The following is a 57,671-nucleotide window of genomic DNA, read 5'->3' as shown; positions in this document are numbered from 1 at the left end:
TGTGTTACAATAATAAAAATAGAAGAGCAGAATATCAAATGATTACTGTATTTTCCGTAAAAATATATGAGCAAGGATAAACCAGTCGAAAATGAAACCGGAACCGCGGGTACCGACTTTATGCACGGACTGGCTATTGATGCTGTAATATTTGGTTTTCACGACCACCAATTAAAGGTTTTGCTGATGCGTTATAATAAAACTGGTGTGGTTGCCCTACCGGGCGGGTTCATCCACAAAAAAGAAAACCTGAATGATGCGGCCAACCGGATAGTGAGCGAACGAACCGGATTAAAAGATATTTACCTGGAACAATTCTATGTGTTCGGCGATCATGGACGATCAGACCCGCAGCCGATGAAAGATATCCTTACTGCTAACAACATCAAGCACGATGATAATCACTGGCTGCTGCAAAGATTTATATCGATAGGCTATTACGCTTTGGTTGATTTTACCAAAGTCGTACCCAAGCCGGATACTATATTTGATAGTTGTGATTGGTACGATCTGACTGCTATCCCCAAACTGATGCAGGACCATAATTCGATCATTCAAAAAGCATTGTGCTCACTCAGGTCTGATTTGGATAATAAACTTATCGCCTTTAACCTGATGCAGGAAGAATTTACCTTAGGGGATTTGCAAATCCTGTACGAAACCATTTTAGATAAAAAACTGCTCCGCCCCGCCTTCCAGCGCAAAATGCTTAGCCTCGGTATTTTAGAGCGGGTAGCCAAAAAATGGACCGGGGCTGCTCATAAAGCGCCTTATTTGTACCGTTTTTCTAAAAATATTTAATAGTTCAGGTTCCTTGTCTCCACAAGACGCGATGCATGGCGTCTCTACAATTATTTTTTATATTTATAGTACTATGTATTGGATAGTACTATAATATTTCTATATATTTGTTTATTCATCAATGACGATCAATAAAAAAGATATGGAAAAATCAGGAATAATTATGCTGGTAACCGGCATAGTCAGTTTGGCGGCATGCACGTTGGGGCATCACCATCACACCACAGTGGTTGAAAAGAGTAATAATCATTATCTGAAAATTGAATACTCCGGCGACATTAGTTTTAATAATGCAGGAACAGCAATCGCAAGCATTTCACGAAATGGCTATGTAGAATACCAGAACGATGACAAAAAACTGGAAGCAAAAAATGACGGCCATGGAGGTGTCAGCTACGAATTATATGAGGGATACGATAAGCTCCCGCTTGATAGTAAAGGCAAAGAGTTTATAGCTGATGCTGTTAGAATAATGATAGAAAAGACCCGGCATCGTTAATTTTCGGGTTATATAATCCCAAAATGTGGATAAATACATTGCCTTATAATTAATGGCAGTATAACCTTTTTGTTACAATTGCCGTTACAGGTGGGTATGAGGTCAGTATTGTATACTACTTTTGTCCTCCTTTTCCTGGTCTTTTCGGGCTGCAGCAAAAAAGAAGGAACTACCCCCGGCGATCAAAATGGTTCAAAAGGAACCAATGGCAATACCACAGGTACCAATAACAGTGGCAATACTGGTACCGGTAATACCTGTAACGTGCAATTAGCCGATGCGGAAAGCATAGAAATCTTTCCTGCTGATAACCCCTGGAACCAGGATATATCTTCGGCTGCTGTCGATCCAAACAGTTCACAGATCATTGCAAACTTTAGCAGTTCAAAACTGAAAGCCGATTTCAGCAGCGGGTTGTGGGATAATGCACCTATTGGTATTCCTTACACGGTAGTTTGCGGCAGCCAGCCTAAAGTGACTGTAACTTTCAGGGCCAATTCAAATGATGGCAATTACGGCAGTGAAAGTGACCCAGGACCATACCCTATACCGTCTAATGCTCCCATTGAAGGCAACGGTCAAGGCGATTCACATGTGCTCGTGGTAGATAAGGATAATGATATTTTGTATGAGCTCTACAACGCGAGCTATACCAACGGGCAATGGCAGGCATCAAGCGGTGCTATTTTTAATCTAAAATCTGATGCATTAAGACCTGATGGCTGGACCTCAGCTGATGCAGCTGGTTTACCTATTTTTCCGGGATTGGTTCGATATGAGGAAGTGTTAAAAGGCAAGATCGATCATGCTATACGTTTCACGCTTCAATCAGCTAATGTAAAACCAAACTCGTATATATCACCTGCACGTCATGGTGTTGGCAGCAGCGGCGGACAATATTCTTTACCTTTTGGTGCGAAACTGCGCCTGAAAGCTAACTTCAATATCACTGGTTATTCAGCTAACCTGCAAGTTATACTCACTGCTATGAAAAAATACGGTATTATCCTGGCTGATATCGGCAGCAACATGTATATCAGCGGCGCACCTGATGACCGTTGGGATAATGATGATCTTCAAAAGCTTGGACAGATTGCCGCTTCGAATTTTGAGGTGGTTAAGATGAATTGATTCTTCTGTTTGTTTGTGCGGTGATGTCATGCTGAGGTACTCGAAGCATGGTGAGCAATGACGTAGCCGGTTACATCTTATCTAATATTTTTAACTCTATAGCAAATTTTAAAACTCTATCAAAGTCAAACATTAGTGTATTTACATTTACGTATATAATAGATCCTTTTGTATCCTTGAACTTTACGATTAACCTATCAAAACAATACTGTGGCAGGAAGAGTGTTCCACCAATTGTTTTCCTCGAGAAAAAATCATAAAATCCCTTCTGGTAATCTATCGTTTTTATGTCTTTAATAGGAATAGTTTTGCTTTTTAGAAGCGGATTAAAATAACGCACTTTAATAAATTCTTGAGTCATTGTAATAACGCAACAAAAACGACAGAATTGGATATAGAAGATGAAGTTTAAAGGTAATAGATAAATAATCCAAACCCAATTTGTTATCGATTCAAATAAAAAGAGAATATTGATTGCCACCAATATAATTATACTGATTGGCGGCCTTGTCTTTAATAGAAGTTCATTACTTTTAAATCCCTCCATTATCAGACTGATTATTTTCATAGAGATTTAAAACGGAAGAATACATTTTAGGTTTTGCACCCTAAAAGTAGAAAATTTTAAATTATCGCAAAGGAATTGCCGCAATTTAACGTGTTAGCAAACCTTTTTTAATTGAATGGGCCTCCTTCAGGACAGCTACCAGTACCTCTAATTTGAGTGGTTTAGAGATGTAATTATCCATGCCTTTGCTCAGGCAGATTTCACGGTCTTCTGCCAATGCATTTGCGGTCATGGCTATGATATAAGGTTGCGTCACATCCAGTTTGCGGATATGCCCGGTTGATGCAAAGCCATCCATTTCAGGCATTTGCACGTCCATCAATACCACATCATAATTGTGTTCTGATACTTTATGTAAAGCTTCAAGGCCGTTTTGCGCCATGGTGGTTTTATAGCCCAGTTTAACCAAAATACGCTGTATCAGCATCTGGTTTACGGGGTTGTCTTCGGCTATCAGGATATCTAATGGATATTGATTGCCAAATTCAGGATCAAGAACGCTTTCGGTCTTTTCTTCAACCGGCTTTACAACTTCCTTGCGTTCGCCCAGTTCAGCATAAATACTCTTTAGCAATTGATTTTGTTTCACTGGTTTTACCAGCACCGACGCAAAAAGTCCCGGATATTTTTTACGGTTCGTGTCACCAATCGAGCTCAGCATGATCACCGGTATCGGGTGCTCAGATGCTTTAATTGCACGTGCCAGTTCGGCGCCATCCATATCAGGCATAGCCATATCCGAAATAACCAGGTTAAAACCACGGTCTTCAGCCAGGATATCCAAAGCTGCTTGTGCTGATTTGCAGGTAACTGTTTGCAGTTTCCAGTGCTCCAGCTGAGTTTTTAAAATGACAAGGTTGGTGTCGTTGTCGTCAACAACCAAAATACGCTTGCCTTCAATATTGGCTATACCCGGCATCAATTGCAGTTCGGTATTCGGTTTATCGCCAGCTTTGGTGCGGATCGTGAAGTTAAAGGTAGAGCCCTCGCCCAGTTTGCTTTCAACCCATACATTACCGCCCATCAGTTTTACCAGGCGTTCGCTGATGATCAACCCAAGGCCTGAGCCACCGTATTTGCGTGTGGTAGACGAGTCGACCTGAGAAAATGCCTGGAATAGGGTTGGTAATTTTTCTTCCGGTATGCCTATGCCGGTATCTTTCACACTAAAACCTATTTCGATCTGATCATCAGCAATAGCCTGAGACAGAAATACTTTGATAAATACCTCACCCTGGGATGTGAATTTAATCGCGTTATTGATTAGGTTGATGATCACCTGTTTTAAGCGCAAACTATCGCCTATTACGAAATGCGGCAAGTTAAAATCGATCTGGTAGATCAGGTCGAGGCGTTGCTCAGCAGCTTTTTGCGAGAACATATCCATAATCTCTTCGATGCTTTGACGCAGGTCGAATTCTTCTTCCTCTATGTCCATCTTACCCGATTCGATCTTGGAGAAGTCAAGGATGTCATTGATCACATTCAGCAAGCTATCACCGCAATTGATGATGGTTTCAGCATATTCACGTTGCTCGTTATTCAACTGAGTTTCGGCCAATAAAGAAGCCATACCGATCACACCGTTCATCGGCGTCCTGATCTCGTGGCTCATCGTAGCCAGGAAGATGCTCTTGGCCTGATTGGCCTTATCTGCTTCCTGGCGTGCATTATATTCCTGGTTTTTCTGATCTTCCAGTTCTTCGGATTGTGTCTGCAATTCTTCGTTCAGCGATTGCAGCTCTTCAGACTGTGCCTGCAGTTCCTCATTCAACGCCTGCAAATCTTCGGACTGTGCTTGCAGCTCTTCAGTTTGATGCTGAATTACGGCGGTACGATGTTTTACTTCAGCCTCAAGCTTAGCTTTTTGTTTGATGATGCTGCGAACACGGTAACGATAAAAACCGTAGATCGATGCTATTACAAATACGCCCGCCAGAGTCTCAAACCACCATGTTAACCAGAATGGCGGCACAACAGTAACTTTCAGGCTTAAAGCTTTCGACCATTCGCCCGAAGTGTTCTGACTCTTTACTTTAAAGGTGTAATTGCCCGGAGGCAGGTTGGTATAAACTGCGGTATTCTTATTGCCTACATAATTCCATCCTTTATCAAACCCCTCGAGGACGTAGGCGTAGTTCTTTTTCTTGGGCGACAGATAATCCAGCGAAGCATACTCAATTGAAATAACAGACTGGTCATGTGATAATGTGACCGACCTGGTTTCGGAAATATCTTTTTTAAGCGGGGATGGGTCATTCTTGTCCTTTGCGACATCAACTGATTTATTGAACACTTCAAAATCAGTCAGCACAAGCGGCGGATTATATGGCGTATGAACAATATGATCAGGGAAGAAGGAATTAAAGCCGTTTACCCCGCCAAAATAGAATGCGCCAGTGCTGCTTTTCAGTGCGGCATGCTGTTTAAACTCATCGCCCTGCAAACCATCTTCGGTTGTATAATTTTGGAATTTGCTGGTTTTCGGGTCATACATGGCAATACCATTGTTGGTACTTACCCATAAATGCCCTTTGTCATCTTCAAGCACGGCCTGTGCATAGTCGTTCGGCAAGCCATCTTTTGTTTTGAACACCGTGAAATGATGGGTTACGGGATCAAATTTGTCCAGTCCGCTTAAGGTACATATCCAGATACTCCCTAAATGATCCTCGTAAAGATCAAGAACTGTATTGCTGCTAATGCTATTAGTATGATCGTTATGCGGGAAACGTTTGAATGAGTTTGTCTGAGGATCAAAAAGATTTAGTCCGGCATCATCGGTACCGATCCACAAATTGCCTTTGCTATCACTTAAAAGCGAGTTGATCCGGTCGCTTCCCAAACTGGTCGGATCTTTTTCAATGTTCTTAAAATGCGCAAAAGTGTTGCTTTCAGGCTGATACAGGTTTAACCCGTCGCCAAACGAGCCCAGCCATATTTTTTTATCAGGAGTTTGCGCTATAGCATAAATATTATCGCCGCTTATGCTATTCGGGTTGGTCGGATCATGTTTAAATACCTTAAATTTCCTGGTTGCCGGGTTCATTACATTCACCCCATTACCCCAGGTACCTATCCAGATATTACCCTGATCATCAGGTTTAATATCTAATATATTATTACCGGATATACTATTTTTATCAGCAGGATTATTTTTGTAGACGGTAAAGTTGTTCGATTTCAGGTTAAACATATTCAAACCGCCACCGTCGGTACCTATCCAGATATTATAGTCCTTATCCTCATATAAACTCAGCACAAAATCATTGGAAAGCGAATTTGGCTGCGCGTTATGCTTGTAGTGTTCAAAATTGCTTGTGTTCTTCTTGTACAGGTCTATGCCTCCGGCAAAAACGCTTAACCACATATTGCCTGCTCTGTCTTTCAGAATAATATCTACCGAGTTGTTGGCAAGGGTAGTATTATCTACATCATCGTGATAATAGCTTAAAAACTGATCCCACTCGGGCGTATAAATGCTTAATCCGCCATTTTCCGTTCCTATCCACAGGTTATGGCTGTCATCCTCTGCAATACTCTGGATACTATTGTGTACCAGGGAATTTTTGTTGTGCGGATCATGCACAAAATGTTTAAACGTATGAGTAGTTGAATTATAAAGATTTAATCCTGCACCCTGTGTTCCTACCCATAAATTATGCCGGCTGCCTTCAAAAAGGGTAGTTACTTTGTTTCCTGAAATTGATTCAGGGTTTGACGGCTCGTTTTTAAACCTGGTAAAATTATTAGTGCCGGGGTTAAATAAGCATAGTCCCTCGTTATCAGTACCTACCCAAACATTATTTTCATGATCTACATAAACTGTCATGATTGCATTGTCAGACAAACTGGTAGAATCGTTTGAATTGAAATAGTGTGTGCTTTTGCCCGTTTTAGGGTCGAATAAGTTCAGGCCATCCTTTTGGGTAGCCACCCATATTTTACCTGATTTATCAAGGGCCACTTTACTTACAAAGTTGCTGGAGATAGAGCTTTTGTCTTTTTCGTTATGCAGGTAACGATGAAAACGGTTGGTATTCCTGTCAAATTTATTCAGCCCTCCGCCAACAGTTGCAACCCAGATATTACCTTGCTTATCCTCGATTATATCCTGAACATAGTTATTGCCAATGCTGGTATTATCCTTAGCGTCGTATCGGAATATTTTAAATTTGTATCCGTCATACCTGTTTAAGCCATCCGCGGTACCGATCCAGATAAAACCACGGCTATCCTGCAACAAGCAGTTTGGGTTAAGCTCCGAAAGACCTTCGGCAGTACCAAAATGAGTAAAATGTAATTGCTGATTTTGCGCAAATGCAAATGTTGATACCACCAGTAAAATAGCAGTAAAATAATATCTGATCTTCACACCCCCTATGTTTCCAATCAAATTACCCGGTCTGGCCATTAATTTTTATTAATCAGGTTTTAGACAGCGTTGCTGGTTTGCTGTATTTACACTTATACGCAAACAACAATAGATTGGTTATGGAGTAATTCGCTGGTTTTTAATCCGATACTTACCGTATTAAAACCTAAACCGTCATACTTATTTACAGCAAAAACATACTGAGGTAAGCCAGGATTTAGATGATTTACACTGCAACTGCAGCATCCTTATTATACTTATTCCGGTAGTCGACAGGCGGCATGCCTGTGATACGTTTAAACACATCGCGGAATGCTTTGATGTCGGTGTAGCCTACATCATACATCACTTCGTAAATGGTCTTCCTGCTGCTCTCGAAACTTTTCTTAGCTGCTTCTATTTTCACGCGTTGGATGTATTCGACTACCGTGTTATGGGTCGATTTTTTAAACCGGCGCTCAAAGGTACGGCGCACAATGCTGAACTTATCTGATAATTCGTCTACAGATATTTTGTTGTGGAAATTATTTTCGATGTATTCCTGGGCATTTTTAACCACCTCATCTTCATGATCTTTTTGTCCCTGGAAAATAATAAACGGCGACTGATCATTCCGTCCCATATCGATCACAAAAAATTTGGAAGCCAGGATAGCCATTTCTCGGGTGGTGTATTTTTCAACCAGGTACAAAAGCAGGTTCCAGTAAGAATTTGCGCCACCGCTTGAGTAAACGTGATTTTCTTCGGTGATAACCTTCTCGTCAACTAAATCGACTTCAGGAAACATATTCCTGAACTCATTTGCGAACAGCCAATGGGTTGAACATTTTTTACCATTTAATAAACCTGTCGAAGCCAGTAAAAATGCACCAAGGCATAAACTGGCTACTTCAGCACCGCGGCGGTATTGTTCCTGTATCCATGGAATAAACTCTTCGTTTACTTTTATCGCTGCATTCAAATCGCCGCTTAATGGGGGAACGATGACCAGGTCAGATTTTTTTACTTCATCCAGCAATAAATCAGGGCGGATAGTAAAAGCACCATCGTTCAGCCTTACTTCCTTGCTCAACCCTACCAATTGAACATTGAACAACGGCGGTTTACCCGCATTTTTTAGAAAATTATTTATTGCGGTAAACATATAGCGCGGATCGGCTATACCTTGTAATACAGCACTTTCGAGCACCAGGATGGAAACTGTTTTCATGTGATATTCAGCTAAAGTAGTTTGTCGTAAATAGCCCTTCAGATTGTCGTATTTACGCGTTTTACAACCGGTTTATTGACACTAATTTGCATCATTCAATCAGTGAAAACAAAAAATTATGAAAAACAATTTGCAAAACACAATCGCCGCGGCAAAAGATGAGTTTCTGAAAGCTCTTGATCTGTTTGACCAGGACAATATCAACACTGTTCCTTTTGAAGGCAGCTGGACCGGCGGCCAGGTTGCCGAACATATATTAAAATCAGTATCGGGTATATTGGAAACATTGAATAGTCCATCAAAACCAACCGAAAGAAATCCGGAAGAGTTTGTAAAACCATTAGGTGATGCTTTCCTGAATATGGATATCAAATTTCAATCACCTGATTTTATTATCCCTTCAGATTCTCCGAAAGATAAATCCTTCCTGCATTTATCACTGGCAAAAACTTTTGATGGCATTGAATATGCCGCAGGAAAAAATGATCTTACCGAAACATGCACAACATTTGAAATGCCGACAATAGGCTTGCTTACTAAAACAGAGTGGATACAGTTTGCGGGCTTTCATACAAGAAGGCACGCTCACCAGTTAAGGAATATAGCAGATCATTTAAAAAAAGCAGAAATCGAACTATAAATCTCTGAAACGACAGATATTTTATAATTTAACAAGAACCAATTAAAACGCAAAACAATGGCAGCAGTAAATCCTTATTTAAACTTTGCCGGTAATACCGAAGAAGCTTTCAATTTTTACAAATCAGTTTTTGGCACCGAGTTTTACCGGGTAGTACGTTTTAAAGACGCACCAAACGGCGACCAAATACCCGCTGAAGTGCAGGACAAGATCATGCACATCTCCTTACCTGTCGGCAACGGCGTTATCCTGATGGCGACTGATATGATCGAGTCAATGGGCCAGGTATTACAACCGGGGGATAATTTCAGCTTATCTCTCAGTCCGACCAGCGAAGAAGAAGCCCTCCATTTCTATAACGGTCTTTCTGCAGGCGGAAATATCGAGGCGCCGTTTAAGAAAGAATTCTGGGGCGGTTACTTCGGTATGTTTACCGATAAGTTCGGCCTTCGCTGGATGATCAATTATGAACCAAATCAAGGTTAATAACCATTAAAATCAAACGCAATGAATCCGAAAAGTATAAAAATCACCTACTGGGTGCTTAATATCCTGTTCTGCCTGTTTCATGTGATGGATGCAGGCGGTGGCCTGGCAAAAGCGCAGGCTGGTGTAGATGCAATGAATGCAATGGGCTATCCCATATACCTGATGGGCTTTTTAGCCGTACTTAAATTGCTGGGTGTAGTGGCCCTGCTGCAAAACAAATACAAAACCATTAAGGAATGGGCATTTGCAGGATTTTCATTTACACTGATCGGTGCGGCAGTTTCGCATATCTGCGTGCATGATACGCCACTATTTATTGTCATGCCTATTATATTCCTGGTGCTGCTTTTTGCGCTGTACTATTTCTGGCGGAAGATGGAACAAACAACACTTCAAACTGCATAACACATTATAACGATGGTTCAATATAATTGAACCATCGTTTTCATTTAACAACTATATTTATCAGGCGCTGATATCCAATCATGTTTTATATTGGTCATAAGCAAGGCATTATCAAACTGCACGGAACCCTTCGGAAATACCGCTTCGTCCTCAAAAAAACTTGACTTTACATTTTTAACCTCAAGCGGCTTTACCTTCCATTCATAGGTATTAAGGAGCAAGCCTTCATATTTATTTCCATGGGGTGAATACCCAAGCGATCCAGCTTTAAAAAATTCTGAGGCGGTGTCCAGATCTTTAAATATTGAATGATCGCTAAGATGATCTGTGAGTTTCGCATCAACGCTGATCGTTGTTCCATCGGAGCTTTCAAAAGCGATATGATAGTTGGTACCATCTTCCCTCACATCAAATTTTGCCTTGTAATGCCTGCCCGGAAATATCCGCCCTCCCGTTAAAGAATTAAATGCTGATGAGGTATCCCTTCGGGGTATATACACACCTTCTTTTAATGTTCCATTCTCCTCCCATTCTACTGCGATACGATGAGCTCCATTTTCTGAGTAGATCCCAACAAAAGCGGGTAACCCTTTCGGTCTTACTTCCTTTAGCCTGATAAGACAAATACCGGCTATGCCTTTGCCTCTGAACAATTTTGGTCTGAAGGGCTGTGGTAAAATTTGTTGTAAAACATCAGGCTGTACTGTAAAATTCACCAGCATCCGCCTGTCAATTACTCCTGTTATGGTGGGTATTCTCATTGCGTTACTAATGTAGCTGATAAGAATGATATTTTTAGTTCAGCAATATTATAACCACTTATCTTTGATAAAGAATTAAAATCTATGCAATGGAAAACGATTACCTGGAAAGCTCGATCAAGCAGTTTGAATATTACAGATTATTGGGTGAAAAATCTATAGCCCAATTGCCTGATGATAAACTGTTTTGGCAATATAACGAAGCTAGCAACAGCATAGCCATTATTGTACAGCACTTATGGGGTAATATGCTATCGCGATGGACGGATTTTTTAACGACTGACGGCGAAAAGGAATGGCGTAACCGCGATGCTGAATTTGAAGGCATCATAAACACTAAAGAAGAATTATTGAGCAAATGGAATGAGGGCTGGGATTGTCTTCTGAACGCACTAAAACCATTAACTGGCGAAGACCTCCAAAAGATTATCTATATCCGCAACCAGGGGCATACCGTGATGGAGGCAATTAACCGGCAATTGGCGCATTACCCTTATCATGTGGGACAAATAGTCTATATCTCCAAAATGGCGGCTGATGAGGATTGGAAAAGTTTGACTATCCCGAAAGGAGCCTCGCAATCATTCAACGCTGATAAGTTTTCAAAACCGAAATCAAAGCAGCACTTTACAGATGAGTTTTTGAAAGAAGGTAAAAAGTAAGGCTTATTTAGCCGGTATCATATTATCATAAACCTCGTCAAAAGGTTTATCCTTGTGCTGCTGCCAGAGTGTCGAGTATTTTACTTCGATGTTTTTCAAAAGCTGGATGCATAATTGTTTGTCATCTTCGCTAAGTTCTATGGTCATCATGCTGGCCACTTTTCTCATGCGTGCAGTACAAAGCTCTATTGCCTTCGCACCAGCTGCTGTTAATTCAATGCGTTTTGAGCGCTTATCGTCCTTGTCATCGTATTCCTTTATCAGCCCCCGTTTTATCAAACGGTTCAGCATATCTGTTCCGCTGGATAGCTCGAATAAGTTCGCATAGATTACTTCTGATTTTTTTGGGTTCCGTTCCTGTTGTATGGTGAGCAGTATGCCAAATTCTTCGACCTGTTTTATGCCTGTATTTGCAATCGCATTATTAGCATAGCTCATATTCAGCTTATGAATGCGGCCGATCATCTTTAATAGCAATCCTTCACTGGTTGGTGGTATAACGCCGCCTGTTAATGGTCCTGCATTTTTCTGCTGCTGATGTGTTGCCAGGTAATGCCTGCAAAAGTCATCAATATTGGCATCCGGATACGCCATCTCAAAATTTCCCCACTCGTTTACCAACTGAATTGTCTTGTTCATGTCAATTTTATTACGATTCCGCAGTAAATATAAATAAAACTACTCCGGGATTTGATTATTTATACGAAAACGTATTAAATTTGATTAAATAACAATGAAAACGAATTAAAGCCAATAATTATGACAACCGAAACTATTTACCATGCTGCCCTGGCAACACATATTACAGGGATAACCATGATGGCAGGAACGACCTTAATGGATTACGTGATCTTTAAACAAATATGGAAGCAATATTGGGCGGATAAAACCAAGGCCCTGGCAATCAGTGAAGCTTTAGTAAAACTTCAAATCATCTTTGGGACTGGATTTCTCCTGCTACTTATTTCGGGGATTACCATGATGTACCTCACTCATGGCGTTTTTGGCGAGCAGACCTGGTTCAGGATAAAATTTGTTTTGATCCTGCTGATCATGATCAACGGACTAGGTTTCGGACGAAGGCTGGGTGTACAATTGAGAAGACTATTGCCCGAAGAAATATCCGGTATAAACATGAATGATCGGATACTAAAGATCAGGGATAAACTCAATCTCTTTCATATCACGCAATTGGCAATATTCTTGACAATTTTTATACTGAGTGTTTTCAAATTCAATTAACAAACGAAAATATCTATCAAAATGGAAATAGAGCATTCAAAACCGGCATTAAATATAGTGGTCATAGGAGCAAATGGAGGCATTGGCAAACAGGTGGTAGAACTGGCCCTCGAGGCCGGGCATAACGTTACAGCTATATTGCGTAATCCGGCTAAACTGGCTATGACGCATACCAATCTTCAAATTGTAAAAGGAGATGTCATGTCGCCCGAAACTTTTGAAGATTATCTTGAAGGCAAAGACGCTATTATTTCAGCATTGGGAACTAATGCTGTCACAAAGACAACCATATTGTACTCCGAAGGGAATAAAAACTTATTGAAAGCAATGAAAAAGAAAGGTGTGCGGCGAGCCTTTTTTATCTCGGCTTCGGCATTAGAAATAAGTCCGGTGCTGCCTTTATTTGTCAGGCTGGTTGAAAAATACATTGTTCAAAAGATATTAAAGCACATGTATGCCGACCTGCGCATAATGGAAAAGCTTATTAAAGAAACAGATACAGACTGGACCATCATGCGCCCGCCACGACTAACCAATGGACCGGCTACCGGCAAGTATCGTTTTGCAATCAACAGTTTCTTAAAAAATTGCCTCAGTATTTCGCGGGCTGATCTTGCACATTTTATGCTTAATAATATAAGCAATGAAGCAACTTATAAAGCTACAATTGAGATTGCTTATTAAAGTCAGATAAGTTTCAGACCGTTTTATTTCCCGGTTTTTTCTTTTTATTTCCGAATTTCCTGCGGTTGTTGTTTCTCTTGCTGGATGTTTTGTGTTCCTTGAATATAGGTGCATCGCCCAACTCAGATGGCAATATATTCTCATCGATGCTTCGTCCGATAAGCCCTTCAATGGTCTTTAGCTTGCGATTGTCGCGCTCATTTACCAGGGTGATCGCAGTACCGGTAGTTTCTGCACGGGCCGTACGGCCTATGCGGTGAATGTAATCTTCAGGATCAGAAGGCACATCGTAATTGATCACCAGGTCGATTCCCTCTACGTCAATTCCCCGTGAAAGTGCGTCGGTGCCGATGATAACAGGCAGTTCACGGTTCTTGAAATCCAAAAGTATTTGCTCACGTTCGGCCTGCTCAAAATCGGAATGAAAAGCGCTTGATTTGACATGCGCTGCTTTTAATTCGCGGCTTAGTTTTTTAACCTCGTCTTTAGTATTTGCAAAAATAATGGTGCTGGTGTAGTTACCCTCTTTAAGTAATTTGACAACCAGTTTCGATTTCTGTTCATTAAACACTTTATATATCTGCTGACTAATCCCTTCAGCAGGTTGCGAGGTTGCCAGGTTGATCTGTTCAGGATGTTTTAATATCGAATTGGCCAGTTTGCGTATCGGTCCGGGCATAGTCGCCGAAAACAACAGGGTTTGTCGATGTGTAGGCAGATCGCGGATGATACGCATAATATCGCCCATAAAGCCCATATCCAGCATACGGTCGGCCTCATCCAGGATGAGGTATTTGATCTGATCTAGCTTTAATATGCCCGAAGTAAGATGCGCGATCAATCGACCCGGGGTAGCGATCAGGATATCTACTTTATTTTGTATCCCGCGGCGTTGCTGTTCATAAACTATACCGTCTCCCCCGCCATACACGGCAATAGAACTTAAGCCTGTAAAATAGGCCAGTCCCTCTACCTGCTGATCGATCTGCTGGGCCAGCTCACGGGTGGGCGCTAATATCAATGTGGTGGTTTTATGTCCTTCATCCGCCTCGGCAATTTTATGCAGAACGGGCAATAGGTAAGATGCTGTTTTACCGGTACCTGTTTGCGCGCAGGCAATCAGGTCTTTGCCTTCCAATATCACCGGGATAGCCATTTGCTGTATCGGTGTGGGCGTGGTGTATCCCATGCTCAGGATACCTTCGGTCAGGTGTTCGTTAAAATTAAAATCCTGGAAATTCAAATAATTAAAAATATCGCCAAAGATACAAAACCTGTTAAAAATCCGGTAGTTATTGCTTTAGCCGGCAATATATTTACCTATAACAGGTATTTTGCTGATAATAAATATCAGAAATGATGATAATATGAAGCAGCCCAGGGCAGTCAATGGTATGCTAAGAATAGGATTGAACAACTTATAATTAACCCCCTGCCCGTCTAATAGCGTGAGGAATAGGGCATGACATAGATAAATTCCCAGGCTTAATCCACCAACTATTGCCCGCAATTTAACCATCACTTCAGACAATTTAAATGTGCATACCCTTGCCAGTAAAAATACGCCAGATGAATACAATACAATAAAAGGGCCAAGCGGCTCGTACATTACCGTACTCAATCCTTTGGTATTTACAGAGAGAAAATAAGTTCCGATGGTAATACTTGCTATACAGAGCAAAACGTAGATAATCAAAGGTATTTTTATTCCTATTTCAGGCAGTTCTTTAAAAGCCAGGTAATGCCCAAGCACCAGGTAGCCAACATAACCGATAAAATAATGAACATCGATCAAGGGCACAAAGCGTGATAAATAAGGCTGACTAAATATCATCGCCACAAACCATACTATCAAAAAGTAACGGATCTCCTTTTCCGGGGCATTACGCACAAATTTGCTGATTATCGGGATAAGCAGGTATAAGCCCAGCAACATATATACATACCACAGATGATAGTAAGCGCCGTATTTAAGCTGGTGAAGCACGGTATGAAGATTAACCCAAATGCTATCTGAGTATTCTATTTCCTCATCGTACCAGGCATAAGCAATATAGATGAGGCTCCAGAGCAGGAAGGGCCATATGATGCGTGATAAGCGGCGTTTAAGGAAATCAGTTACCTCATATTCCCTGTGCAGCAATAGGGCCCCGGTGATCATCACAAAAACGGGCACACCAAAGCGGACCAATGCGTTGTAAAAGTCGCCGATCAGCCAATAGCTTGTACTTGCATGTTTGAAATCCATCAGCAAAGGCGAAGCAGTGTGCAATATCACCACTGCAAATAACGAGACAACTTTAAGGTTATCGATCCACTCAAAAGTTTGATGTCGGGCTGTGAGGTTTTCTGGCAAGGCTTATCCGGATATTTCGGCTAAAGTACTGATTTAAAATAAAAACCCGATTGCATTCTACTGCAACCGGGAAATATAATGATTAATGTGGGGACAAATTATTTTAGCCAAGTGGCACATAGTGTCACAACGACACAATGATAGGCATAATTTTTATTTCTCCAAATAATTTATCAGTTATAATTTGCCATATTTAATGCACAAAAACCATTACCATGAAAAAGCATTTATTAACCCTCGCCTTTATAAGCCTTTGCTTCATCGCCGGTTACACGGCCAAAGCGCAAACCGCATCTGTCAAAATTAGTGGCGAAGTGGCAACCCCGTTAACGATAAATGATGATGATCTGCATAAATACACTCAAACGACTGTCTCCCGGAAAGATCATGACGGAAAAGACCATACTTACACAGGCGTTATCCTGGCTGAAATCCTGAAAAAAGCGGGCGCTACTTTAGGGCCTGATCTGAAGGGCAAAAACCTGGCTAAATATATTTTGGTCACCGCAAGCGACAACTACCAGGTAGTATTTGCATTGGCAGAATTGGATAAAGCATTTACTGACCGCACCATCATCCTTGCTGACCAGGTAGATGATAAACCGCTACCTTCCGGGGAAGGACCGTTTCGTATTATTGTTCAGGATGAGAAAAAACCGGCGAGATGTATTCGTGAAGTAACAGAAATTAAAGTAGTTGCTGCTAAATAACCAATTGTGTAAAGATTTGACAACTTTTAAAAGTTGTCAAATCTTTATAGAGCAATAATTATAACGGTTTTACCGGGCTTCCGGTCCAGTCGGTAGCCGGGGCAAGGCGTTCACCTTTCATTACCAGGGATAGCGCTTCGATCTTGGTATCATCCCCTACTTCGCTGTCATATAGAATAATCGTTCCGGCGCCTATGCTGCTTCGTGCACCTATCTTCACTGGGCCAATTTTCATTACCCTGTCCTCAAACAGGTGCGTTTGCGGACCGCAGTCAGCATTCAGGGCAGCATCGTTGCAGATGGTCACCATATCAAACTCGGTAATATCGGTTGTGTTCATCCATACCCGTCTGCCAGTTTTTACACCCAGTAATCGCATCAGCAATGGCAGCCATGGAGTGCCTTGCATATATTCCAACAGGAAGGGAATTGATAATGCCTCATAGGTTGAAGTAATGGCTTCGCTTCGCCATACTTTCCACGTCCACATCGGTTTTTGCTGAGATTTGTATTTACCGATGAACAGCCATTTCAATATAACTGTCAGCAAAAAGGCAGGAATCCCCATAAAGAACAGGTAATAAAACGGGAAATAAAGAATGATCTTCCATAAGGGCTCATCTACCAATAGATCATGTCCGTAGGCAATAAACAGAATGGAAAAACAAATAATGGCACTTTCGGGAAGTATGATGCGGATAAACTCCACCAATCCACGTGTCAGCTTACGACGACGCTTAGGTCTGATGGTCAATTCTGGTGGAAATGGATTACTTTCCTGCCGGCGTGGTAAAGGTATAGCCGGAGAGCCAAACCAGTCGCGTGCTTTATTGTCCTCCATTTGCTGCTTATCCGGCGGGGTTGATAGTACACCGATCAGCATATTACCTTCCAAATGATAGCCTTGCGGGATCAATGCACTGTTGCCTACAAAGCTGAAGCTATCAATCGTCGTTTTGTCAAGGATCAATTGCTGGCCACGAACGTCTGCTTCACCTAATGTAACCGCGTCGGCCACAAAAGCGCCATCACCTATGTCCAGCAATGGATGCGTAACACTGCTTGCCGTGGATATTTCGGTATCCTTACCAACCTTTGCCCCCAATGCGCGGAAGAACCTCGAAACAAATACTGTTGCATAAATAGGGTGCAAAACAATCAGGCTTAATGACATCATCTGATCCGAAAACCACTTCTTCACATAAAACATGCTGTAAATCGGGTAATTTCCCGCTTTTACTTTGCGCTGTAATAGCCTGGTGATTAAAATGGTTTCAGCAGTGAATAGTATGATATATACTAAAGCCAGCCCCGGCGCACCGATCAGATAGGTAAAGTCATAGTCATCGGCGGCATTATCCAGTTTATTAATGGAGATGATCGTTGGCAATAAGGGCAACAGAATAATAAAAGGAAATATCAGTATAAATAAGCTGAAAATTATCTTGTACTTCCGGCGGGTAGCTTTTGAAACCAGCAATGGCTGCGGTAAATCGGCAATGCTTTTCTTATCTACCAACTGCGCCGGGCTTCCTTTCCAAACCTCTCCCGATACAATGGTTTTGCCGGCCTGCAAATGGCTCAGGTCCTGCAGCTCGCCCCAATCCTCAACTATGCTATCACCGTCGATCATTGCGCTGCTGCCGATATAGGCGTGGTCTCCAATCGTGATCCTGCGTAATTTCAGCAAACCATCTTCTACAAAGGCATTATTTAAACTAGTTTGGGAACTGAGACTGGCATCACTTCCGATAGTGATTAAATCCTCAGCGCCAAAGCTAAAATCACTGATCTGTGCATCGGCAGCTATCTTCATCCCGAGCATACGCAGGTATGAGGGATATAATGGCGTGCCATTAAGGAACTGTGCCGGCAATAACCGCTGCATAGTTTTCACAAACCACCAACGGAAATAGTATGTCCCCCAAAGCGGGTAGTCGCCCTCTTTCATTTTGCCGATCACCAGCCATTTGGTTGCCAAACAGATGATGGTAAAAATGGGTGGCATCAGCGAGAACAGTACCAACGAAGTAATGATAGAGTAAATGATCGTCCCCGTTTCCTGGTCGACATAATAATAGCCGAGGTATGGAATAAATATCTGGAACGCAAACAAGCCATAGATGACAAGCAATGAGATAGTTTGTGCAATCCAACAGGCAAGATGCCGCAGGAATGGCACTTTTTTGTATTCACGTGCTTTCGTTTGTTGTTCCTGGGGCTGCTGATCCCATACGGTGATTAATGTGCTAAGTGGACGATGAATGTATACATCCTTTAGCGAAGCATGCGGCAAACCTGCATCACGGCGTAACTGCGATACAAAGCCCGCTGCCAATAATGAATGCCCGCCCAAATCATCAAAAAAATCCATTGATGGCTCAATGGTCTTATTCGGGAACACCCTGCGCAGGATTGCCATTACTCTCTCGTGTGCAGGGGCGTTCAGGTCGAGGGTTTCCTGAGCAGGACTGTTCTGATCAATAGTAAATGACCCTGGCGTAGGTAATGCCTTCCTGTTGATCTTCCCGCTTGGCATGCGTGGCATTTCGGGCAGGGTAACTATTGTCCCCGGCACCATGTACGATGGCAGGGTTTTAGCCAGTTCCAGCCTGAAAAGATTTTCTTCGATACAAACATGGTCTTCCATCACCACATAACCGACAAGTTGATCCTGCCCTGTGCCATCTTTTCTTACCGCTACTGCAGCTGATAAAACACCGGTTATGCCATTCAATCTATTTTCTATCTCACCTAATTCAATCCGGTAACCTCGCAGTTTTATCTGGTCATCAAAACGCCCTTGCAGATCGACGCTGCCATCTTTATTAATTATCGCTGCGTCGCCGGTTCGGTATACCCTGTCTCCTGGTAGTATCGACAATGACGCGGGTTTCTGGACAAATTTCTCCTGTGTCAGTTGTGGCAGTTTCACATAACCCGATGATACCCCCGGACCAGTGATAACCAACTCCCCTGCTTCGCCATACGGCACCAGGTTCATTTTTTCATCCACTACAGCAAGGTTGTAATTTGGCAGCGGCTGACCGATCACGATCTGATCCCCCTGATTCAATTGGCCAATAGTTGCTGTTACCGTAGTTTCTGTAGGACCATAGCTATTATAAAATTTAATGCCATCACGCGCCCATTTGGCAAGGACTTGGGGTGTACAGGCTTCGCCGCCTGCGTTTACTAGTCTAAGTGATGGTATCGTGTCTTCCATTACTGCGAGCAGACTTGGAACCGCATGCAGGATAGTTATATTTTCTCTTTTTAAGGTGTCGCCTAATTCATCAATGGCTTTCGAGGTGGTATTATCAGCTACCCAAAGCGTAGCGCCGACAAAGTAGCTTATCCAGGTTTCTTCGCACCACATATCAAATGATACGGAGAATCCCTGGTACACTTTGTCATCAGCATTGATGTTGAATATGGATTGCTCGGCGCGCACCAAATGGCAGATCTGTTTGTGACTTATCGGGATACCTTTTGGCTTACCCGTACTGCCTGATGTATAAAGCACATAGGCACAATCGCCTGGCTGAGCCCCCTCTAAATCTCCCCCAGTAGGGGAGACTTTTAATAGAGCCCTCCCTTCCGGGGAGGGTTTGGGTGGGGCTGGCACCTGCAGCATCTTGCATTCAACATTAAGCTGCTGCATACTGAAGCAGGCTGAAGCGCCCACTTCTTCCATTATCACCTCTACCCTTTCGGCAGGTATCTCCCGGTCGACAGGCACATAAGTTGCTCCGGCTTTTACAATGCCTAAAATAGCTGCATGCAATTCAAAACCACGCTGCCACCATACACCTACATAATGCCCGCGGCCAATATTGTTTTTTTTCAGGTAAGCCGCTACTTCATCGCTCCAGCGGTCAAGTTCGGAGTAGGTTAATTTTTCATCGTGGAATATAAGGGCTGTTTTATCCGCATACCGCTGTGCCGACTCAGAAAACAAGGTCACAAGTGTTTCCTCCCTGATCAGATCCGGGCGATCAGCGCCAATTATTATACTTAAATTATTCATAAAACAAGCCTTCTTATTCGCTTTCAGGTGTATAAGACGGAAAGAACATCAGAAGGTTTATACAAGTCAATAATAGTTATAGTTTGGTCATTCAATCAAGCAATGTGTAAATCTTTTAGTACTTTTCAATCTGAATATTCTGCACCTTAGCGTCTGTGATGATAACTTGCTGTTACACTGAAATTAAGCACAAATGGAGCGACCAGGAGCTTGCCGGTAAACTGGCATTACTGCCCGAAAACCTGCGCCAGGAAGCCTTGCGAAAAAGGCAATGGATAGATAAGCAATTATCAATATGCGGCAAGCTGCTGCTCCTGGAGTTACTAACGGAATATAACAGCAAATCTTCCCTGGCCGACCTAAAATACAATGAATACCGTCGGCCATGTTTTGATTGCAGGCCTGATTTTAACATTGCTCATTCAGGCCATATTGTTATTTGTGCCATGACTGATGAGGGACAGATCGGTGTCGATATTGAACAAATAAAACAGCTTGATTTTGCTGATTTTACCGACTTCTTTACTGGAAACGAATGGCATTATATTAACGATCATGCTAATAAATTCGATGGTTTTTACAATTTCTGGACACGGAAGGAGGCTGTGTTAAAAGCCATTGGTTCGGGCTTTCACACGCCTCTGAATTCTGTTGATGTATCTGACGAAGAACTCGTTTATGATGATGTGACCTATCAAATTTCGCCATTGAATATCCATCCGGATTATAAGTGCCATATCGCTACTACCGTCTTCCCTCAAAATATCGAGCTCAGGGAAATGAACTTTTAACTATTTTAGTTGACAGAATCTCCATATGAAAAAACTTTTATTAGTTGCTTGTCTTATCATTTTATCGGCCGGTTTTGCATTTGCGGATACCATTGCCATAAAACACTTTGAAGTAAAGGAAAATCCTTTTGCAAAGGGTGAGATTGCAATCGTAGCAACAGATACAGCCCATAATGTTCTTGAAAATATTAATGGATGGTTCACTTTTTCAGTCAACGGATTTAGTGAACCGCTAAGGTTTGAAAAAGGGACTGCTTTTTACAGGCATAAGCTAGACAAATCAGCTTTTTTATATGTAAAGCATGTAAATGTTTCCGGCACGCATTCATTGTTGTACTACGTTTATAAAACTGATGATAAACTGATCCCCATTCATATCAGTTGGATAGTGTTGCTGATCATTCCGGTAATACTCGTCGTACTGAGCTACATGTTCAAGCGGTTCATCATCTTTGCCATCATTATCTTCTGCATATTCCTCTACTTTAACCATCATGCAGGGCTGGGAGTCCCGACATTCTTTGAAAGCATTTTTGATGGGTTGAAGGGGATGTTTAGGTAGTTGAGGTTGGAGTAGTTGTAATGGTTGTAGAAGTTGTATTGGTTGTAAATAGTTTTATTAACTAGGAATAATCAACAACAATTTAACCATTTAACAATTCAACAATTTAACCATTCACTAATTCACTAACTCACTCATTCACTAATTGAATTAAAAAGGCAGTCCTATACCGAAGTTGAGCTGCATGAAGTTGAAGCTATCGTAGTTGGATGCTTTATAAGCGGCCTTAAATGGACCGGTATGAAATAGTTCGTTGAAGTGATTGATGAGTACCCACTGATCAGCACCGGTAAATTCCGGGTCTTTGAATTTTAATGCGGCATCAAAACGGAAGATGAAAAAACCCAGGTCAAAACGCAAACCTGTGCCAATACCTATTGCTGTAGACTGCCACAGGTCGTCCAATCTGAATTCGCCATTAGGGTTTTCAATTTGTTTGTGCAGACGCCATACGTTACCCGCATCAACAAATACAGCACCTTTTAATTTCGAGCCGAAAAAATCATCGGCAAGCTTATACCGGTACTCCAGGTTAGTTACAAATTTTATTTCCCCAAATTGATCCAGGTATTTTAAACGCTTTAAAGTGGTTGTATCTCCGGCATACGCCAAGCCCCTATTAAACTGACCAGGACCTAACGTACGTGGTAACCAGGCACGGATATCGTTGGCTCCTCCAGTATAAAAGTTTTTTTCAAACACCAGTTGCGAGCTGTTGCCATAAGGTATACCAATACCAGGGTTAATACGCCAAACTAATTGCTTTTCGCCCCCAAAACTTTTGTAAAACCGCAAGTCGATCTCACCCTTTGCATACTGGGCAAAAGTGTAACCAAAAAAGGTACGCTGCCCGGCTGTATCCTTTGGCGTATTAAATAATTTGCTTAATGCCCATAACGAGTTTCCGCCCACATCAAGCGTTCCCCTGAAATAAAGGAAATCCTTATAAGTATTCAGCTTATTGGCATTCAATTGATAAGTATACTGGCTGCCCGATGAAAAAATGGTACGCCCGATCAGGTAAACGTAAGAGTAATAGTCTCTATCTAATAATTGTCGTTTAGCTGCGGTGTCAATCTTTCCTTTTGAAAACTCAATGTCTATCGGTGTAAGGGTGTGAACTTTATCGGGAGTCTCTGTAAAATCATAAGTAATTGAGTTTGCAAAGCTTGTCCGCTCAACCAATCCTTTTTGGAAGAACAAAGAATAGTTACTTGAGAATGAAGTATGAGGAACACCATATTTACCTAAAATGGGCAAATTAAACGGGGTCAGAAGTTGCGGATAGGTGACTGTTCCACCTAATTTAAATTCCTGGTTTTCAACGCTCCCGCCTGTGGTTGAACCATTATCAAACAAAACACTATAGTTAAATTTGATCTGAAGAATGGCTGCTGTTTTAAATATATTCCGGTCGGTAAAAGTATTGCCCGCACTAAATCCATAGCGCCCGGAATTAAAAAGGAACTCACCCTCTACGCGGTTCGACATTTGCTTTAAAGGCACCAGATCGATCTTGGTATTCAGGCGGTTAGTGCTATCCGGCAGCTTCTCATAAGTAGGGTTAGGCACATTGCGGAATAAATTCAGCTCAGAAAGCCTGGAAGTGGTTAACGATTGTTTATCGATATTATATAGGTCCCCTTTTTTCTGAAAGCTGTATATCTCGATGATATGCGGCCTGAATTTTTTTGAGAAATCAACAAACCTGAATTGAGAATCAACCCGCATGGTATCCACCTTCCCCGGTGTGCGCCCAGTGCTGGTTGAGACGGTGATCAGGGTGTTGTTGATCCTATAAATCGGATGCGCTGATTTTCCCGGCGGATTATCGATGATCATCTGCACATCGGCGATGCTTTTATTAAACGTAGTGTCGGAGTTGAAGCTGATGTATTGCCTGAAAAAATCAAAATAACCATTCCGTTTCATCAACAGGTACATCTCATCGCGTTCAGCGGCCAAACTGTCCGTATCGAACCTGTCGCCCGGATGGATATGAGTTAACCTGAAAGCATTGGCTCCATATAATGCCTTCATTTTTTTGTCGGCAATACTGTCTGAGACTTTTCGTATTTTGAACAAGGGGCCTTCAGTGGCTGTAAATATCAGCTCTGCTTTCTTCTTTTTTATGACGATACTATCGGCAACTTTAGCTTTGAGATAGCCTTTGTTTTGCAGAAACTTTTGTATCTGCGTTCTTGAAAATTCTACCAACCCGCTATCAACCAGGTTAGGAGCTTCACCAATATCCCGCTTACCGTTTTTGCTGAACCAGTAGTATAATTTAAGATTAAGCGCATTATTGGGCTGCTGCTCTTTATCCACATAATTTACTGCAGCTTCTGAGAATTGTTTGTCGACGCCTTTTATAGTGATCTTCCTGATGAGGGCCTCATTATCCTTTAGCCGGTGTGTCAAACCACAGGACGACACGATAAAGAGGAACAAAATACTTAATATTGTAAGGCGATACCCTTCAGGTTTATAATATGCTTTCAAAATCTCAGATCAATTTATTAAAGTCATTACAACAAAAAAAGTTTCGCCGCGAACATGGTTTATTTATTGTAGAAGGCCATAAATCTATCATCGAATTCATCAATTCAGCATACCCGGTAGAGGCCGTTTACTATACGCCTTCGTTCGATTCAAAAGTGCTGAAATTATCCCAAAAAATAAACTTCTGTGAAATTTCTGTTACAGAGCTGGAGAAGGTAAGCAGTTTAAAAACACCACAGGATGCATTGGCATTAATAAAGATTCCACAATGGCCCATTTTGCAGCATGAACAGCTAAAAGGAAAGTTTTCATTGGTGCTGGACGGCGTACAAGATCCTGGGAATATGGGCACTATTGTCCGCATTGCAGACTGGTTTGGTATCGACAATATTATTTGTTCGGAAGATACGGTTGACGCTTATAATCCAAAGGTTGTGCAGGCTTGCATGGGTTCGTTAGCAAGAGTAAAAGTTCATTACATCTCGTTAACTGACTTTCTGCCTAAAATAAAGCTGCCAGTATTTGGAGCTTTACTTGATGGAGTAAATATTTATCAAACTGATTTTGGCAAAGAAGGACTGATTGTAATGGGGAATGAGGGTAATGGTTTACGACCAGAGGTGCAAAAAATGGTAAATGAAGCCATTACTATTCCGCGCATTGGCAAAGCTGAATCATTAAATGTTGCTATCGCGACCGCGTTGTTTTGTTCGGAGATAACAAGAAAATCATGTTGATTTATTAAAAAAACTTGAAAAAGAATATCTTTGTAAAAAGGTCAGTATATGGCGAAAGCATTGGAACGAGAGTTACTGCAATATATTCTCCAGCTTGACGAAGCTGAGAAGAAATCCGTATTGCAAATGCTGAAGACCTTTCTTAAGGGCCGCGAAAAGAATATCCCCCGAATCAGCATTGAGCAATATAATAAAGAAATCGACGAAGCGATAGCCAGAGTCGAAGCTGGCGAGTACTATACCCATGAGGACGTGGAGCGGATGGCAAAAGATTGGTAATGATCAAAAGAAAGATTACCTGGGATAAGCAAGCCCTAAACTATTTCCGTGAATCGATCCGTTATATCCGCCAGGATTCTCCCCAAAACGCAGACAAAGTAAAAAAGGAAGTTCTTGAAAAGATCGCTGAACTTTCAATGCGTCCTGAAATTCATAACCCTGACAAATACAAGATCAACAATAAAGGCAATTACAGGGCCTTTGAATTGCACCGTTTCAGGATTGGGTATCTGGTAAAAGAGGATGAGATTATAATTGCCCGGATAAGAAATACCAACCAGGAGCCTTTTGATTACTGACTAGGCTGCTTGCCAAGTCGCAGATTAACATTTTGCCCCTACAGGGCAAAAAACCTTTTATATTTTTTTTCTACCAACATTGGGCTCCGATGGAGCCACTAATTAAATATATCCCCTCCTTTCAAAACATAAAATGCCTTTATCCGTAATAAATTCTGACAAATAAACTTGGCGGGCAACAAATAATTACTATTTTTGCACTCCTTAAAAAATGGTCGGATGGCCGAGTGGCTAGGCAGAGGTCTGCAAAACCTTTTACAGCGGTTCGAATCCGCTTCCGACCTCGAGGTTTAAAAAATTAAAAATAGAACACCATGGGCGTTACTCGTTTAAAAAGAAAAGACAGAAGAAATAAAACTTTTTCTCGCTTAGAAGTACAAGGTTTGAAACTGGCTACCAACATTGAATTAGGCAGCCGTTCTGCTGAGCCAAAAAACAGCCAGCTTGACAAAAACAACGCTGCTTTAGCTAAAGCAGCTGGAAAATAGGCCCCCTCTAAATCTCCCCCAGCAGGGAGACTTAATATAGGAAAAATACAAATCCTGTTAGTTTTTGGCTGACAGGATTTTTTTATTGATCCGCTTGATCAATCCGGGGCCTTCATAAATAAAGCCAGTATACAACTGGATCAGCGATGCACCTGCCTTTAGTTTTTCCATCGCATCTTCGGGTGAATGAATTCCCCCTACACCTATTATCGGGAAAGCGCCATTTGATTTTTTATAAAGATAGCGTATCACTTCAGTTGATCGCTCAGTCAAAGGCTTTCCGCTTAATCCACCTGTTTCTCCGCTCAGTTTCTCTGATTTTAATCCTTCGCGTACGATAGTAGTGTTTGTGGCAATGATGCCTGCTATTTTAGTCTCTTTTACGATCTCGACGATATCATCCAGTTGTTCATTGCTCAAATCCGGGGCAATTTTTAATAATATTGGTCTGTTGATGCCATTTTTTGAGTTTCGTTGCTGCAGTGTATTTAAAATATGCATCAAAGGTTCTTTCTCCTGCAAAGCTCGTAAGCCAGGCGTATTAGGTGAGCTTACATTCACTACAAAATAATCCACCACATCAAACAGACGGTCAAAGCATTTGATATAATCGTTTACTGCCTCTTCATTCGGCGTTACTTTATTCTTGCCAATATTACCACCAATGATCAATCCTTTTTGCGATTTCTTTGCATCGCGGCGATATGCCGCAATCCTTTCAGCAGCTACGTCAACACCCTGGTTATTAAAACCCATGCGGTTGATTAGCGCTTTATCAAGCGTCAGTCGGAACATCCTTGGTTTTAAATTGCCCGGCTGTGGTAACGGCGTAACTGTTCCAACTTCAACAAATCCGAAGCCCAGGTTACCCATTTCGTAGATCATCTCTGCGTTCTTATCAAAACCGGCCGCTAATCCAATAGGATTATTAAACTTTAAACCAAAAACTTCTTTCTCCAGCCGTTTATCTTCCAGATCCCAAAGCATCCTGCTGAAAGCAGTGCCGCCCGGGAAACGATTAAAACGTTTCAGGTTGCGGGTAACGAAGTAGTGTACTTTTTCAGGATCGAACTGGAATAGTAGAGGCTTAATCAACTGATACATGCCGCGAAGTTAGGTTTTTTGGTTGAATTGGTTGTAGATGTTGTATTGGTTGAAGTAGTTGTGGTGGTTGCAAACGTCGTTATTCAATGTTACATACCATTTACCTTTCTACCCTTCGCCTTTCACCTCAAAAACGGTATCTTTGCGCGCAAATGATTGCTATTAATAACCTTACGTTCGAGATTGGTGCGCGGGCCCTGTATGATGAAGCCAACTGGCACATAAAACCTGGTGAAAAAATTGGTCTTATCGGCGCCAACGGTACCGGTAAAACTACTCTTCTTAAGCTGATCGTCGGTGATTATACCCCTACTTCGGGTACTATTTCCATGGCGAAAGATTTGACTATGGGTTACCTGAACCAGGACCTGCTCAGCTATTCGTCCGACAAAAATATATTGCATGTGGCTATGGAAGCTTTTGAGCGCCAGAACCAATTGCATGACGAGATAGAAGTGCTGCTTAAAAAACTGGAAACAGATTACAGCGAGGACCTGCTGCACAAACTGAGCGACAAACAGCATGAGTTTGAACTGCTCGACGGTTACAATATTGAATATAAAGCGCATGAAATTTTAGCCGGTTTGGGTTTTAGCGAACCGGATACGCACCGTAAACTAAGTGAATTTTCTGGTGGATGGCGTATGCGTGTAATGCTGGCCAAGATCCTATTGCAGGCACCTGATATACTTTTACTTGACGAGCCTACCAACCACTTAGACTTACCTTCTATCCAATGGCTGGAAGAATACCTGAAAGCTTTTGAGGGTGCAATCATTATCGTTTCGCACGATAGATGGTTCCTCGATCGTGTGATCAACCGTACCGTTGAATCGCGCAAAGGCAAGCTGACCGTTTATGCAGGGAATTATACTTTCTATTTAGAAGAGAAATCCCAGCGCGAAGAAATTCAGCGTGGTGAGTTTAAGAACCAGCAGGCAAAAATCAGGCAGGAAGAACGCCTGATCGAGCGCTTCAGGGCTAAGGCATCAAAAGCCAAGATGGCTCAGTCGCGCATAAAGGCATTGGATAGATTGGAACGCGTTGATGACGTAGATGATGATAACCCGGAGGTAAGCTTCTCCTTCCGTTTCTCGAGACAGTCAGGCAGGCACGTAGTAACTTTGGAACATGTTGCCAAGAGCTTCCCAACTATTGAGATATTGGATGATGCCGAGGCACTGATCGAAAAAGGTGATAAAATCGCCCTCATCGGTGCCAACGGTAAAGGTAAATCCACCTTGTTGCGCATTATTGCAGGGGCTGATAAAGATTTTACCGGCTCGGTACAACAAGGGCACAACGTAACACAAACCTTCTTTGCACAGCACCAGTTAGAGGCTTTGCATTTGGAGAATACGATTTTAGGTGAGTTGCAATCATTCGCGCCAAAGCATAATGAAACAGAACTGCGCACTATTTTAGGTTCGTTCCTGTTTACTGGTGACGATGTATTTAAGAAGATCAAGGTATTATCTGGTGGTGAGAAATCGCGTGTGGCACTGGCTAAAGCGTTAACTGCAGATGCCAACTTCCTTATCCTCGATGAGCCTACGAACCACCTGGATATGCAGTCGGTAAACATCCTGATACAAGCCTTGCAGCAGTATGAGGGAACCATCATCGTTGTATCGCACGACCGTTATTTCCTCGACAATGTAGCCAATAAGATATGGTTTATAGAAGATCATAAAATTGTTACCTATCCGGGCACTTACCAGGAGTACGATCATTGGTATGCTAAACGTAAATTGCAGCCAAAAGCCGAGCAAGCTCCAAAGCCTGAGAAAAAGGAAGAGAAGAAAGAGCCTGTTGCTACCAAAAAGCCAGATGACGAAAAAGCCAAACAGTTAAAGAAACTGAACCAGGAATTGGCGACGATGGAGCAGCAGATAGAAGGCCTGGAAAAAGAAGTTAAAGGATTAGAAGATCAACTGGCTGACGATAAACTGTATACTGATGCAGCAAAAGCGCAGGAAGTAACTGACACTTATCAGCTTAAAAAACTGGAACTGAAAGAAATTCAGGCGAAGTGGGAGAATTTGGCAGAGCATATTCTGGAGATCAGTTAACCAGTGACCGGTTAATCGGTGATTAGTGATTAGATTTAAATTCGTAATATATGTGTCACACTGAGGCACTCGAAATGTGAGCGTAAAGGCCTTTGCCCACCATGCTTCGAGTGCCTCAGCATGACACCTATACACAGTAATAATCCGTATCACATCATGAAATGGCTAATCATTTTTGGGGTTGTTTTTTCTTTTGCACTCCGCGCTTTCGCTCAGTCCCCTTATACTAACCAGGTCTTAAGGCCAGAGATTAAAACTGTTGAGTTTTTTAATACCAAGAAGAATCCATCATTCCCCATTATCAAGTTTAATTCGGAAGAACAGCTACAATTAGATTTCGACGATCTGCACGGGGGTACACGGGATTTGTATTACACCATTGAGCATTGTGATGAGAACTGGAACCCTTCCATTCTTTCTCCGATGGAGTACTTGCAAAATTTCACCGAAGATAAAATCCTCAATTACAGCTATTCCACTGCTACACTTCAGAAATTCACGCATTATGAAATAAAGTTGCCTAACGAAAACATCAAACCAAAAATATCCGGCAATTACGTCCTGAAGGTTTACGAAAATGGTGATAAGTCAAAACTGCTGATCATCCAGCGCTTTTATGTGGTTGATGCTAAGGTATCTACCCTGGCCGAGATGGTTCCGTCCACAGATAATAATTTGCGGCAAACTAACCAGAAGATCAACCTGCAGATCAATTACGGGGCATTGCGGGTACAGAATCCTAATTATGATATCAAGGCTTTCATCATGCAAAATGCTCGTCCTGAGACAATGCAGATGACCACGCAACCTGCTAACATAAGAGGGAATACATTAATCTATAACGATGTAAGCACTTTTGATTTCCCGGGATTAAACGAATTCAGGCATTTTGATACGCGTAGTCTGAAGCTGAATTCTGACCGCGTACAGCATATCTATCGTGATACTGCCAATACCGTTATTCTACTGACTGATCCGACGTTAGATCAACCCAATTACACCTTGTTTTATGATAATGACGGCAACTTCTATATTCTCAACCAGGATGGAAGTGACCCGCGTGTTGATGCGGATTATGCGCATATGTATTTCACTCTCGCAAGCACTAAGTCGGCCGGTGATGGCTCTGCTTATATTGTTGGCCAGTTTAATAATTACCGGATGGATGAAAGCAGCAAGCTGGACTTTGATGCTGCCAAGAGCCGCTATTACATTCAGCTATTATTAAAACAGGGCGTATACGATTATGAATATGTGTGGGTGCCTAAAAATACTCAAAAGCCCGATGATGCATTCTTTGAAGGTTCTCATTATGAAACTGAGAACGAATATCAAATTCTGGTTTATTATCATCCTGCTGGTGCACGGTGGACAGAATTGGTGGGGTATCGTCCTGTGAAGGCGGCGAAGAATTAAGGTTGATTTCTTAAATTACGTTATGAAAATAGTTCGTAATGTACAAGATCTTGAGGCGAGGTTTCGAGACCAAGTTGCACTTTTACAGTTAGCTTGTGAAAATTTTGACGAAGGAAAGGAAATCGCAGCACTTAACATTGCAACTAGTATTCGGGTATTGGTACATGACACTCCATCATCAACATCTGCCCTAACCCATAAGAAAAGCAAGCATATAGATTTTCTGGATAGCAGCTTACCGAAAACCAACCCAAATATCACCTTTACAGGACTCACCTATTACTATATGAGCAATGTACATGATGGCATTGGCGGAATAGCTATTTATAGACCAGAATTTACATCCTCGCGTCCTAATATTGAGCGATGGATTAATTTTGATCAATGGTGGTCACAGATAGTATTTCAAAATAAAGATGGATCATCGCTTTCCAGATCAACACTCGTCTTGAAAGCGGCTAATCAAGAAGGTGGTGCACACATAGACAACAGTATCGATAGCCAATATGATCAATTTAGACATCATTATTCGGGTGGAGTTATTATAAAAGGCACTAAAAGTGGTGTAACAAGAACATTTGATAATATTCCTGTACTTCCTGCCTTACGGCAAATTGGCTTCGAGATACTTGAATCTTTAAAAAAAGCTAAATTATAAAAGCTCCTAAGGAGTCGCTTGTAAAAGGAGGCACCTACGGAGCCATAAAAACATTAAATTTTTTCTATAAACAGGAAGCTCCTATGGAGCTATTAGTAGCAAAACCGGCCGACTCCATAGGAGTCACCTGTTTATAGTATATGTCAATAATTGTATGCTGGCTCCAGCGGAGCCTCCTTCTGCCGTTATAAGTTTAAAAACAATTCCGTGAAGTCATGTTGACCATTCAACCACCATACTTCACAAAACACTATCTTTGCAAAAATTTCGACTATGGACGCAAAGACCCCTAAGGACTCGCACACGATAATGAATGAACTGGTATTGCCCAACGATACCAATACTTTGAATAACCTGATGGGGGGACGCCTGCTACACTGGATGGATATTGCTGCAGCTATTTCGGCACAAAAGCATTGCAATCGTATTGTAGTAACTGCGTCAGTTGATAATGTTTCCTTTAAGCATTCTATCAAATTAGGGGATGTAGTAACGCTGGAAGCAAAGGTTACCCGAGCATTTAATACTTCTGTAGAAGTTCGGCTGGATGTATGGGCGCAAAATATACCTTCGGGAACTAAGGTAAAAAGTAACGAGGCTTATTATACTTTCGTGGCTGTCGACCAAAGCGGACGAACCATCCCTGTTCCTGCGCTTGAACCACAAACTGAGGAAGATAAAATATTATTTGATGGGGCATTGCGTCGTCGCCAGTTAAGGTTGATCCTTGGAGGAAAGATGAAACCGGATGATGCTACTGAGTTGAAGGCTCTATTTTTTGCCGAGCAAAAGGATTAATCAACTAAAAGCCATAGATTTAGAAACTAGAAACCACATATCACAATTTCTTTAGTATGGCTTCCAAAAGCAAAATTCCTACGCCTATAACGGTCATTGTTATTGTAATTATTGTTGCGGCTATTGCTACCTGGCTATTGCCTGCCGGAGAATATTATAAGCTAAGTTATAACGACAATACCTTTACTATCTCAAACGGTAAGACTGTCCCCTGCACACAACATACGCTGGATAGCCTGCATATCCGCATCAAACTCGAGAAATTCAAAAACGGCGACATCCGCAAACCGGTGGCTATTCCCGGCACCTATCATCAACTTAAAAAGAACAGGCAAGGACCATTAAATGTATCACAAGCGCCTATAAAGGGCATTTATGATACAGTCGATATTATCTTTTTCATCCTGATCATCGGCGGTTTTATTACAATCTTTAACCAGACGGGCGCCATGGAAAAAGGCATGGCTTATCTCTCACACCTGATGAAAGGCAAGGAAGCCTGGCTGATTGTCATTGTTACGTTCTTCTTCACCTTTTGCGGTTCGACCGAGGGCATGGCCGAAGAAGGGTTGGTTTTCTATCCTATCCTTGTTCCTTTATTTCTTGCTGCGGGCTACGATCTGCTGGTACCTGTGGCTGTAATTTTCGCAGGCTGTAACATTGGCAACCTCACCTCGTTCAGCAACCCTTTTTCGACTATTATTGCATCCAATGCTGCCGGCATCAATTGGGCCGATGGCTTCTATGAAAGAATACTGGCCTTCCTGGTAACATCTGGCCTTTTGATCTGGTACATCGTCCGCTATGCACAAAAAGTAAAAAAAGATCCTACCAAATCGCTGGTATACCGGATTGACGGCAATGTTCAATCACCTTTCCCGGTCATCAGTAAAACCGATGAAGAAAAGCCAAAATTAGGCCGGAAGAATGCCTTTTTGCTGATCCTGTTCTTTGCGACGATCTTTACTATGATCGGTGGCGTATTGTTCGACGATTGGTGGCTGCTAGAAATGACTACGGTTTTCCTGGTCTCATCCGTATTGATAGCATTTATAATCCGTATGCCGGAGAAGGTTTTTATTGAAAGTTTTGTTAAAGGAGTACAATCGCTGATATCGGTAGCGCTGCTCGTGGGCGTGGCACGCGGGGTAACTATTATATTAAATGATGGGCATATCACGGATACCATCCTGTTTTATGCGGCCAATACAATTGGCACATTACCGTCGGTAATATTTATTATTGCACTACTTGCTCTATACATTTTCCTGACATTATTTATCTCTTCCTCGTCAGGCATGGCTGTATTGACAATGCCGGTTTTTGGTGCACTCTCAGTAATTGTTGGAGTGCCGGGAAAAGAGATCGTTAATGCCTACAACTTTGGCATGGGAATTATGTATTTCTTAGCGCCTACGGGTTTGATCCTGCCCTCGCTGATGATGGTTAACGTAAGTATCAAAGCATGGCTTCGGTTTGTTTATCCGCTGATGGTTATGCTTACGATAGTTTGTTTGGCTTTTCTGATTATTGGTGTATTATAACGTTTATTCGCGATGTTGATCCGGATTCTTTCGCACCCATCCGGACTGATCTATAGCCCACACTTCCTTTTCGTCACCGTCCTTTATAAATGCCATAAACTGATGATTGGTGGCTTCCAGTTGTAGTGCATTCTCTTTACCGTTTATGTTGGCATGGTCATCAATACCTAAATCGTGCAACGAGGTGGCATAAGATTTATGCTCACTAAGCCATTGCTTTTGCTTATAGTAAATCAACCATAAATACTTCTTCTGCTCCTCGGAATATGGCATATTGAATGTTACAGCATTAACAGGCTGTTTGCTGAACTGCATATATCCCCATCTTTCGGGATAATGCATGGCGATTAATCCCTGTGGTGACCATGACCAGTTATGCTCAGGCAGCGTTTTTCCTTTATCATCCTTTAGCTTAACATATTTACCATCCACTACCTTAGTATCCCATTCTACGCGCGAGAAGTTGATTCGCCAGATGGTACCATCCTGCAATCGTTGTGAACGGGAATTGACAATTAATGCTTTAAGTGGTATAGCCATTTCAACTGTCCAGCCTTCGTCTTTATCGGATGGGTCGTTCAGCGTACCCTGTATTTTTACTGCCGATTTTAAATTCGGTACATCCCAGCTTGAGACTGAAGTTCCGCCATCGCGATAGGCCCTGGTTAGCAGCAAATCCCAAATCGTATTCAATGGGTTTACTTCTACTTCGTAATAAGGTTGGGTTGAGCCGCTTGGATCTATAAAAAACTCGAAATCGTTATCCTGAAAAACAACCGCGTCATGCTTTTTTATATAGGCCCAAATTTGTGGCTCAGTTAATTGCGCTGCTATATAAAGGCAGCTATCATCCCAAAGCATTTTTACTTTAGTGGCTAAAGGCGGCTTGGGTTTATCGCGGCCTTCAATATCAACAAACTCTTTTGTCCAGTTCACCTGCTGCCAAACCAACTCATTGATGTTACCATCAATTACAGGCGGATGATCGACATGATAAACTATATAATTTTCAGGTGTATCGAACAGATTTTCCAATCCTTTAAATGCAGATTGGGCATTAACAGTAATTGAACAGCATGCAACTATAGCTAGTGCCGCTAGTTTTCTAAAGTCAGGCATAAGGTTGATGTGAGTAATGATTCAAATTATTAGCTATTGGCCATTTCTAATACCTTATCAAATTCCTCTTTCTTTACAGCGCTAACTGACAAGCGGCCAAGGCGAACTAACTCCATGTTTTTTAATGAAGGTTCAGCTTTGACCTGTTCAAGCGTTACTGATTTTTTCAAGGGTTCAAAAGGAGCAAATTCAACTACCAGCCAGTTTGGATCGGTTGTGGTTGGGTCCTGGTACGATTCTTTAACAACTTTGGCTATGCCTACAATATCCTTACCCTCATTACTGTGATAGAAAAATGCCAGGTCGCCTTCTTTCATGGAACGCAGATTATTACGGGCGGCAAAATTGCGCACGCCGTCCCACATGGTGCGGCCATCTTTATTAAATTGTTCCCAACTGTATTTATGCGGTTCAGATTTGATCAGCCAATAGTTCATTTTATTTTCATTTATTAGTCGTAAAATTGTGAAAAAGGCATCATAAACAAAAATGAGAATAAAGTTAAATGCCTTAATTCGATTAAAAACAGCCAACTATTTTCTGTTCAAACACGTAAATATTGAAATGGCATAATAAATGCTGTATAAATTGAGTTAATATCGGACGTATTAACCCCCTTGCAATATGATGAAAGTATATTCTTTAAGATTATTTCTTGCCGTTTCGGGCATATTTCTTTTGTTCTTTATAGCATCTTGTTCAAAGGATAAGAAAAACCCGCAAACTACACCTACTCAGGCAACTCCAACCAAATTTGGATTGTATGAGGCCGACTCATCCATATATAAAATACTCTACACTTTTGTGTCAAAAATCGGCACACAGGATGTAAGCAGCTCCGATTATGATTTATTGTTCGACACCGGCTCGGGCGGTTTGGTGATTGATGCTCACGGAATTATCCCTGCAAGCATGATCACCAGCAATGGAATTACTTTTTCAGGGGATTCTACGGTAGTAAACGGCATTACCATTTATAATCAAAAATCAACCATTTCCTATGGTGACGATGTAAATACCACAGACAATGTATACGGTTATCTTGCCTATGCATCAGTGACTTTGGGTGATGCCAGCGACGGCGGCATTACCATTAAGCGCCTGCCTTTCTTTCTATATTATAAAGCCTCTGATACCAAGGGCAATGTATTTGCCGACCATGAATTTGACGTTCTGGGTGTATCCTCTGAATATGACGTCACTTTTCCAAACAATGCCTATATCTCCAGTCCGTTTCAATATTTTGATCCGGGTGAAGGGCTTATAAAAGGATTTAAAATGGCCGCGTTAGGCACCAATAATTTTTCACTGGATGGTACTCTTGTACCTGATGCTGTAACGTTAGGTTTAACTTCATCAGATTTATCTTCCTTTACCATGCACCAGCTTACCTATTATCCTGGCGATGGTTATGCTCCGGTTATCCCGGTATCGCTAACCTATAATGGCAAGACTTTCACTACCAATACAATATTCGATACAGGAACGGAACCATACAGCTATATCCAGGATCCAACAGCAGGTAAAACCGCCACATTATTACCTGTTAATACCCCGGTATCGCTTACTACTACCCCGGGTGGGTTTACTTATTCTTTTGCAACGTCGGCCAATGATAACATTACTTATGTGGAGAACCCGTCTCAATCTGGAAGTAATGTGACTGTTATGAGCCTTGAGTTCTTCCTGAACAATGATTTTATACTCGACTATTACGATCATAAACTTGGATTGAAGAATAATTAAAAGCCGGGACTTTAATAAAAATATTTTACTGGAAATAGCCTGTTAAAAACTCAGGCAAATAGGCCTCTATGTGGAAAAACCAGCGATTGTATAAAACTAAATTTACTTATCAACAAAATATCAAGCATTGTTGATATTTTCTTACTAGTTGAATATTTAAGCTATTAATAACTTAGATTATCTTTACGTAAGAAGATTCGCGTGTTATGGGATTACAATTACGAATGACATTCAACGATACGGATTATGCGTATCAGATCATTAACAGCAGGCTTACTGATCAGCACACTGAACTTGAATTAGTGCTTGAAGGTGAGAAAGTAGAGTTGTTGAGAGATAAAAATATGGTTTGGATTCAAAAGGATGGGGACAGTTCTTTTGATCCGGGACTTATTGAGGCTTTGGGCCGCTCAGCATCGCTGCGTTTAAGGGTGTAATTATTCACCTTTAAAGTTCACTAATACTACTAATAGTATACAGCGCCATACCTAAGGGTATGACGCTTTTTTATGCTATAAACTTCTGGAAATTATCTGCTTCTGCGGTTATCTCTTGAGTAACCACCACCGCCGCCACCTGAGTAGCCGCCACGACTACCGCCGCCGCCAAAGCTTCTGTTTTCTCTTGGCTTTTTGTCTTCGGCCTGGTTTACCACAATGTTTCTGCCTGCTACCTCACTCCCATTCAAATCGGCAATTGCTTTTTTACCAGCTTCTGCATCGGCCATCTCAACAAAACCAAAGCCTTTGCTTCTGCCTGTTTCACGGTCATTAATAATTTTCACTGAGTTCACGTCTCCGTATGCTTCGAAGAGTTCTCTTAAATCTGCTTCCTGTATCTTGAACGGAAGGCTTCCTACAAAAATGTTCATTAACTAACTTTTAAAATTGTTAAGATGCAGTGCTTAACATCACTTTGCAACGCCAAAATGGGAGTCAAGAGTAAAGGTGCACATTATTTATTTAATACATGTGAATTATAAATTAAATTATGAAAAAACCTTAATAATTTAATTACAAGCACATTACTTCTGGGCGAACAAATAATATTGTCGTTTGTTTTAAAAACTAATGTAATATTTTAAACATTAATTCTTTCATCAATTCCCCGGGTCCGGCATTGGAATCAACACCCTTACTTTTTAGGTCATATTCTCTCAACAAGCTTATAATTTGCATGGATTTACCATAATTGTAACTGCGTGCAGCCAATTCGTAATCCTTTATAAAATAAGGGTTTACCCCCAGTTCGCGGGCAAGGCTTTGGGGTGACTTATCTTTTGCATAATGATAAAGCAGCACCTTGCTGAAAAAATTATTCAGATTACCTAATACCAGTACAATAGGGTTCGCCTTAGGATTAGCCTCAAAATAATTAATGATCTGATTTACCTTAAACGGGTCTTTTCTGCTTAAAGCCGATTGTAATTCAAAAACATTATACTCCTTGCTGATGCCTATATTATCCTGCACATGCTGCATGGTGATGGTTTGTCCGGCAGATACGTTCAGCATCAGTTTCTCTAACTCATTGGCGATTTTAGAAAGATCGTTACCCAAATATTCAGCCATCATAGCCGAGGCCTGCTGATCGATCTTATAATTTTTCCCGGTAACAAAGCTTTCTATCCACGATGGTATTTTGTTATCATACAAAGTTGTCGATTCAAAAACGACACCGTTCTTCTCTATCGCCTTGTAAGTCTTCTTGCGTTTATCAAACTTGCCGTATTTGTAACAAAAAACAAGGATGGTACTTGGCAAGGGATTTTCGAGATAGCTCAGTACAGGGTTGATCGACTTTTTATCATCATCATCGCGTCCCCATTTCATATCCTGGGCCTCTTTTACCAACACCACCTGGTATTCGGCCATCATGGGGTAACGTTTGGCAGCGTTGAGCACCGTCATTACGTCGGTATCCTTACCGTACAACACCGTCTGATTAAAACCACGTTCGGCCTCAGATAGCAGCTCATCCTCCACATAATTACTTACCTGGTCAATAAAATATGGCTCATCGCCATGCAGCAAATAGAGTGGTTTATACTTACGGTTCTTGAGGTCTTTTAGAATATCGTCGGCAGTCATAGCGTGATTCAAAAGTAGTTATTTTCGGGGAAGTTGAAGTAGTTGTAGATGTTGTAATGGTTGGAGACGTTGTCAACAATCTCTTAAACTTTTAAAACCTTTATAACCACTACAACTTTTACAACCTTTCCAACTATTACAACCATTCAACCAAATCAACTACCTTTACCCCATGCTACAGCCGCTGCAATTACCGCCCTATCCTTTCCGAATCATTGATGATAATGGCCGGCTGACGCTGTTTGATGAGATCAGGAAAAAGCACATTATTATTACGCCTGAAGAATGGGTTAGGCAGCATTTTGTGCAATATCTTATTAATAATAAGGGATATCCGAAAACGCTGATCAAGCTTGAAGGTGGCCTAAAGCTACACGGGAACCAAAAACGGAGTGATATCGTTGTTTTTAATTCGTCAGGAGAAAAAATCTTGCTGATAGAATGCAAAGCGCCATCAGTAAATATCGATCAGAAGGTTTTCGACCAGGTGGCGCGATATAACATGGTGCACAAAGTAGCCTTGCTGGCAGTAAGCAATGGTTTAAAACATTATTATTGCCGTATCGACTTTCTGAATAACAACTACCAGTTTATTGAAGAATTGCCTGATTATAACCAGATTCAGCTCTGAATGGCCGTAGTGTTTAAAAGGCTCTGCATTTTTTCACGCAACTCATCAGGTTTAAATGGTTTAGATACGTAATCATTCATGCCTGAACCAAATACACGTTCACGAATATCAAACAGAGCCGAAGCGGTTAACGCGATAATCGGGATATTGGCCTTTTTAGGATCCGGCAGTTTCCTGATCTCGACAGCAGCATCAAAGCCGTTCAATACCGGCATCTGCAAATCCATCAGGATAATATCAAAGTTGCCGTATTGAACCATTTCGATTGCCCGTTCACCGTTCTCGGCAATGGTTGGAACGATGTTCCATTTGGAGAACAGCTTTTTCATCAGCATCACGTTCACCATATTATCTTCGGCAATCAAAACGCGCGGTGTGCCAATGCTTTCAACTGCAGCAACAGCTATCACAGGTTGTTTTTCTGGCTCTACAGCATTTTCGGTTGTTACCGGGAATTCCATATTGAATGAGAACTCCGAACCTTTTCCAGGCTGACTTTGCACACTCATTCGCAAATTTTGTAACTCCAACAGACGTTTTACAATGGCCAGGCCTAAACCGGTGCCACCATACTGACGGGTAGTAGTGATCGACTCCTGGGTGAATGGCTCAAAGATCATGTCCAGGTTTTCTTTGTCGATACCGATACCGGTATCTTTTACCGAAAAGTCGACAGTGATCATATTGTGCCGGTCTTCCAGTTGGGTTACATTTACCCAAACGGTGCCATTATGCGTAAACTTGATAGCATTACTTACCAGGTTAAATATGATCTGGCTTAATCGTGTTGGATCGCCGAAAACGTCTTTATTCCTTAAACTATTATCTATTTCCAGTATAAAATCGAGCCCTTTTTCTTCTGCTTTTAAACGCTGACCGCCGCATACGTTCTGCATTAGCTCAACAAGGTTGAATTTGATACTTTCAAACACTACCTTGCCCGATTCGATCTTATTAAAGTCGAGCACATCATTTACCAGCGCAAGAAGATTATTGGCAGAAAACTTCAGGATTTCAAGATTATCTTTTTGATCCGGTCTTGGATTACCCATTATCAGCAGGTTGGTCATGCCGATTACCGCATTCATTGGCGTACGGATCTCGTGCGACATAGTGGAAAGGAATTCTGATTTGGCTTGTGAAGATTTCTCCGCTTTCTCCAGTACCTTTTCCAGCTCTTCATTCAGGCTGCCACGTTCTTCCGCAGTGATTTTTAATTGCCTGATATTTTTTATAAAAGCCCGATAGAAATAGTTCTGAATAAAAATTATAAAGATGAATGTAGCGCAGATAGATATGATCTTGGTTGACTCATCCACTACTTTCGGCTTCAGTCCGATCACATAACTGCTGTTAAACATCAGCACCAGGAATATCAGGATCGGGATCAGGTTCACCAGCGAATAAAACAACCCACACGTTTGCCCCAGCATATAAAAGCTAAATACAATGATCAGGAAGGTGATCTGTGCGGTAATGATGTCAACGCTTTGTAAAGTGATAAACACATTGGTGAGATTCACCATAGTAGCCAGCACCAGCAAAATATGCGATATTATACCCCACCTTGGTCTGAAAGTAAGGTATTTAAACAGGATCAGAAGACTCAGGAACAGAAGACTTGTGCTATAGGTAAGTATCTGGCGGTGTTCTATATATAAGTTGAGCCACACCGCACCTACGGCTACAATTGCCAGCCATAAACCGTAATATAATAAGCGTATGCGGGCCTGATCGAGAATGGTCTGATCTTTTGTGAGTATTTTATTAACGGAAAAGTTAAAAAAACCTACGTTTTTGTTCATTTAAGAGGTATTACTATTTGTATAAATAGCAAAATAAAATTACGATGGGCTGGTAGATCCGGCGTCATCAATTTATCAAGATTGCCTCCATTTATTAACAATTAGTCTGCCAAAGAGGCCAGATTCTCTTCAATAATTTTCAACTTGGTTTCGGCGTCCGCTTTTTTCTTTAACTCATTCTCAATAATTTCCGGTTTTGCGTTATTCATAAACCGTTCATTACTAAGCTTTGCATTCACCGACTTCAAGAAGCCAAGCAGGTATTCTTTCTCTTTAAGAAGCCGTTCCTTTTCTGCAACCGGGTCTATATTTTCTGTTAGCGGAATATAAAATTCATCCTTGGAAACTATAAAACTAACCGCACCGGCTACCTTGTCGTTTACTAAAGTAAACTCGCCAACATTAGCTAATTTAGATATAATTAATTGATAATCTGAATATTCTATTTCAGAATTTACTTTTACCGATAATGCCAGTGTTTCCTTCTGCGAAATTTGCTTGCTATCGCGCGTTTTGCGGATCGCTGTAACGACCTGTTTAATGGTCTCAATTTCGCTTAAAAGTTGGGTATTTATTTGCCCGATTTCCGGCATTTGGGCAACAATACAGCAATCTTTTTCGCTCCGCTCGCCAAATAGCTCATCATGCCATAGCTCTTCTGTAATGAACGGCATAAACGGATGTAATATCTTCAAAACATCCTCGAAGAATTTAATGGTTTGCGTATACGTCTCCCTGTCGATCGGGTGCTCATAAGCAGGTTTGATCATCTCCAGGTACCAGGCGCAGAAATCATCCCAAACCAGTTTGTAGGTAGCCATTAACGCATCAGACAATCTGAACTGAGCGAAATTACTCTCAATCTCTGCCAACGCCTGGCTAAAGCGGCTTTTAAACCAGTCGATGGTTACTTTATTGGTATTTTCCAACTGGTCATTTACTTCCCAACCTTTAATCAGTCGGAAAGCGTTCCAGACTTTATTAGCAAATTCACTACCCTGCCTACAATGTCTTTCATCAAACATCAGGTCGTTACCAGCAGGTGAACTTAACAGCATACCTACGCGCACTCCATCGGCACCATACTGCTCTATCAATCCAAGCGGATCAGGTGAGTTACCCAGTGATTTGGACATCTTACGGCCCAATTTATCACGAACGATGCCAGTCAGATATACATTCCTGAACGGCACTTCTCCCCTAAACTCATGTCCGGCCATGATCATACGCGCTACCCAGAAGAATAATATTTCCGGCGCTGTTACCAGGTCGTTTGTAGGATAGTAATAGTTGATATCAGCATTGTTTGGGTCTTTAAAACCATCAAATACTGAGATCGGCCACAACCATGAAGAGAACCAGGTATCTACTACGTCGTCTTCCTGGGTTAAAACACTAAATTCTAAACCCGAAACTCTAAATTCATTTTCGGCTTCTTCTTTTGTTTTGGCAACAACCCACTGACCTTTTTCATTATACCATGCCGGTATGCGTTGGCCCCACCATAGCTGGCGGCTGATCGTCCAGTCATGAACGTTCTCCATCCAATGGCGGTAGGTGTTCACGAATTTATCCGGGATCAGTTTGATGTCGCCTTTTAATACATAGTCCAATGCAGGTTTGGCCATTTCCTCCATCTTGCAAAACCACTGCATTGAAAGTTTTGGCTCGATCACTGCGTCGGTACGCTCTGAAAAACCGATCTGTGATTTGTAATCTTCCACTTTTTCCAGCTGACCGGCTTCTTCCAATAATACGGCGATCTTTTTACGAGCTGCAAAACGGTCAACCCCAACTAATATCTCAGCCTTCTCATTCAATGTACCATCATCGTTCAGGATATCGATAACCGGCAGATTATGCTTGATGCCCAGGTTATAGTCGTTCAGGTCATGTGCCGGTGTTACTTTCAAACAGCCGGTACCGAAATCCATCTCCACATATTCATCCAGTATGATTGGAATTTCGCGGTTGATCAAAGGGATGATCGCCTTTTTACCATGTAAATGTTTGTACCGCTCATCGTTCGGGTTGATACAGATAGCAGTATCCGCCATGATGGTTTCAGGACGGGTTGTGGCGATGGTTAGGTAGTGAGTGGTGAATGGTGAGTGGTGAGTTTCCGAGTTTTCACTCACTATTGACTGCTCACTATTCACAATCTTATATTGTATGTAATATAATTTCTGATTTACTTCCTTACGGTTTACTTCCTCATCTGAAACGGCGGTTTTCCCTTGCGGGTCCCAGTTTACCATGCGCACACCACGGTATATCCAGCCTTTTTTATACAAATGGATAAAGGTATCGATCACCGCTTCGGACAAATCTTCGTCCATAGTAAAGCGCGTGCGGTCCCAATCGCAGGATGCACCAAGTTTTTTTAATTGTTCAAGGATGATACCGCCGTATTTCTCTTTCCACTCCCAGGCGTATTTTAGGAATTCTTCGCGGGTAAGGTCTTTTTTGCTGATGCCTTTTTCTTTCAACATGGCTACTACCTTAGCCTCGGTAGCTATACTGGCGTGATCCGTTCCCGGTACCCAGCAGGCATTTTTACCTTTCATACGGGCGCGACGTACCAGCACATCCTGGATGGTATTATTCAGCATGTGCCCCATATGCAGAACGCCGGTAACATTTGGCGGAGGGATGACTATCGTATAAGGCTCGCGTTCGTCAGGCACCGACCTGAAAAACTTGTGATCTAACCAATACTGATACCATTTCTCTTCTGCTTCTGTGGGCTGATACGTTTTAGCAATATTCATAGCCCGCAAAAATAGGGAATTCGGTGAATAGTTGATGGTTCATAGTTAATAGTTCATAGCGAGGCCACGAACCATGATCTATGAACTATTTGCCAATCTTCATCACAATATTTTTACAATCCCCAAGTTTATATGTTATACTGTTATGAAAACTATATCTGCTCATAAATTTTGGGACATTGTGCTGCGGAGATCGGGAATTTATGCTTTGCTCTGCTGGTTTAACCGCTAAACCGGATTGTTAATTGTTGCATGTGTTGGGGTTATTTCATTATCTTCAACCCTTCTCAATTAATTAACATGAAATTAAACGCAACCAGCCTGGTTTTGTCAGGCGCAGTACTTTTTTCGGCTTTTGCGTTCGCACCGGATGGTGGTAAAACCAACGCAGGCGGCCCTCCAAGCAAGTTTATCGATCCGGCTAATATGGATCTTTCCGTTAAACCCGGAGACGATTTCTTTGAATATGCCAACGGCACCTGGTTAAAAGAAAACCCGATCCCGGCTAAAGAAACCCGTTGGGGTAGTTTTAATATCCTTCGCCAGGAAAATACCGACAAATTGCTTAAACTGCTTACTGAGGTAAGCGATACTAAAGGTCAACCAAAAGGCAGCCTGAAACAACGTGTTGGTGATCTGTATGCCAGTGGGATGGATAGCCTGACCATTGAAAAATTGGGATACAATCCTATTAAGCCTGATCTGGCACGCATCAAAAAGATCGATGATCTGAATGGCGTTATTAATGAAATCGTTTATGAACGCACTAATGGAGAAGGCAGTCCGTTGTTTGGATTTTATGTCGGGGCCGATTCAAAGCACCCGACTAAAAACATTGTGCAATTTGGCCAGGGTGGAACCAGTCTTCCAGACAGGGACAATTATTTAAAGGACGATGCCCGTACCAAAAAGATACAGAGTGCCTATAAGCATTATATTGTAACACTGTTTACCCTAACCGGTACCAGCGATGCTGATGCGCAGAAAAATGCCGAAACCATTTTTGATATCGAAACCAAACTGGCAAAGGCACAAATGAGCCGCGTGGCTATGCGCGATCCAAATAAAACCTACAACAGGTTTGCCGTAACCGATTTTGATAAAACTACACCTCACCTTAACTGGGCGCAGTTGATGCCACAGATGAGCGTGACCGGGCAGGACACCGTGCTGGTTGCTCAGCCTGACTTCTTTGCTACTGCCGACGCTCTGCTGGCTGCAACACCTGTGGCCGACTGGAGAACTTACCTGCAGTGGAATATATTAAAAGGATCTGCCGGTGCATTGAGCTCACCATTTGTGAAAGCGAACTTTGAGTTCAGCAGCACATTAAGCGGGCAAAAGGTTCAGACACCACGCAATGAACGTATGTCGGGTATGGTAGATGGCAGCGTTGGCGAATTGCTTGGGCAGTTGTATGTAGAGAAATATTTTACGCCTGCCGCCAAGCAATACATGGTGAACCTGGTGAATAACCTGAAAGTGACTTTGGGCGAACGCATTCAGCATCTTGACTGGATGAGTGATGCCACAAAGGAAAAGGCACTTAAAAAGCTGGCAGCATTCTCTGTAAAGATCGGCTACCCTGACAAATGGCAAACTTATACCGGATTAGAAATAATACGGAATGATTATGCAGGCAATCTCCGCCGTATATCTAAATGGAGGTATAATTTCAGCATCAGTCAACTGGGTAAACCGGTTGATAAAACCCGCTGGGGCATGACTCCGCCAACTGTAAATGCTTCTTATAGTCCGACATACAATGGCATCACTTTCCCTGCCGGAATTTTACAGTTTCCATTCTTCGATTTTGGTGCTGATGATGCTGTAAACTATGGTGGAATTGGCGCTGTTATCGGTCACGAAATGACGCATGGTTTTGATGATGAAGGTCGCCAGTATGACGGCGATGGCACTTTGCGCGACTGGTGGACAAAAGATGATGCGGACAAATTTAAAATGCGTGCCGACCAAGTGGTAACACAATACAATGCGTTTACTGTAGTTGATACCTTGCATGTAAATGGCAAACTGACCCTTGGCGAAAACCTTGCCGACCTGGGTGGTTTGAATGTTGCTTATGCTGCTTTCAAGAAAACCAAACAGGGACAATCAAATGAAAAGATTGATGGGTTTACACCTGATCAGCGTTTCTTCCTGTCATGGGCGCAGGTTTGGAGAAGCGAACAACGTCCGGAAGCTGCGGCACAACGTATATTGACTGACCCGCACTCGCCTGAGCAATACCGCTGCAACGCGCCTATACAAAATATGGATGCATGGTATGCGGCGTTTAATATTCAGCCGGGAGATAAGAATTATAAGAAACCGGAGGATAGGATAAAAGTGTGGTAGTTTGTGAGTGGTGAATGGTGAGTAGTGAGTTATCAGTCAAAGCCTGGTTGAGAGACCGGGCTTTGGTGTTTCAACTTTACAACCTTTCAACCTTCAAACTTTACAACCAGAAAACAGAACCTCTGCAACAAATCCTATCTTTGTCGATTATTTATGATCATCCACCAGTTTTACGATAAGGGTTTAGCCCATGCATCTTACGCTGTGATCAGGTTAGGCAAAATGATCGTCGTCGATCCGGCCCGCGACCCGCAGCCTTATTATGATTTTGCCGAATTGAATAATGCCGACATTGTTGGAATTATCGAGACCCATCCTCATGCCGATTTTGTTAGTTCCCATTTAGAAATACATCAAACTACCGGGGCCACTATCTACGTCAGCAAACTACTTGGTGCCGAATATCCGCATGAAGGTTTTGATGACGGCGATACTATTCAGCTAGCCGATATTAAATTGAAAGCGCTGAATACCCCTGGTCACTCGCCTGATTCTATCTGCATTTTGGTACAGGATGAGAAAGGGAATGATAAAGCTATTTTCACCGGTGATACATTATTTGTAGGCGATGTTGGTCGCCCTGACTTGCGTGAAAATGTAGGTAACATCACCGCAGCCAAAGAAAAACTGGCCCGGCAGATGTACCACTCCACCCGAGAAAAGCTGATGACGCTTCCGCATAGCGTTGCGGTTTATCCGGCACATGGCCCCGGCTCTTTATGCGGTAAAAATTTGAGCCCTGATCTGGAAACTACTATTGGTCGCGAGTTGCGTGAGAATTACGCCCTGCAACTGATGGATGAGTTGACCTTTGTAAATACTTTAACTGCAGATCAACCATTTATCCCGAAATATTTTGGGCACGATGTGGATACCAATAAAAAAGGTGCGGAGCCATTTGCAGAGAGCGTAGCTGCAGTACCAAGAATTCATCGGAATTCAACTTTACAAGCAGGCATTTTAGTAGTTGATACACGTCCGAAAGATCAGTTTAGAAAAGGTCATGTAAAAGGTGCTTTCAATATACAGGATGGCGGCAAGTTTGAAACCTGGCTGGGTTCTATCGTTGGTCCGGATGAGATTTTTTACCTGATTGCAGAGAACGAGGATGCTATTGACACTTTGATTAAAAAGGCTGCTAAAATCGGTTATGAAAAGAACATAAAGGGAGCTTTATTAAATCCGGATAATGCAATTGAAACGTTGCCAGAGCTTGAAAACTTTACTGCAGAAAACTTTCAGCCTGAAAAATATACGATAGTGGACGTGAGAAACTGGGGCGAGATCAATATCGGCAAGATATTTCCGCATGCAATTGCGATCCCTTTACCTGAATTACGCGAATGGGGAAACGAAATCCCAGTTCACAGACCTATTATAGTGCATTGCGCAGCAGGATACCGTTCGGCTGCGGCGACGAGCATTATTGCGGGTAAAATAACATCAGTACCTGTGTATGATTTGGGTGAGGCTATTACGAAGGTAGGAAGTCAGAGGTCGGAGGTCTGAAATTGATCATAGTTGATGGCTCATAGTTCATAGAATTGTGCGTTAACATTAGAAATCAATGCAAACATTAAACTATGAACTATAACCTATGAACCATGAACTAACAATCGTTACAACTGCCGATGGTTCTAATACCATTTACAATAGTGCTGTGGGCGAAAACTATCATTCACGTCATGGCGCTTTGCAGGAAAGCAAGCATGTGTTCTTAAATTCAGGACTGAAATATTACCTTGAGAATCACCCAACAACTTCGGCAAGCATCCTGGAAGTTGGTTTTGGCACAGGGCTTAACTTTTTGTTGAGTGCTGATTATTGCGCTGAAAATCAAATCAAACTTAGCTATACAGGTATTGAAGCTTATCCATTAACTGATGAAATGATAAGCCAGACAGGGTATGATCAATATATTTCACCATCAACCTGGAGCAGTTTTCTGAATGACTACCCTGAGGCTTTAAAAAGTCCTGTTCAAATCAATTCCTGTAGCCTGCAAGTCGCTCACTGTCAACTGCTGGATTTTAGTAGCAAAGAACAATTTGATGTAATTTACTTTGATGCCTTTGCAGCTATCCATCAGCCTGAAATGTGGAGCGAAGAAGCAATTGCCCATACCGTTCAGTTTCTTAAACCAGGTGGCGTTTTCGTAACCTATGCCATTACCGGCAATTTAAAGCGCATGCTTAAATCGCTGGGATTTAAAGTAGAAAAAGCGCCCGGTGCACCGGGCAAGCGCGAAATGCTACGGGCAGTGAAATGTGCAGATTGATTGATGTGCAGATGTGCAAATTTGAGGATGTGCAGATGTTATGTACCTGCACATCAAAATAAAAGGATATCAGAATCTGAATCCGACATTAAATTTCATGGTGAAGCCGTTCGAGGTTGGTAATTCGCGGACAGCAAACTCGTTATACGCCGGTGTGCTGCGGGTAGCATAAATGATAGGGCCGCCGCAAACGGTGAATGAGAAGCGGGATGATGCCGGCGCAAAGTTTAAAGATGGGCCGACTAATAATCTTGCACCGCCTTCTGCTTCATCGGTTTCCCAAAAGCCTTCCAGGTCCTGCCCTATTGCTTCTATACCTCCGAAAAGTTCGCCGCTTATCTGGCGATGGATACCGATGCTGCTGATCACATCTACGCCATCGCGATCTTTATCAAAAGCTTTTTCAAAACGAATATTGCCGCCAAAACGCCAGTCAACATTTTCATAAGCAGCCGTAATTCGGGTTAACGCTACTTTATCATTATTAAATTCTCTTCTGAAACCTAAACTTGCGCCCAAACGGAACCCGGATGGTGTATTTCCTCCAATAAAATCACGTAAAGCTTCAATCTGCTGCAAACTTTTCACATCGCCATTATTACCAAACCCGATACCCATAGATGCCAGGAAGGTAAATTTAGCTCCAAGGTAACCTTTAACGCCAATGTTCTGATCTACGCCGTCGTACCCCAAAGGCGTTACCGTGCGCTCACCATAACCGCCATTGTAATTAAGGCTCCAGCCACGTGCGGCGGGATTAAGCGTGTTAATGGTGAACAGGAACGGCTGAGGCTGAGCCATAGCAGGAGTTCCCAATTGCGGATTAATTGTTTGGGCCTGAATAGTCAGGGGTAAAATAAAGCTCAGGATCACTAAAGTGTAAAGGTTCTTTTTCATAAGCTTGATAGAATGCGTTTTAAAAGTACGACTAATTAACACACCTTAAATTAACCCATCATTAATAAATATGCAAATTATGGGGATGTGCAGATTGGGGAATGTGCAAATATGCAGATGTGCGGATGTGCAAATGCTGAATAGTATCAATAGCCAATTTCAAAAATCTGCACATTTACTCATTTGCACATCTGCATATTAATTTTATCTGCACATTTGCATATCCGCACATCTGCACATTAATTACATTTGCACATCAAAAATATGCCACTTACTGCTCCCATAACCTCCAATACCCCATCCGGCGCTTTTGAACGTCTTTTGACCATTATGAATGATTTGCGTTTAAACTGTCCCTGGGATAAAAAACAAACGCTTGAAAGTTTGCGCCACCTCACTATCGAGGAGGTGTATGAACTCTCAGATTCGATACTAGATGGCGACATGCCCGAGATCAAAAAAGAGCTGGGTGATATTATGCTCCACCTGGTTTTTTATGCCCGTATAGCACAGGAAACCAATGATTTTACGATCACGGATGTGCTGAATGCCATTTGCGATAAGCTGATCAATCGTCACCCGCATATTTATGGCGATGTGAACGTGAATGATGAAGAAGATGTAAAACGCAATTGGGAGCAGATCAAATTAAAAGAAGGAAATAAGTCTGTTCTGGCTGGTGTACCGGCGTCGTTGCCCGCACTGGTAAAAGCTTCACGTATTCAGGAAAAGGCCCGTGGGGTTGGCTTTGACTGGGAAGAAAAGGGCCAGGTATGGGCAAAAGTGGAAGAAGAAATGCAGGAGTTTAAGAATGAGTTTAACGCTGAAGATGAAAGCAAAATCGATCATGAAAGGGCGGAAAGCGAATTTGGCGACCTGCTGTTCTCTTTGATCAATTATGCGCGTTTTATCAATATCAATCCGGAAGATGCATTAGAAAAAACCAACCGGAAGTTTATCAAACGCTTTCAGTACCTGGAGAGTAAAGCAAAAGAAAGCGGTAAAAATCTGCATGATATGAGCCTGGCCGAGATGGATATATTTTGGGACGAGGCAAAAAAGTTGTAAAATAAGGGTGATTTTGTAGCGTTTATGTATTAACTTACGTACTTGTAAAAAACTTTTTTGTTACCATGAAACATAAACTACTTTACTTATTTCTTTTGTTTGTTATTGTTGTAACGGGTTGCGCAAAAAAATCGACGGAAAATGTTGCGCCGCCGATACCATCAGGAACATTTACAGGGGAATATCAACGCTATCACAGGCATACCAATCAACTGCCGTGGGACAGTGTGAAAACCAACTTAACTATAAACTTCACCACTCCGGCTTACACTTATAAAGTAACCGGCGATACCTCTACCGTGCATGCAGGAAGTTATGGCACATTCGGGATAACTTACCCTTTTATCAATTTTAATGATAAAACCTATTCGCCGACCACTACTGCCACCAAAGCACACCTGGAAGGTTATTACAATTATGCATACGATGGTACAAATCTCCAGATGTATGTAACAAGTTCAGATACTTTAATTATCAACTATACTTTAAAGAAGCAATAGTTAAATAATAGCCATCAGAATATTATTCCCTGGCCGGTATTATATGCCGGCTTTTATTTTTGTATCAGATATTAAAATATTTTTAATTGAATTGTAGCAATGTTATGGTTTGCAACGTAACTATTGCAAACAATTCTATGAATTGAATTATAAGTTGAATAATAACATTTAATGCATCCACCCCAACGTATTGCCGAAGACGAACTGATAAGGCAATGCAAAGCAGGCAGCTTAAGGTACCAGGAACTGCTTTATAAGCAATTCTACGGCTATGCCATGGGTATTGGTTTGCGTTATAGCCTTAACCGGGACGATGCATTAGAGGTTGTAAATGACGCTTTTATAAAAGCGTTCAATTCAATGGGCAACTACGATATCACTAAACCTTTTAAAGCATGGCTGCGAACAATCGTCGTAAATACCGCTATCGACCGGCGTCGCAAGGATCTGAAACACCAGTTGAATATTGAGCTGGATGATGCAGGGCCTATCATCAGCCATGTTAATGCTATTGATAGTTTGGGAGTGCAGGATATTTTGAATATGATGAAGGGATTGCCTGCCATCCAAATTACCATATTCAACTTATATGAAATAGACGGTTACAATCACGATGAAATTGCTGATATGCTGAATATCCCGGCCAGTTCGTCAAGAGTGTATTTAAGCCGCGCAAAAGAAAAATTGAGGAAATTAATTAAAACGGAAACACAAAACCATGGATGACCCGTTGGATAACGACTTGAAAAAACGCATCAGGGAGGTGTTCGATGATTACGATGACGGACACGCCGATGAGGGCTGGCAGTTGCTGAGGGAGAAGTATCCCGAGAAAGCACGCCGCAGCCCTGTTTTATGGCTCTGGTGGGGCTCGGCAGCGGCAGTGTTACTGCTGTTCCTGGGCATATTATGGCTTAATAAAAAGCCCGAAAAAGAAAATAAACTGGTTGGTAATAAACCGGGTATCAATCACCCTATCGTAAAAAGTATTGAGCCGCAAAAAAACAGTAATACTATAACTAACAAGAACCATAATGCCAGTGATGCATCTGCCGACAGCGTGATCAACAGCCTGCAAACTCAGAAATTGGCAGAGAATAAACTACGTCCAAAACGTTCGCATAAAAGCAATCTTACAAAGGCCAATAAGCCATCGACAGCTATTGAGGTTTCAAACGCTATTGCCAACAATAACAATATATCTAATAAAAGAACCGCAGGAAATAACGAGCCCGCTGTAAACAATAATCAGCAAAAGATTGCCGCTATCAACCCTGCAAAAACTCCTGAAAAACAAAATATTGATATAGTAACCAAACGGGATAATACTGCCAAATTTGATTCATCAACTAATGTAACTACCCAGTCAATGGCCGTTGCAAAACCAAACAACGGCGTTAATATGCTGAATGAATCCAAACAGCCAAACAAAGCTGTTTTTGCGGATAATGAGGTACCAAAGAATAAAAAAGAGCGGGGATTGCCGGGCCGAGCTGTAAGTTTTGGGGTATATGCAGCCACCTATGTAAACTATGCCAGCAAAAGCAACAACCAGGTAAACGAGGGTATTGGTATTAGTTCTGATATCAGGATCAGCAGGAAGCTTAACCTGTCTACCGGTGTAGCAATCGGGCAGAACTCGCTCAATTACAATGGGCAACTTCCGCCAGAGCAGTCCAAATTGCTGGCGTCAACTAATAATTCCGCAAATAATGATAAGATCAGTGCATTAGCCCCAACTGCCTATAATCCGAGTTCGAATTCGTACTTTGCAGCAACACCTTCGCTGAAGAATTATACTGCGAGCCTGGTAGGATTGGAAATACCTATTAACCTGAAATACAAGTTCAATCCCGAAAAGAGTGCAACTTTCGTTTCTATAGGTGTTAGTTCGGGTACGTTTATTAATGAGACTTATACTTCTACCTACGCTTATACAACGCCATTTGCTTCTAATTTGTCACAAACAACCGATCAGTCGCTGCAGCAAAAGTTCAATAGCTTTTACTTTGCCAAAACATTAAATTTTTCATTCGGAACAGGTTACCGTATTTCGGGTAATGACCTGATCATTGAGCCATTCATAAAGTATCCTATTGAAGGTTTGGGATCTCAACAGATCAAGTTCGGTTCAGGTGGTGTGAATCTTAAGTTTAATTTTCAGGGCGGTAGGCGCAAGTGAACACGATTAAGGGATTAAAATGATTTTCAAGATTGCTGGTTGAAGTGGTTGTATTTGTTGAAATGGTTAGATAATCAAATCTCCAAAATCTCAAAATCGTGTCATTTGAAACGGATGGCCTTGACAGGCGATATTTTAGTTACCAGTGTTGATGGCAAGATCAATACCAGCACGCATATAGCCATCGTGCCAATATTCAGTAATACGATGTCAAGCCAGTGCACTTCTATCGGCACAAATTTCATATAATAGGATGCTTCATCCAGTTTAAAAAAATGGGTGGTTGATTGGAAAAGACCGATGCCCAAACCGAAGATATTTCCAAGCAGCAGACCTATGCCTATCAAATAAGAAGCGTTATATAAAAATATCTTCTGTATCGTCCAGTTGCCTGCGCCCATGGCTTTGAACATGCCAATCATCGAAGTTCGCTCGAGGATCATGATCAGCAAGGCCGAGATCATATTAATGGTAGCCACAATAAGCATCAGTATCAACATCACCTGCGCGTTTACATCCAGCAGTTTGAGCCATTCAAAAATCGTCGGGTAAATATCACTCACTGTGTACGACTTTAGCTTCATTGACATTTTATCACTCAGAAAATCATTGGCCTCGTCAACACGGTCAAAATTGGCAACACGCAGTTCGTAACCTCCTATTTCGTTGGGGTTCCAATTATTCAGTTTTACGAGCAGCGACAGATCGCCTACGACAAAGGTTTTGTCAATATCCTCCACCCCTACATCAAATATCCCGACGATAGTAAACGGGCGCCTTTTTAAAGATCCTTGTATAAAATACATCAGGAATTTGTCGCCGACTTTCAGGTTCAACCGGCTCGCGGTATAGCTGGATATCATGATCTGTTTTTGGGCCGAAGCGGTATTGCTAAAGTCGATCACTTTACCTGTGACCAGGTTTTTCTTAAAAAAGGTCCAATCATAATTTTTATCTACCCCTTTTAATACTACGCCTTCTATTTCCGAACGTGTCTTTATAATTCCCGGCGTGGTAGCAATAGGCATAATATGGCTAAATAAAGAGCTTGCCTGCACTTTCTTTACGAAATCGCTATCGATTTCAATCGGCGAGTTTTGGTCGGAATAATTATTATCGAATTTCTGTACCTGGATATCGCCTGCAAAACCCCGTACCTTTTGTTTGATCTCCGTTTTAAAACCGCGAATCACGGCGACGGTCAGAATCATTACGCCTAAACCCAGCATAATGCCAACTATAGCTATACGCACGATCAGCTTGGAAAAAGTGCGGTTCGACTGGAACGAAATGCGGGCAGAAATAAATGAGGCGAAACTCAATGCAGAATGATTTTTGTACTTTAGCAAATATGCAGATTTCGGAGCAAAATGCTCCGGCATAATCCGTATTTATGCAGTATAATTTACCAAATAACTTATCTATGAAACGACTGCTGCTGATTATATTCTTATCGGCTATGATCCTGCCTGGGCTTGCCTGGGCACAGGAACCCTTACGTACCGGTGCCGACCAGACAGAGCTTTATGTAAACTACCTGAAAAATAAGAACATTGGGATGGTGATCAACCAAACATCAGTGATTGGCAAAAACCAGGTATCCAGCGTTGATAGTTTGGTAAAACTGGGTATCCGCGTTAAAAAGATATTCGGGCCAGAACATGGATTTCGCGGGACGGCCAGTAATGGCGCAACGGTTGACGATACAGTTGACCCGCAAACAGGCATACCAGCCATTTCGCTGTACGGGAAGCACTATAAACCAACTCCTGCTGACCTGGAAGGGTTGAACTTAATGATATTTGATATCCAGGATGTAGGCGCGCGCTTTTACACTTACCTGTCTACCCTGCATTATGTAATGGAGGCTTGTGCTGAAAATCATATCGAGTTGATGATTTTAGACAGACCTAACCCAAATGGTTTTTATGTTGACGGACCGATGTTGGACACAGCTTACCGCTCGTTTGTTGGACTTGATGAGCTGCCTATAGTTCACGGCTTAACCATCGCTGAATATGCCCAAATGATCAACGGCGAAGGCTGGTTGAAGAATCATGTAAAATGCAAATTGAAGATCATCAAGGTAGCTGGCTATACTCATGATACGCCTTATACTTTGCCCATCAATCCTTCACCTAATTTAAATACGCCACGCTCTATATTGCTTTACCCAAGCATTTGCTTGTTTGAGGGAACAACTTTAAGCCTGGGTCGCGGTACTTTGGTACCTTTCCAGGTGTTGGGACATCCTTTGTTAAAGGGACAATTCCGCTTTGCGTTTACCCCGCTAAGCATTCCGGGCATGAGCGAAGATCCACCACAAAAAGATAAGCTTTGCTTTGGTATTGATCTGCGTGGTTATGATGTGAACCAGTTCAGGGTCAGCAAAAAAATCGATATATTGTGGCTGAAAAAGCTATATGAGGCATTCCCTGATAAGGAGCATTTTTTTAATGCGTACTTTACCAAACTGGCCGGAACAACTGAGCTAAGAAAACAGATTGAAGCAGGAAAAAGCGAAGAAGAGATACGACAAAGCTGGGAACCGGCACTGAGCAGGTATAAAGAAATGCGAAAGAAATACTTATTGTATAATTAACAGAATCTTACACATCCAGAAAGCGTTTTATACCTTATGAGAATTGTTTTTATGGGCACCCCCGAATTTGCTGTAGTATCATTGAATGCACTTATCGAATCGGGAAGCAATATTGTTGGTGTGGTTACCGCTCCGGATAAACCTGCAGGACGGGGTCAGCAAATAAATGAAAGTGCAGTTAAAAAATATGCTGTCGAGAATGGGCTTAAGGTACTTCAGCCTGTGAAGTTAAAAGACGAACAATTTTTGGAAGAACTGAAAACTTTGAATGCTGATCTGCAGGTTGTAGTTGCTTTCCGTATGCTTCCTGAAGTTGTATGGGATATGCCGCGCCTGGGAACAATCAATCTGCATGCATCATTATTGCCCCAATACCGTGGTGCCGCCCCTATCAATTGGGTGCTGATCAATGGCGAAAAAGAAAGTGGGGTTACCACCTTCTTTCTGAAACATGAAATAGATACCGGCGATATATTATTTACCGAAAAAGTGACTTTGACAGGTCGCGAAACAGCCGGTGATTTGCATGACCGGCTGATGGCTAAAGGTGCAGGCTTGTTAGTTAAAACGGTAAAAGCTGTAGAAAGCGGGCGATATACCGAAAATCCACAGGAGCATTTAACCGAAGGCATGGAACTGAAGCATGCACCAAAGATCTTTAAAGAAGACTGCAATATCAACTGGAACCAGCCTGCTGAAAAGATATTCAATTTCATCCGTGGATTAAGCCCTTACCCTACCGCTTACACTACACTAAATGATAAAATGTTAAAGGTTTTCGGCGCAGAATATGAGTTGGCTGAAACTAGTGAGCAACCTGGTGAATTCTTCTCCGACAACCGCACTTTTCTGAAAGTTTCAACAACAGATGGGTTTGTTCATTTAACTGATGTACAGATGGAGGGTAAGAAGCGCATGGGAATACAGGAGTTTTTGAGAGGGGTGAGGTTGTAAGTCTAATTAAAATCAATAATAAACCTTATCAATATTTCAAGCTAGCCTAATGCCAAATACCTACACCCAATTGTACCTTTATTTTGTATTTGCTGTAAAATATCGCGCTGCGTTGTTGAATGAAGATTGGGACGAGCGATTACGCCTATATATCATCGCAATTGTTCAAAACAATGGGCATAAAGTACTAGCTATTAATAATATGCCTGATCACCTTCATTTGTTTGTCGGTTTAAATCCGGCTCAATCAATTTCAGACCTGATGAGATTGGTAAAAGGTGATTCTTCTGAATGGATAAATAAAGAGAAATTAACTCCGACAAAATTTCAATGGCAAGATGGTTACGCGCATTTAGTTATAGCAAATCGCAAATAGATAAGGTGGTGAATTATATATTAAATCAAAAGGAACATCACAAAAAGATTACTTTTCTGGATGAATACAAGCAGATATTGAAAAGTTTCGATGTTAATTTTGATGAGCGATATATTTTTAAATCGCCTGAATAGACCTGTATGTTCAAGGGTAACCCCTACGGGGCAAGAATATTTCATTATTTAATCTACAAAGCGGTTGTCCCTATGGGACATTTCTTCGTAGCAATCCAACCGGATTCTAGCGCTTTAAGGATTATCATTATGTGGGTACAACAGAAAATACCCCGTAGGGGTTACCGCTTTGTAGAAACATCCGATAAGCTGATTTTTGCCCCATAGGGCAATGTCATTAAGTTAAGGATTAGTATGCTGGTTTAAAGTTTGAATAGGTTCGGAATTTACTTTTTGAGTGTTTATTTTTTATTGTTCTCTCAAAGGCCCGGCCTTTTCTTATGGGTAACGTGTTCTTAATGAAGAGG

At 41.8% G+C, this 57,671-nt stretch carries 51 protein-coding genes and 1 tRNA gene; 35 read left to right on the top strand and 17 right to left on the bottom strand.

Going from position 1 to position 57,671, the window contains the following annotated elements; all coding sequences use genetic code 11:
• Positions 1-66: 66 nt before the first annotated feature.
• The 3 genes from VIM89_RS13875 (at position 67) to VIM89_RS13865 (ending at position 2,431) form a co-directional block, all read left to right on the top strand.
• Positions 67-801 (top strand): NUDIX hydrolase, encoded by a 735-nt coding sequence (locus tag VIM89_RS13875; protein WP_488156764.1) that lies wholly within the window; start codon positions 67-69, stop codon positions 799-801.
• Between the two features lie 121 nt (positions 802-922).
• Positions 923-1,300, top strand: coding sequence for a hypothetical protein (locus VIM89_RS13870; RefSeq protein WP_488156763.1), 378 nt, complete (start codon positions 923-925; stop codon positions 1,298-1,300).
• Between the two features lie 96 nt (positions 1,301-1,396).
• A complete protein-coding gene (locus VIM89_RS13865) occupies positions 1,397-2,431 on the top strand; it encodes a hypothetical protein (RefSeq protein WP_488156762.1) in 1,035 nt (344 codons plus the stop codon).
• Positions 2,432-3,084: 653 nt separating this feature from the next.
• Here VIM89_RS13865 and VIM89_RS13860 read toward each other — a convergent pair.
• Both VIM89_RS13860 and VIM89_RS13855 read right to left on the bottom strand, forming a co-directional pair.
• Entirely contained in the window at positions 3,085-7,413 is a 4,329-nt protein-coding gene (locus VIM89_RS13860) for a two-component regulator propeller domain-containing protein (protein ID WP_488156761.1), read from the bottom strand.
• Positions 7,414-7,600: 187 nt separating this feature from the next.
• The gene (locus tag VIM89_RS13855; RefSeq protein ID WP_488156760.1) at positions 7,601-8,584 is read right to left on the bottom strand and encodes a GlxA family transcriptional regulator; all 984 of its coding nucleotides are present in this window, start codon (positions 8,582-8,584) and stop codon (positions 7,601-7,603) included.
• Between the two features lie 118 nt (positions 8,585-8,702).
• Between VIM89_RS13855 and VIM89_RS13850 the strand changes: the two genes are divergently transcribed.
• Genes VIM89_RS13850 through VIM89_RS13840 form a run of 3 tightly spaced genes read left to right on the top strand, consistent with a single transcriptional unit; the run spans position 8,703 to position 10,118 of the window.
• Positions 8,703-9,224 carry a DinB family protein gene (locus tag VIM89_RS13850; RefSeq protein ID WP_488156759.1) on the top strand — a complete coding sequence of 174 codons (522 nt, stop codon included), beginning with the start codon at positions 8,703-8,705 and terminating at the stop codon, positions 9,222-9,224.
• A 57-nt stretch (positions 9,225-9,281) separates the two neighbouring features.
• Positions 9,282-9,710 carry a VOC family protein gene (locus VIM89_RS13845; RefSeq protein ID WP_488156758.1) on the top strand — a complete coding sequence of 143 codons (429 nt, stop codon included), beginning with the start codon at positions 9,282-9,284 and terminating at the stop codon, positions 9,708-9,710.
• A 21-nt stretch (positions 9,711-9,731) separates the two neighbouring features.
• The gene (locus VIM89_RS13840) at positions 9,732-10,118 is read left to right on the top strand and encodes a DoxX family protein (protein WP_488156757.1); all 387 of its coding nucleotides are present in this window, start codon (positions 9,732-9,734) and stop codon (positions 10,116-10,118) included.
• Between the two features lie 44 nt (positions 10,119-10,162).
• On the opposite strand, the gene VIM89_RS13835 is transcribed toward VIM89_RS13840, so the two are convergent.
• Positions 10,163-10,879 (bottom strand): DUF2071 domain-containing protein, encoded by a 717-nt coding sequence (locus VIM89_RS13835; protein WP_488156756.1) that lies wholly within the window; start codon positions 10,877-10,879, stop codon positions 10,163-10,165.
• A gap of 89 nt (positions 10,880-10,968) precedes the next feature.
• Here VIM89_RS13835 and VIM89_RS13830 point away from each other — a divergent pair, with 89 nt between their 5' ends.
• Positions 10,969-11,541 carry a DUF1572 domain-containing protein gene (locus VIM89_RS13830; protein WP_488156755.1) on the top strand — a complete coding sequence of 191 codons (573 nt, stop codon included), beginning with the start codon at positions 10,969-10,971 and terminating at the stop codon, positions 11,539-11,541.
• A gap of 3 nt (positions 11,542-11,544) precedes the next feature.
• Here the strand turns inward: VIM89_RS13830 and VIM89_RS13825 are convergent, their stop codons facing one another.
• A complete protein-coding gene (locus VIM89_RS13825; RefSeq protein ID WP_488156754.1) occupies positions 11,545-12,180 on the bottom strand; it encodes a MarR family winged helix-turn-helix transcriptional regulator in 636 nt (211 codons plus the stop codon).
• Positions 12,181-12,300: 120 nt separating this feature from the next.
• Here VIM89_RS13825 and VIM89_RS13820 point away from each other — a divergent pair, with 120 nt between their 5' ends.
• Positions 12,301-12,783, top strand: coding sequence for a hypothetical protein (locus VIM89_RS13820; RefSeq protein WP_488156753.1), 483 nt, complete (start codon positions 12,301-12,303; stop codon positions 12,781-12,783).
• Between the two features lie 21 nt (positions 12,784-12,804).
• A complete protein-coding gene (locus tag VIM89_RS13815; protein ID WP_488156752.1) occupies positions 12,805-13,467 on the top strand; it encodes an NAD(P)-dependent oxidoreductase in 663 nt (220 codons plus the stop codon).
• A gap of 13 nt (positions 13,468-13,480) precedes the next feature.
• Here the strand turns inward: VIM89_RS13815 and VIM89_RS13810 are convergent, their stop codons facing one another.
• Positions 13,481-14,710, bottom strand: coding sequence for a DEAD/DEAH box helicase (locus VIM89_RS13810; RefSeq protein WP_488156751.1), 1,230 nt, complete (start codon positions 14,708-14,710; stop codon positions 13,481-13,483).
• Between the two features lie 57 nt (positions 14,711-14,767).
• Complete coding sequence (locus VIM89_RS13805) at positions 14,768-15,823, bottom strand: acyltransferase (protein ID WP_488156750.1); 1,056 nt, start codon at positions 15,821-15,823, stop codon at positions 14,768-14,770.
• 215 nt (positions 15,824-16,038) lie between these two features.
• Between VIM89_RS13805 and VIM89_RS13800 the strand changes: the two genes are divergently transcribed.
• Positions 16,039-16,533, top strand: a complete 495-nt coding sequence (locus tag VIM89_RS13800; RefSeq protein WP_488156749.1) for a molybdopterin-dependent oxidoreductase — start codon at positions 16,039-16,041, stop codon at positions 16,531-16,533.
• Between the two features lie 58 nt (positions 16,534-16,591).
• On the opposite strand, the gene VIM89_RS13795 is transcribed toward VIM89_RS13800, so the two are convergent.
• Positions 16,592-20,563, bottom strand: coding sequence for a Pls/PosA family non-ribosomal peptide synthetase (locus VIM89_RS13795; RefSeq protein WP_488156748.1), 3,972 nt, complete (start codon positions 20,561-20,563; stop codon positions 16,592-16,594).
• Between the two features lie 158 nt (positions 20,564-20,721).
• On the opposite strand from VIM89_RS13795, the gene VIM89_RS13790 reads away from it, so the two are divergent.
• Both VIM89_RS13790 and VIM89_RS13785 read left to right on the top strand, forming a co-directional pair.
• Complete coding sequence (locus tag VIM89_RS13790) at positions 20,722-21,354, top strand: 4'-phosphopantetheinyl transferase family protein (protein ID WP_488156747.1); 633 nt, start codon at positions 20,722-20,724, stop codon at positions 21,352-21,354.
• Between the two features lie 25 nt (positions 21,355-21,379).
• Positions 21,380-21,916, top strand: coding sequence for a hypothetical protein (locus VIM89_RS13785; RefSeq protein ID WP_488156746.1), 537 nt, complete (start codon positions 21,380-21,382; stop codon positions 21,914-21,916).
• Between the two features lie 150 nt (positions 21,917-22,066).
• Here the strand turns inward: VIM89_RS13785 and tamL are convergent, their stop codons facing one another.
• Positions 22,067-24,418, bottom strand: coding sequence for a translocation and assembly module lipoprotein TamL (tamL, locus tag VIM89_RS13780; protein ID WP_488156745.1), 2,352 nt, complete (start codon positions 24,416-24,418; stop codon positions 22,067-22,069).
• Between tamL and VIM89_RS13775 the strand changes: the two genes are divergently transcribed.
• The 5 genes from VIM89_RS13775 (at position 24,409) to VIM89_RS13755 (ending at position 26,221) form a co-directional block, all read left to right on the top strand.
• On the top strand, positions 24,409-25,155 hold the full coding sequence (locus VIM89_RS13775; protein ID WP_488156744.1) for a TrmH family RNA methyltransferase: 747 nt from the start codon (positions 24,409-24,411) through the stop codon (positions 25,153-25,155). The genes tamL and VIM89_RS13775 overlap by 10 nt on opposite strands.
• Before the next feature lie 60 nt (positions 25,156-25,215).
• Positions 25,216-25,434 (top strand): hypothetical protein, encoded by a 219-nt coding sequence (locus VIM89_RS13770; RefSeq protein ID WP_488156743.1) that lies wholly within the window; start codon positions 25,216-25,218, stop codon positions 25,432-25,434.
• The gene (locus VIM89_RS13765; protein WP_488156742.1) at positions 25,434-25,733 is read left to right on the top strand and encodes a type II toxin-antitoxin system RelE/ParE family toxin; all 300 of its coding nucleotides are present in this window, start codon (positions 25,434-25,436) and stop codon (positions 25,731-25,733) included. The genes VIM89_RS13770 and VIM89_RS13765 overlap by 1 nt, the downstream gene beginning before the upstream one ends.
• Before the next feature lie 213 nt (positions 25,734-25,946).
• Positions 25,947-26,017: transfer RNA gene (locus tag VIM89_RS13760), tRNA-Cys, on the top strand.
• Between the two features lie 30 nt (positions 26,018-26,047).
• Positions 26,048-26,221 carry a spore protein gene (locus tag VIM89_RS13755; protein WP_488156741.1) on the top strand — a complete coding sequence of 58 codons (174 nt, stop codon included), beginning with the start codon at positions 26,048-26,050 and terminating at the stop codon, positions 26,219-26,221.
• Positions 26,222-26,278: 57 nt separating this feature from the next.
• Here the strand turns inward: VIM89_RS13755 and VIM89_RS13750 are convergent, their stop codons facing one another.
• A complete protein-coding gene (locus VIM89_RS13750; protein ID WP_488156740.1) occupies positions 26,279-27,325 on the bottom strand; it encodes a quinone-dependent dihydroorotate dehydrogenase in 1,047 nt (348 codons plus the stop codon).
• Between the two features lie 152 nt (positions 27,326-27,477).
• Here VIM89_RS13750 and VIM89_RS13745 point away from each other — a divergent pair, with 152 nt between their 5' ends.
• The 5 genes from VIM89_RS13745 to VIM89_RS13725 all read left to right on the top strand — a co-directional run bounded on the left by VIM89_RS13745 (position 27,478) and on the right by VIM89_RS13725 (position 33,813).
• Positions 27,478-29,397: an ABC-F family ATP-binding cassette domain-containing protein gene (locus tag VIM89_RS13745; RefSeq protein ID WP_488156783.1), complete on the top strand. Its 1,920-nt coding sequence runs from the start codon at positions 27,478-27,480 to the stop codon at positions 29,395-29,397.
• A 156-nt stretch (positions 29,398-29,553) separates the two neighbouring features.
• Positions 29,554-30,813: a type IX secretion system plug protein gene (locus VIM89_RS13740; RefSeq protein ID WP_488156739.1), complete on the top strand. Its 1,260-nt coding sequence runs from the start codon at positions 29,554-29,556 to the stop codon at positions 30,811-30,813.
• Positions 30,814-30,835: 22 nt separating this feature from the next.
• Positions 30,836-31,471 (top strand): hypothetical protein, encoded by a 636-nt coding sequence (locus VIM89_RS13735; protein WP_488156738.1) that lies wholly within the window; start codon positions 30,836-30,838, stop codon positions 31,469-31,471.
• Between the two features lie 273 nt (positions 31,472-31,744).
• Positions 31,745-32,269 (top strand): acyl-CoA thioesterase, encoded by a 525-nt coding sequence (locus VIM89_RS13730; RefSeq protein ID WP_488156737.1) that lies wholly within the window; start codon positions 31,745-31,747, stop codon positions 32,267-32,269.
• Between the two features lie 56 nt (positions 32,270-32,325).
• Positions 32,326-33,813, top strand: a complete 1,488-nt coding sequence (locus tag VIM89_RS13725) for a YfcC family protein (RefSeq protein WP_488156736.1) — start codon at positions 32,326-32,328, stop codon at positions 33,811-33,813.
• A gap of 3 nt (positions 33,814-33,816) precedes the next feature.
• Here VIM89_RS13725 and VIM89_RS13720 read toward each other — a convergent pair whose 3' ends face one another.
• Entirely contained in the window at positions 33,817-34,932 is a 1,116-nt protein-coding gene (locus VIM89_RS13720; protein ID WP_488156735.1) for a carbohydrate-binding family 9-like protein, read from the bottom strand.
• A 29-nt stretch (positions 34,933-34,961) separates the two neighbouring features.
• Complete coding sequence (locus tag VIM89_RS13715) at positions 34,962-35,369, bottom strand: EVE domain-containing protein (protein WP_488156734.1); 408 nt, start codon at positions 35,367-35,369, stop codon at positions 34,962-34,964.
• A gap of 187 nt (positions 35,370-35,556) precedes the next feature.
• Between VIM89_RS13715 and VIM89_RS13710 the strand changes: the two genes are divergently transcribed.
• A complete protein-coding gene (locus tag VIM89_RS13710) occupies positions 35,557-36,678 on the top strand; it encodes a hypothetical protein (RefSeq protein WP_488156733.1) in 1,122 nt (373 codons plus the stop codon).
• Between the two features lie 224 nt (positions 36,679-36,902).
• Positions 36,903-37,115, top strand: a complete 213-nt coding sequence (locus tag VIM89_RS13705; RefSeq protein ID WP_488156732.1) for a hypothetical protein — start codon at positions 36,903-36,905, stop codon at positions 37,113-37,115.
• A gap of 92 nt (positions 37,116-37,207) precedes the next feature.
• On the opposite strand, the gene rbp is transcribed toward VIM89_RS13705, so the two are convergent.
• Together rbp and holA are read right to left on the bottom strand one after the other, a co-directional pair.
• The gene (rbp, locus tag VIM89_RS13700) at positions 37,208-37,549 is read right to left on the bottom strand and encodes an RNA-binding regulator (RefSeq protein WP_488156731.1); all 342 of its coding nucleotides are present in this window, start codon (positions 37,547-37,549) and stop codon (positions 37,208-37,210) included.
• Positions 37,550-37,745: 196 nt separating this feature from the next.
• A complete protein-coding gene (holA, locus tag VIM89_RS13695) occupies positions 37,746-38,768 on the bottom strand; it encodes a DNA polymerase III subunit delta (RefSeq protein WP_488156730.1) in 1,023 nt (340 codons plus the stop codon).
• A gap of 172 nt (positions 38,769-38,940) precedes the next feature.
• Here holA and VIM89_RS13690 point away from each other — a divergent pair, with 172 nt between their 5' ends.
• A complete protein-coding gene (locus VIM89_RS13690) occupies positions 38,941-39,399 on the top strand; it encodes a type I restriction enzyme HsdR N-terminal domain-containing protein (RefSeq protein ID WP_488156729.1) in 459 nt (152 codons plus the stop codon).
• On the opposite strand, the gene VIM89_RS13685 is transcribed toward VIM89_RS13690, so the two are convergent.
• Together VIM89_RS13685 and VIM89_RS13680 are read right to left on the bottom strand one after the other, a co-directional pair.
• A complete protein-coding gene (locus VIM89_RS13685) occupies positions 39,390-41,204 on the bottom strand; it encodes an ATP-binding protein (protein WP_488156728.1) in 1,815 nt (604 codons plus the stop codon). The two genes, VIM89_RS13690 and VIM89_RS13685, sit on opposite strands and share 10 nt — an antisense overlap.
• 101 nt (positions 41,205-41,305) lie before the next feature.
• A complete protein-coding gene (locus tag VIM89_RS13680) occupies positions 41,306-43,975 on the bottom strand; it encodes a valine--tRNA ligase (protein ID WP_488156727.1) in 2,670 nt (889 codons plus the stop codon).
• A 300-nt stretch (positions 43,976-44,275) separates the two neighbouring features.
• On the opposite strand from VIM89_RS13680, the gene VIM89_RS13675 reads away from it, so the two are divergent.
• The 3 genes from VIM89_RS13675 (at position 44,276) to mnmC2 (ending at position 48,611) form a co-directional block, all read left to right on the top strand.
• Entirely contained in the window at positions 44,276-46,333 is a 2,058-nt protein-coding gene (locus VIM89_RS13675; protein WP_488156726.1) for a M13 family metallopeptidase, read from the top strand.
• Positions 46,334-46,486: 153 nt separating this feature from the next.
• Complete coding sequence (locus VIM89_RS13670) at positions 46,487-47,842, top strand: MBL fold metallo-hydrolase (protein WP_488156725.1); 1,356 nt, start codon at positions 46,487-46,489, stop codon at positions 47,840-47,842.
• 88 nt (positions 47,843-47,930) lie between these two features.
• The gene (gene mnmC2, locus VIM89_RS13665; RefSeq protein WP_488156724.1) at positions 47,931-48,611 is read left to right on the top strand and encodes a tRNA (5-methylaminomethyl-2-thiouridine)(34)-methyltransferase MnmC2; all 681 of its coding nucleotides are present in this window, start codon (positions 47,931-47,933) and stop codon (positions 48,609-48,611) included.
• 69 nt (positions 48,612-48,680) lie between these two features.
• On the opposite strand, the gene VIM89_RS13660 is transcribed toward mnmC2, so the two are convergent.
• On the bottom strand, positions 48,681-49,508 hold the full coding sequence (locus VIM89_RS13660) for a hypothetical protein (RefSeq protein WP_488156723.1): 828 nt from the start codon (positions 49,506-49,508) through the stop codon (positions 48,681-48,683).
• Positions 49,509-49,772: 264 nt separating this feature from the next.
• Here VIM89_RS13660 and mazG point away from each other — a divergent pair, with 264 nt between their 5' ends.
• From mazG to VIM89_RS13640, 4 genes are all read left to right on the top strand, one after another.
• On the top strand, positions 49,773-50,576 hold the full coding sequence (gene mazG / locus VIM89_RS13655) for a nucleoside triphosphate pyrophosphohydrolase (RefSeq protein WP_488156722.1): 804 nt from the start codon (positions 49,773-49,775) through the stop codon (positions 50,574-50,576).
• Positions 50,577-50,641: 65 nt separating this feature from the next.
• Positions 50,642-51,076, top strand: coding sequence for a hypothetical protein (locus tag VIM89_RS13650; protein ID WP_488156721.1), 435 nt, complete (start codon positions 50,642-50,644; stop codon positions 51,074-51,076).
• 171 nt (positions 51,077-51,247) lie between these two features.
• On the top strand, positions 51,248-51,802 hold the full coding sequence (locus VIM89_RS13645; RefSeq protein ID WP_488156720.1) for an RNA polymerase sigma factor: 555 nt from the start codon (positions 51,248-51,250) through the stop codon (positions 51,800-51,802).
• Positions 51,795-53,258 (top strand): hypothetical protein, encoded by a 1,464-nt coding sequence (locus VIM89_RS13640; protein ID WP_488156719.1) that lies wholly within the window; start codon positions 51,795-51,797, stop codon positions 53,256-53,258. Before VIM89_RS13645 ends, VIM89_RS13640 begins: the two co-directional genes overlap by 8 nt.
• Positions 53,259-53,359: 101 nt before the next feature.
• Here VIM89_RS13640 and VIM89_RS13635 read toward each other — a convergent pair whose 3' ends face one another.
• The gene (locus VIM89_RS13635) at positions 53,360-54,640 is read right to left on the bottom strand and encodes an ABC transporter permease (RefSeq protein ID WP_488156718.1); all 1,281 of its coding nucleotides are present in this window, start codon (positions 54,638-54,640) and stop codon (positions 53,360-53,362) included.
• 41 nt (positions 54,641-54,681) lie between these two features.
• Here VIM89_RS13635 and VIM89_RS13630 point away from each other — a divergent pair, with 41 nt between their 5' ends.
• The 3 genes from VIM89_RS13630 to tnpA are packed head-to-tail and all read left to right on the top strand — an operon-like array spanning position 54,682 to position 57,190.
• Entirely contained in the window at positions 54,682-55,860 is a 1,179-nt protein-coding gene (locus VIM89_RS13630; RefSeq protein WP_488156717.1) for an exo-beta-N-acetylmuramidase NamZ family protein, read from the top strand.
• 36 nt (positions 55,861-55,896) lie between these two features.
• Positions 55,897-56,814, top strand: a complete 918-nt coding sequence (gene fmt / locus VIM89_RS13625) for a methionyl-tRNA formyltransferase (protein ID WP_488156716.1) — start codon at positions 55,897-55,899, stop codon at positions 56,812-56,814.
• 49 nt (positions 56,815-56,863) lie between these two features.
• Entirely contained in the window at positions 56,864-57,190 is a 327-nt protein-coding gene (gene tnpA / locus VIM89_RS13620) for an IS200/IS605 family transposase (protein ID WP_488156715.1), read from the top strand.
• The last annotated feature ends 481 nt before the right edge of the window (positions 57,191-57,671 follow it).

The sequence above is a fragment of the Mucilaginibacter sp. genome (genome assembly GCF_036568825.1).
GTDB lineage: Bacteria > Bacteroidota > Bacteroidia > Sphingobacteriales > Sphingobacteriaceae > Mucilaginibacter.
Note: the sequence above shows the minus strand (reverse complement) of the source record. Positions and strands in the feature narration are given on the sequence as shown.

Coding starts and splice junctions, on each gene's coding strand:
- VIM89_RS13745 (WP_488156783.1), top strand. CDS start 27,478: ATGATTGCTATTAATAACCTTACGTTCGAGATTGGTGCGCGGGCCCTG.
- mazG (WP_488156722.1), top strand. CDS start 49,773: ATGCCACTTACTGCTCCCATAACCTCCAATACCCCATCCGGCGCTTTT.
- VIM89_RS13645 (WP_488156720.1), top strand. CDS start 51,248: ATGCATCCACCCCAACGTATTGCCGAAGACGAACTGATAAGGCAATGC.
- VIM89_RS13715 (WP_488156734.1), bottom strand. CDS start 35,369: ATGAACTATTGGCTGATCAAATCTGAACCGCATAAATACAGTTGGGAA.
- VIM89_RS13675 (WP_488156726.1), top strand. CDS start 44,276: ATGAAATTAAACGCAACCAGCCTGGTTTTGTCAGGCGCAGTACTTTTT.
- VIM89_RS13830 (WP_488156755.1), top strand. CDS start 10,969: ATGGAAAACGATTACCTGGAAAGCTCGATCAAGCAGTTTGAATATTAC.
- VIM89_RS13720 (WP_488156735.1), bottom strand. CDS start 34,932: ATGCCTGACTTTAGAAAACTAGCGGCACTAGCTATAGTTGCATGCTGT.
- VIM89_RS13820 (WP_488156753.1), top strand. CDS start 12,301: ATGACAACCGAAACTATTTACCATGCTGCCCTGGCAACACATATTACA.
- VIM89_RS13845 (WP_488156758.1), top strand. CDS start 9,282: ATGGCAGCAGTAAATCCTTATTTAAACTTTGCCGGTAATACCGAAGAA.
- VIM89_RS13870 (WP_488156763.1), top strand. CDS start 923: ATGACGATCAATAAAAAAGATATGGAAAAATCAGGAATAATTATGCTG.
- VIM89_RS13795 (WP_488156748.1), bottom strand. CDS start 20,563: ATGAATAATTTAAGTATAATAATTGGCGCTGATCGCCCGGATCTGATC.
- VIM89_RS13740 (WP_488156739.1), top strand. CDS start 29,554: ATGAAATGGCTAATCATTTTTGGGGTTGTTTTTTCTTTTGCACTCCGC.
- VIM89_RS13670 (WP_488156725.1), top strand. CDS start 46,487: ATGATCATCCACCAGTTTTACGATAAGGGTTTAGCCCATGCATCTTAC.
- VIM89_RS13660 (WP_488156723.1), bottom strand. CDS start 49,508: ATGAAAAAGAACCTTTACACTTTAGTGATCCTGAGCTTTATTTTACCC.
- VIM89_RS13680 (WP_488156727.1), bottom strand. CDS start 43,975: ATGAATATTGCTAAAACGTATCAGCCCACAGAAGCAGAAGAGAAATGG.
- VIM89_RS13635 (WP_488156718.1), bottom strand. CDS start 54,640: ATGCCGGAGCATTTTGCTCCGAAATCTGCATATTTGCTAAAGTACAAA.
- VIM89_RS13825 (WP_488156754.1), bottom strand. CDS start 12,180: ATGAACAAGACAATTCAGTTGGTAAACGAGTGGGGAAATTTTGAGATG.
- VIM89_RS13640 (WP_488156719.1), top strand. CDS start 51,795: ATGGATGACCCGTTGGATAACGACTTGAAAAAACGCATCAGGGAGGTG.
- VIM89_RS13800 (WP_488156749.1), top strand. CDS start 16,039: ATGAAAAAGCATTTATTAACCCTCGCCTTTATAAGCCTTTGCTTCATC.
- VIM89_RS13815 (WP_488156752.1), top strand. CDS start 12,805: ATGGAAATAGAGCATTCAAAACCGGCATTAAATATAGTGGTCATAGGA.
- VIM89_RS13690 (WP_488156729.1), top strand. CDS start 38,941: ATGCTACAGCCGCTGCAATTACCGCCCTATCCTTTCCGAATCATTGAT.
- VIM89_RS13735 (WP_488156738.1), top strand. CDS start 30,836: ATGAAAATAGTTCGTAATGTACAAGATCTTGAGGCGAGGTTTCGAGAC.
- fmt (WP_488156716.1), top strand. CDS start 55,897: ATGAGAATTGTTTTTATGGGCACCCCCGAATTTGCTGTAGTATCATTG.
- VIM89_RS13875 (WP_488156764.1), top strand. CDS start 67: ATGAGCAAGGATAAACCAGTCGAAAATGAAACCGGAACCGCGGGTACC.
- VIM89_RS13785 (WP_488156746.1), top strand. CDS start 21,380: ATGAAAAAACTTTTATTAGTTGCTTGTCTTATCATTTTATCGGCCGGT.
- VIM89_RS13860 (WP_488156761.1), bottom strand. CDS start 7,413: ATGGCCAGACCGGGTAATTTGATTGGAAACATAGGGGGTGTGAAGATC.
- VIM89_RS13855 (WP_488156760.1), bottom strand. CDS start 8,584: ATGAAAACAGTTTCCATCCTGGTGCTCGAAAGTGCTGTATTACAAGGT.
- VIM89_RS13750 (WP_488156740.1), bottom strand. CDS start 27,325: ATGTATCAGTTGATTAAGCCTCTACTATTCCAGTTCGATCCTGAAAAA.
- holA (WP_488156730.1), bottom strand. CDS start 38,768: ATGACTGCCGACGATATTCTAAAAGACCTCAAGAACCGTAAGTATAAA.
- mnmC2 (WP_488156724.1), top strand. CDS start 47,931: ATGAACCATGAACTAACAATCGTTACAACTGCCGATGGTTCTAATACC.
- VIM89_RS13835 (WP_488156756.1), bottom strand. CDS start 10,879: ATGAGAATACCCACCATAACAGGAGTAATTGACAGGCGGATGCTGGTG.
- VIM89_RS13840 (WP_488156757.1), top strand. CDS start 9,732: ATGAATCCGAAAAGTATAAAAATCACCTACTGGGTGCTTAATATCCTG.
- VIM89_RS13850 (WP_488156759.1), top strand. CDS start 8,703: ATGAAAAACAATTTGCAAAACACAATCGCCGCGGCAAAAGATGAGTTT.
- VIM89_RS13765 (WP_488156742.1), top strand. CDS start 25,434: ATGATCAAAAGAAAGATTACCTGGGATAAGCAAGCCCTAAACTATTTC.
- VIM89_RS13865 (WP_488156762.1), top strand. CDS start 1,397: ATGAGGTCAGTATTGTATACTACTTTTGTCCTCCTTTTCCTGGTCTTT.
- VIM89_RS13685 (WP_488156728.1), bottom strand. CDS start 41,204: ATGAACAAAAACGTAGGTTTTTTTAACTTTTCCGTTAATAAAATACTC.
- tnpA (WP_488156715.1), top strand. CDS start 56,864: ATGCCAAATACCTACACCCAATTGTACCTTTATTTTGTATTTGCTGTA.
- rbp (WP_488156731.1), bottom strand. CDS start 37,549: ATGAACATTTTTGTAGGAAGCCTTCCGTTCAAGATACAGGAAGCAGAT.
- VIM89_RS13755 (WP_488156741.1), top strand. CDS start 26,048: ATGGGCGTTACTCGTTTAAAAAGAAAAGACAGAAGAAATAAAACTTTT.
- VIM89_RS13775 (WP_488156744.1), top strand. CDS start 24,409: ATGCTTTCAAAATCTCAGATCAATTTATTAAAGTCATTACAACAAAAA.
- VIM89_RS13730 (WP_488156737.1), top strand. CDS start 31,745: ATGGACGCAAAGACCCCTAAGGACTCGCACACGATAATGAATGAACTG.
- VIM89_RS13650 (WP_488156721.1), top strand. CDS start 50,642: ATGAAACATAAACTACTTTACTTATTTCTTTTGTTTGTTATTGTTGTA.
- VIM89_RS13725 (WP_488156736.1), top strand. CDS start 32,326: ATGGCTTCCAAAAGCAAAATTCCTACGCCTATAACGGTCATTGTTATT.
- VIM89_RS13705 (WP_488156732.1), top strand. CDS start 36,903: ATGACATTCAACGATACGGATTATGCGTATCAGATCATTAACAGCAGG.
- VIM89_RS13630 (WP_488156717.1), top strand. CDS start 54,682: ATGAAACGACTGCTGCTGATTATATTCTTATCGGCTATGATCCTGCCT.
- VIM89_RS13710 (WP_488156733.1), top strand. CDS start 35,557: ATGATGAAAGTATATTCTTTAAGATTATTTCTTGCCGTTTCGGGCATA.
- VIM89_RS13790 (WP_488156747.1), top strand. CDS start 20,722: ATGATAACTTGCTGTTACACTGAAATTAAGCACAAATGGAGCGACCAG.